Consider the following 56222-nt stretch of genomic DNA (forward strand, 5'->3'; position numbering starts at 1 on the left):
TCGACGTGATCGCCGACGTCGAGTCGACACCGACATGGTCACCGCAGTATCAGAGTGCGGAAGTACTGGAGGCCTACGACGATGGCCGGCCGCACAAGGTCAAGATGAAGATCAAGGCGGCGGGCCTGACCGATGAGCAGATCGTCGAATACACCTGGGCCGGCAACGTGGTGAGCTGGACGCTGGTGAAAGCCGGCCAATTGCGCTCACAGGACGCCAAATACACCTTGACCCCAGACGGCGACAAGACCAAGCTTCGCTTCGATCTGGCCATCGACCTGGCGGTGCCGCTGCCCGGATTCGTCGTCAAGCGCACCATCAAGGGGGCGATGGAAACGGCCACCGATGGGTTGCGCAAGCAGGTGTTGAAGGTGCAGAAGGGCGGCTGAGTTACCTTACCCGCGTGACGAATACCGGACCTCTGGCCGGGGTGAAGGTCCTCGAGCTCGGTGGGATCGGGCCGGGGCCGCACGCCGGCATGATCCTGGCGGACCTGGGTGCCGATGTGGTCCGGGTGCGTCGGCCCGGCCAGGGCGAGCGAAGCGACGGGACTAGCAGAAGCCTGACGATGCCCGCCGAGAACATCGACCTCCTGCACCGGGGGAAGCGGGTCGTCGACCTCGACATCAAATCCCAACCCGATGCGCTGCTGGAGTTGGCGGGCAAAGCCGATGTCCTGCTGGACTGCTTTCGCCCCGGTACCTGTGAACGGCTGGGTATCGGACCCGACGACTGCGCGGCGGTCAACCCTGCGCTGATCTTCGCCCGCATCACCGGGTGGGGCCAGGACGGGCCGCTGGCGTCGACCGCCGGCCACGACATCAACTACCTGTCGCAGACCGGTGCGCTCGGCGCCATCGGGTACCGGGACCGTCCGCCCGTCGCGCCGCTCAACCTGGTCGCCGACTTCGGCGGCGGCTCGATGTTGGTCCTGCTGGGCATCGTCGCCGCCCTCTACGAGCGGGAGAAGTCCGGCCGCGGTCAGGTGGTCGACGCCGCGATGGTCGACGGGGTCAGTGTCTTGGCGCAGGTGATGTGGACGATGAAGTCGACCGGCGCGCTCAAGGACCAACGCGAGTCCTTCCTGCTCGACGGTGGCGCGCCCTACTACCGAACCTACGAGACCGCCGACGGCGGGTACATGGCCGTCGGTGCGATCGAACCGCAGTTCTTCGCCCAGTTGCTGGCCGGACTCGGGCTGTCGGCCGCCGAGGTGCCGAACCAGTCCGACGTCGCCCGGTATCCCGAGATGCGGGAGCTGTTCACGGCGGCCTTTGCGGGGAAGACCCGTGACGAGTGGACGGCGATCTTCGCCGGAACCGATGCCTGCGTCACGCCGGTGCTCAGCTGGGCCGAGGCCGCCTCCAACGAACACCTTTTGGCACGCCGAACAATCATCGACGTCGCCGGCGCCGAGCAGGCCGCGCCCGCGCCGCGGTTCTCGCGCACTGCTCCCGGTCCCGTCGGCCGCCCACCACAGACCACTACGGCGCTGACCGAGATCGGCTGGTAGCGATCGAAGTGGGCCAAAGCACTTACAGGGAAACCGTTCGGTAGTTAATTTTGCTGGTGTGGCGGTTCGGGCATCGCGCGAGATCGTGATCGACGCCCCGCCGGAGGCCGTTCTCGACGCGCTCGCCGATGTCGAGGCGGTGCCGACGTGGTCGTCGATCCACAAGCATGCCCGCGTGGTGGATCGCTACGACAACGGCCGGCCCCGCCGCGTCGAGGTCACCGTGAAACTGCTGGGCCTGGTGGATCACGAGATCCTCGAGTACCACTGGGGACGGGACTGGGTGGTCTTTGACGCCGACCGGACCGCACAACAACACGACCAGCACGTCGAATACACCCTGCGCCGCGAGGGTGACGCCACGCGGGTCCGTTTCGACATCACCCTGGAGCCGTCGGCGCCGTTGCCGCATTTTCTGGTCAAGCGCGCCAAGAAAACGGTGCTCGAGGCGGCGACGGAGGGTCTGCGCCGCCGTGTCCTCAACGGCAAGACGTCAACTGCGACCGGCTAGATCCGACTGGGCGCCGAGCCGCCGGATGGCCTCGTCGAGGGTGTCGTCGCGTTTGCAGAAAGCAAAGCGCACCAAGTGATTCCACGCCCCGATGTGTGGGGAGGCCGGATCGCAGAACGCTGACATCGGGATCGCTGCCACCCCGGCACGGCCCGGCAGCTCCGCACAGAACGCGGTGCTGTCGGAGTACCCCAGCGGTCGCGGGTCGGCGCACAGGAAGTAGGTGCCCGCGCTGTGGTGCACACCGAAGCCCAATCCGGTCAACGCCGCAGCCAGTCGGTCACGCTTGGCCTGCAGCGAATCGCGCAACGCGCGCACCCAGGCCTCCTCGCAATTCAGCGCATAGGCCACCGCGGGCTGGAACGGGGCGCCGCCCACATAGCTGAGGTATTGCTTGGCCGCCCGCACCCCGGCGATCAGTTTCGCGCTTCCACAGGCCCAACCGATCTTCCAGCCCGTGCAGTTGAACATCTTGGCGGCACTCGAGATCGTCACCGTGCGCTCGGCCATCCCGGGGTACGCCGCCAGCGGCAGGTGCCGCTTTCCATCGAAGACGAGATGTTCGTAGACCTCATCGGTGATCACCAGCAGGTCCGCCGCCACAGCCAACTCCGCCAGGGCGCGCAATTCGCGATCCGAGAGCACCATGCCGGTGGGGTTGTGCGGTGAGTTGACGATCAGCGCCCTGGTCCGCGGCGTCACCGCGGCGCGAAGCGCGTCGATGTCGAGGGCGAAACCGCGGCCGTCGGGCACCAGCGGTACCGGCACGCGTTGGCTGCCGGCCATCGCGATGACCGGGGAATACGAGTCGTAGAACGGCTCGATCAGCAGTACCTCGGAGCCCGGTTCGACCAGACCGATGACGGCGGCCGCGATCGCCTCGGTGGCGCCGACGGTGACCAGTACCTCGTTTTCCGGGTCGTATTCGACGCCGTAGTGCCGGTTGCGCTGGGCGGCGATGGCCTCGCGCAAAGGGGCGATGCCCAATCCCGGCGGGTATTGGTTGGCCCCCTCGGCGATCGCTTTCTGCGCCGCCTCCAGCATTGCGGCCGGGCCGTCCTCGTCCGGGAAGCCCTGCCCGAGGTTCACCGCACCGATGCGCGCGGCGAGTGCCGACATCTCGGCGAAGATGGTCACCGCGTACGGCTGCAGCCTCGACACCGGACCCAGGCGGCCGGCTACATGGGAACCCGTCATAGCGGGTCACCCTACCTACCGGGCAGTTCGCGCAGCTCATCTGCTGTTTCGGTAATTGCCACCGATGACAACGTCGGGCACCTCAACGATCTGGGCGGCGCCGACGAAGCGAACCCGACGGTATCGGTGCCCGCCTTCATGAAGGCCCGGGACACCTCGGACGATTCGATCACCGGCACCACTGCGGCACGGTGCCGGGCGACCGCCCAACCATCCGGTTGGGCGGTCTTGCTAAGCTTCGCGTCCAGAGGACTACCGTCGAAGACGGATCGTCACACCCAATTCCGAACAGGACCTGGAGAGAACACACATGTCCGAAGAAGCCTTCATCTACGAGGCCATCCGCACCCCGCGCGGCAAGCAGCGCGGCGGCTCGTTGACCGAGGTCAAGCCGCTGAACTTGGTCGTCGGCCTGATCGGGGAGCTGCGCTCGCGCTTCCCCGACCTCGACGAGAACCTGATCAGCGACGTCATCCTGGGCTGCGTCTCCCCGGTCGGCGACCAGGGCGCCGACATTGCCCGCACCGCGGTGATCGCGGCCGGTATGCCCGACACCGTCGGCGGAGTCCAGCTCAACCGGTTCTGCGCGTCGGGCCTGGAAGCGGTCAACACCGCCGCGCAGAAGGTTCGCTCCGGCTGGGACGACCTGGTCATCGCCGGTGGTGTCGAGTCGATGAGCCGCGTTCCGATGGGCTCCGACGGTGGGGCGATGTTCACCGACCCGGCGACCGTCTACGACAACTTGATCGTTCCGCAGGGCATCGGTGCCGACCTGATCGCCACCATGGAGGGCTTCTCGCGCGAGGACGTCGACGCCTACGCGGCGCAGTCCCAGGAGCGCGCCGCCGCCGCGTGGTCCGGTGGCTACTTCGCCAAGTCGGTCGTCCCGGTGAAAGACCAGAACGGCCTGGTGATCCTCGACCACGACGAGCACATGCGCCCCGGCAGCACGGTCGAAAGCCTCGGCAAGCTGAAGTCCGCCTTCGAGGGCCTGGCCGCGATGGCCGGCTTCGACGACGTGGCGCTGCAGAAGTACCACTGGGTCGAGAAGATCAACCACGTCCACACCGGCGGCAACAGCTCGGGCATCGTCGACGGCGCCGCTCTGGTGCTGGTCGGTAGCGAGGCCGCGGGCAAGTCGCAGGGCTTGACCCCGCGGGCCCGCGTCGTGGCCACCGCCACCAGCGGCGCGGACGCGACGATCATGCTGACCGGCCCGACGCCGGCCACCCGCAAGGTGCTCGACCGCGCCGGACTGACCGTCGACGACATCGACCTGTTCGAGCTCAACGAGGCCTTCGCGTCGGTGGTGCTGAAGTTCCAGAAGGACCTGAACATCCCCAACGAGAAGCTCAACGTCAACGGCGGTGCGATCGCGATGGGTCACCCGCTGGGTGCCACCGGCGCGATGATCACCGGCACCATGGTCGACGAGCTGGAGCGCCGCGGCGCCAAGCGCGCCCTGATCACGCTGTGCATCGGCGGCGGCATGGGTGTGGCCACCATCATCGAGCGCGTCTGAGCCCGGATCTACGAGGAGCTAGGAAAAACCATGGCAGAGAACACGATTGCGTGGGACAAGGATGCCGACGGCATCGTCACGCTGACGATGGACGACCCGACCGGTTCGGCCAACGTGATGAACGAGCATTACAAGGAGTCCATGCACAAGGCCGTAGAACGCCTTGTGGCCGAGAAGGATTCGATCACCGGCGTGGTGATCACCAGCGGTAAGAAGACCTTTTTCGCCGGTGGTGACCTCAAGAGCATGATCACCGCGGGACCGGAGAACGCCGGCGAGATCTTCGCCGAGGTTCAGGACATCAAGGCCGACCTGCGCGTTCTGGAAACCCTGGGCAAGCCGGTCGTCGCTGCCATCAACGGTGCAGCCCTCGGCGGCGGCCTGGAGATCGCGCTGGCCTGTCACCACCGGATCGTCGCCGACGTCAAGGGCGTTCAGATCGGCCTCCCTGAGGTGACCCTCGGTCTGCTGCCCGGCGGTGGCGGTGTCACCCGCATCACCCGCATGCTCGGTATCCAGAACGGTTTCGTCAACGTGCTGTCCCAGGGCACCCGGTTCCGGCCGGACAAGGCCAAGGACAACGGCCTGGTCGACGAGATCGTCGCCAGCGTCGAGGAATTGGTCCCGGCCGCTAAGGCGTGGATCAAGGCCAACCCCGAAGCCCACACCCAACCGTGGGATGTCAAGGGCTACAAGATGCCCGGCGGCACCCCGGCCAGCCCGGCACTTGCCGCGATCCTGCCGTCGTTCCCGTCGCTGCTGCGCAAGCAGCTCAAGGGTGCGCCGATGCCGGCCCCGCGGGCCATCCTGGCCGCGGCCGTCGAGGGCGCGCAGGTGGACTTCGATGCCGCCAGCCGCATCGAGAGCCGCTACTTCACCGAACTGGTCACCGGGCCGATCGCCAAGAACATGATCCAGGCGTTCTTCTTCGACCTGCAGGCCATCAACTCCGGCGGGTCGCGGCCCGAGGGCATCGGCAAGACCCCGATCACCAAGATCGGTGTGCTGGGCGCGGGCATGATGGGCGCGGGCATCGCCTACGTCTCGGCCAAGGCCGGTTTCGACGTCGTGCTCAAGGATGTTTCGCTCGAAGCCGCGCAGAAGGGCAAGGGCTACTCCGAGAAGCTAGAGGCCAAGGCTCTCGAACGCGGCAAGACCACAGCCGAGAAGTCAGCGGCCCTGCTGGGCCGGATCACCCCGACCGGCGACCCCGCCGACTTCAAGGGTGTCGATTTCGTCATCGAGGCGGTCTTCGAAAACCAGGAACTCAAGCACAAGGTGTTCCAGGAGATCGAGGACATCGTCGAATCCAACGCCATCCTGGGCTCCAACACCTCGACCATGCCGATCACCGGCTTGGCGAGTGGGGTGAAGCGCCAGGAGGACTTCATCGGAATCCACTTCTTCTCGCCGGTCGACAAGATGCCGCTGGTGGAGATCATCAAGGGCGAGAAGACTTCTGACGAAGCGCTGGCCCGGGTGTTCGACTACACCCTGGCCATCGGCAAGACCCCGATCGTGGTCAACGACAGCCGCGGCTTCTACACCAGCCGGGTCATCGGCACCTTCGTCAACGAGGCGCTGGCGATGCTCGGTGAGGGTGTCGAGCCGGCGTCGATCGAGCACGCCGGCACGCAGGCCGGCTATCCGGCGCCGCCGCTGCAGCTGTCCGATGAGCTCAACCTCGAGCTGATGCACAAGATCGCGGTCGCGACCCGCAAGGGTGTCGAAGACGCGGGTGGAACGTACGAGCCGCACCCGGCTGAGGCCGTCGTCGAGAAGATGATCGAAATCGGTCGTCCATCACGGGTTTCCGGTGCCGGTTTCTACGAGTATGTCGACGGCAAGCGCACCCAGCTGTGGCCGGGCCTGCGGGAGACCTTCTCCTCCGGTACGTCGACCCCGCCGCTGCAGGACATGATCGACCGGATGCTGTTTGCCGAGGCACTGGAAACCCAGAAGTGCTTCGACGAGGGTGTGATCAATTCGACGGCCGATGCCAACATCGGCTCGATCATGGGCATCGGTTTCCCGCCGTGGACCGGTGGCGCCGCGCAGCTGATCGTCGGCTATCCACATGGCGGCAAGGCCGGATTCGTGGCGCGGGCAAAGGAACTAGCGGCCAAGTACGGCGAGCGGTTCAACCCGCCGCAGTCACTGCTGTAGTTCTGCTCCGCGCAAAGGCCCGCCGAGACATCAAGTCTCTGCGGGCCTTTCGCGTGCGCCCCTCGCCGATCACCTCGGCCAGGAACGCGGCGTCGAATGTGCCTGCGGGAAATGGCAATACCGCACCGGGCTGCCCGGCGGTATAACCGACACCGCGGTGGCCGGCCTGTTCGAGCTTGCGCCGCGCCTTGTCGAGCATCTGCGGTTGGATGTCGAAGAGGTCCAACGGTCCAGATCCCAGGCGATTGGCCAGTTCGACGCTGAGAAACCCTCCGCCCGGGCCGATCTCGAGTACTCGCTCGGTACCGGTCAGCTCCAGAACATCGATCGAATCGCCCGGCCTCTCCATTCGTCTGCGCAGCGGATTGTCCAGCAGTGCGGCGGCCTGGTGGGGGTAGGGGAATGTGCCGACGCCCGCGCGCGCTCGCCGTAACACCGTGTCGAAGATGGTCGCCGCCATTCGCGTTCCGGGGTTAGGGAACCCTAACTATGAACGATGTGGCGTGGCTTGTCACAGCCACGGATAGCGTTAGATCCGTGAGCGACGCCGCCGCGACGATCAGCAGCACGTTGGCCGCCAGTCTGGCGGGGTATGGCCAAGCGCCGTGCATCGAGTTCGGCGGCCGGTGGTACTCCGGTGACGAGATGGCCGCCTTCGCCGACGGGATCGAGGATGCGCTGCGTGCGGCGGGGGTGTCCGATGGTGCGGCGGTCGGGGTGGTTGCCCGCAACCGCCCGCCCCACGCGGCTGCCGTGGTGGGGTTGCTCGGCGCCGGCCGGTGGGTGTCGATGATCTATTCGTTCCAGTCGGCGGAGGCGATCGGCCGCGATATCGAGCAGTTGGAGCTGGCCGCGGTGGTCGCCGATCAGGAGGACTGGACCGAGCCGGTGATCGCGGCGGCCCGCCGCGCCGGCACGGCGGGTATCGCGGTCTCTCTGGAACCGCCGACCGTAGAACGTGTTGCCGGTGTCGAACGGGTGTCGGCCCGGCTGCGCGCGGCCGGCCGGGACGGCTCGACCGGCCTGCAGGTGCTCACCAGCGGCACCACCGGCCCACCCAAACGACATGTGATCCCAGCGTCGGTGCTCGAGCACACCGTGGCGAGCGTGGCCATCGGGGGTGCGTCCGCTGAGGATCCGCCTGAGCTGATGTATTGGCCGCTGGGCGGGATCGGCGGTGTGTGCCAATTGATCACCGGTGCCTACCTCGGCAAGCGGATCGCCCTGCTGGAGAAGTTCACCGTCGCCGAATGGGTGCGCGTGGTGAAGACCTACGCGATCGGTCGCTCGGGCCTGCAGCCCGCCGCGGTACGGATGTTGCTCGACGCGGATCTGCCGCGCGAAGACCTCGGCTCGCTCGAATATGTGATCAGCGCATCCGGCCCGCTGGATCCGGAGACCCGGGACGCCTTCGAGCAGCGCTACGGGATCCCGGTTTTGATGGCTTACGGTGCAACGGAATTCGCCGGCTCGGTATGCACGTGGACGCCGGAGTTGTACCGCGAATTCGGCGCGGTCAAGCGGGCGAGCTCCGGGCGGGTGCTGTCCGACACCGAGGTCCGCATCATTGATCCGCACACCGGCCGGGAGGTGCCGACCGGCGAGCAGGGCGTACTGGAAGCCAGGATCGCGGTCATCAGCCCGGACTGGATCCGCACCAACGACCTCGCTGCCGTGGATGCCGACGGCTTCATCACCCTGCACGGGCGCGCCGACGGCGCGATCAACCGCGGCGGCTTCAAAGTCTTGCCCGAGACCGTTCGCCGGGTGCTGGTCGCCCACCCTGCGGTGCGTGATGCCGCGGTGGTCGGCGTTCCGGATGCCCGGCTGGGCGAGGTGCCATTCGCCGCGGTGGAGGTGATCCCCGGATGCCCGGCACCGGACCCGGTAGAACTCATCGGGTTGGTGCGCGACGCGCTGCCCAAACACTGTGTGCCGGTCGGTGTGGTCGCTGTCGACGAGTTGCCGAGGACGCAGTCGCTGAAGGTCGCGCTTCGCGAAGTAGCCGCGATGTACACCGGCGGCACAAAGTAGCCGGGCCGATGCGCCCGGGTCATTGCCAGGACGGCCGTCCGCGGATCGACTACCGGAGCTACCCGGGCCCGCCCCGATGGCCTGCGCCCATCGGGTCGCAAACTCGCTACCCGTGCCAACCTCCGGGCATGAACTGCGAAAAGCACGCGCTGTCCAAATGAAAGCAAACCCCGGTGCGCCGGGACCGTCGCGGCGCCCGGAGCTGAGTTGCTGGTTGCATTGCCCCACTCGGGTGTTGGTGCGTAGTTTGCCGTCGGGGCTGTGTCGCGGAAATGCTTCTGAACTCTATGTTTCTCAGAAACAAATATTCGGAACTGCGACCCGAGATACATCTGCCCACCCGACGAAGAACTTTTGCTGAACTGATGCGTCTCAGGTTGCTCTCAGCTATATTTGCCGGTGTGATAGACCTACGCCAGGGGTAGCGAGGAGGCAAGGGGGAGCGTTGGCCCCTCCCGTACGGGAGGGGCCGATTGCCGTCCGGGGCCGGAGTTCCTCGGCGAAACCGTCGCCGGTGCATCTGTGGCCCTGATCGCCGCGACTGACCCGGCGGCCGCCGCCGTAGAGTCGGGCCATGCGATTCGGACTGTTCATTCCCCAGGGCTGGCGACTGGATCTGGTCGGCATCCCCACTGAAAAACACTGGCAGGTAATGCGTGATCTGGCCGAGCACGCCGATGCGGGCCCCTGGGACTCGCTGTGGGTCTACGACCATTTCCACACTGTGCCGATGCCGACCGATGAGGCTACTCACGAGGCGTGGACCCTGATGGCGGCGTACGCGGCGAGCACCTCGCGGATCAAACTCGGTCAGATGTGTACCGCGATGAGCTATCGCAATCCCGTCTACCTGGCGAAGGTCGCCGCCACCACCGACGTGATCTCCGGTGGCCGGGTGCAGATGGGCATCGGCGGCGGCTGGTACGAGCACGAGTGGCGCGCCTACGGCTACGGGTTCCCCTCCGCGGGTGTGCGACTGGCCCGGTTGGACGAGGGCGTGCAGATCATGCGGGACGCCTGGCGGGACGGGAGAGTGAGCTTCGCCGGTAAGCAGTATCAGGTCGACGGTGCGATTGTTGCTCCTAAGCCGTTGCAGGAGGGCGGAATTCCACTGTGGATCGCTGGCGGAGGCGAGAAGGTGACGCTGAAGATCGCGGCGAAGTATGCGCAGTACACCAACTTCACCTCCGATCCCGAGGGGTTCGCGCACAAGTCACAGGTGCTCGCCGAGCACTGCCGCGACGCGGGCACGGACTTCGATGCCATCGTCCGCTCGGCCAACGTGAACGCGATCATCGGCAGCTCGCCAGACGACGTCACGCAGCGGGTGCAGCGGGTCCGCGATCGGCTGGCCGGTGCCTGTGGGGATGCGGCCGCCGACGCGATGATGACGACGGTCAGTGCCCCCGGGTCGGCGGCGGGAACACCCGAGCGGGTCGTCGAAAGCCTGACGGCGTTGCGCGACCTCGGCTGCGAGTACGTGATCTGCTACTTCCCCGAGGCCGCCTACGACCGCTCCGGCATTGAGCTGTTCGAGCGTGAGGTGATCCCCGCCCTGGCATGAGAAGCGCGTGCATTCAGATGAGAATGCGGTTTCCGGCGAGCGTCAACAGTGTTGTACGATCGCCGCTACCGACTTGTCTACGGAGGATGCCGCTATGCAGAAGGCCCTGGCGCCCGAGATCTCCACTTGGCCGGAGGACAACCCCCAGCTGATCGGCAGTGAATGCGCCAGCTGTTCGGCCGTGGTGTTCCCCAGTCAGGACCGTTGTCCGCATTGCAGCAAGGCCGGCATGAGCGAGGTCAAGCTGCCCCGGCGCGGCACCCTGGTGGCCTGGACCACGCAGGGCTTCCCGCCCGGTGCGCCCTACATCGGCCCGACCGGCAAGGATTTCGTCCCGTTCGGCGTCGGCCTGGTGCAGCTCGATGACGTCGTGCGCGTCGAAGGCCGGCTCACCGAGAACGACCCGGCCAAACTGAAGTGGGGCATGGACGTCGAGCTGACCATGGTGCCGTTCGCCACCGACGCCGACGGCAACGAGGTCGTCACCTTCGCTTTCCAGCCGGTCGAGGCGTAAGAGACATGGTGCAACAAGAAAACGCTGTCGCGATCATCGGTGTCGGCCTGCACCCGTTCGGCCGGTTCGAGAAGACCGCCATGCAGATGGGGGCCGAGGCCATCGAATTGGCGCTGAAGGACGCCGGCGCGGACTGGAAGGACATCCAGTTCGGCTTCGGTGGCAGCTATGAGGTGTCGAACCCGGATGCGGTGACGCGCCTCGTCGGGCTGACCGGAATCACGTTCACCAACGTGTTCAACGCGTGCGCCACCGCGGCCAGTGCCATCCAGCAGACGGCGGACACGATCCGGCTGGGGAAGTACGACATCGGTATCGCGGTCGGCCTGGACAAGCACCCGCGCGGGGCCTTCACCGACGACCCGGCCAAACTGGCCCTGCCGCAGTGGTATGCCCAGAACGGGCAGTTCGTCACCACCAAGTTCTTCGGCATCAAGGCCAATCGCTACATCCACGATCACGGCATCTCCGAGGAGACCCTGGCGCGGGTGGCGAACAAGAACTTCCGCAACGGTGTCCTCAACCCGAATGCGTTCCGCCGCAAGGAGATCTCCATTGAGGAGATCATGGCTTCGCCGGTGCTGAACTATCCGCTGCGGCAGTACATGTTCTGCGCCCCCGACGAGGGGGCGGCCGCGGTGATCATGTGTCGCGCCGACATCGCCAACCGTTTCACCGACAAGCCGGTCTATGTGCGGGCCAGTGAGATTCGCACCCGAACCTTCGGCGCCTACGAGGTGCACGGTACCTCGGCACCGCTCGACGAAGACGTGTCGCCGACCGTGTACGCCGCCAAGGCGGCTTATGAGGCGGCCGGAATCGGGCCCGAGGATGTCGACATCGCCCAGCTCCAGGACACCGACGCCGGCGCCGAGATCATCCACATGGCTGAGACCGGTCTGTGCGCCGACGGTGAGCAGGAGAAGCTGCTGGCCGACGGTGCCACCGAGATCCACGGCTCGCTGCCGATCAACACCGATGGCGGGCTGATCGCCAACGGGGAGCCGATCGGGGCGTCGGGTCTGCGTCAGATGCACGAACTGGTGCGTCAGCTGCGCGGCGAAGCCGGCGAGCGCCAGGTGCCGGGCAATCCCCGGATCGGGCTGGCCCAGGTCTACGGGGCGCCCGGAACCGCCTCGGCGACAATACTTTCGTTGTAGCTCGGCGCGTTAGACGTTGGTCTGCTGGCCGAAGAATCCCTCGACGGCCTGTAGCAGCACGAGCACCTCGATCAACGCCGCCGTGGTGACCAGCCCGGCGTTGGCGGCGATCGGGAGGCCGATCGCGTTGATCAGGCCGTTGATCACATCGCCGCTGATCGCCTGCTGAATGCCGTCCAGGAACAGGGTCGCATCATAGGCGGGCAAGACGGTGACGATCGCGTTGACGATATCGGCCGTCGGCAGCAGGGCCGCGTACAGCGACGCGGCGGCGTTGGAGATGAACAGGGCGGTGTCGGTGATCACCGTCTGCAGTGCCGTGATGATGCTGGCCGGGGTAGGCGGCGGTGCTAGCGAGCTCGGCTCGGGGAGCTTCAGCGACGCGAGCTCCTGCCACATCACCCCGCCGGGACTGACGTCGGCGACGAAGTCCTTGATGCCCTGCTCGACGCCGGCAAAGAACAGGTTGGCCACCTCGCCCCAGTTGACGTCGGGGATGATCCCGAAGGTCGTCTGCTGGTTGGCGAAACCCTCATTGGACCAGCCATATTGGGGGTCACCGTAGCCGAGGTTGACGATCACCTTCAGGGCGGGCTGCAGCAGGTCCGCCAACGGAGTGCCGATGACAGGAAGCAGTCGCAGCGGCTCCAGCAGCGGCAGGTTCTGGGTGGGGATGATGTAGTAGTGCTGGGTCGCCGACGTGGTCGGCAGGGCGATGGCCGAATCGACCTGTTCCTGCGTGAGGTCGGCGTACTTGGTGTGCACGAAGATGATGCCCAGTCCGGCGTTGAGCACCGACAGAATATTGAGCGGGTAGCGCGGGAAGTCGGCAAACCCGTCGTATTCCTGCGTGTAATTCGTTGTCGGGAACAGATTTTCGGGCGTGGCGCCGTAGAAATTGAGACCGAGGCTCGGCAGTTGCAGCCCGGGGAAGCGAGACAATAAGCCCCCGTTGGGGTTCATCTCGTTGCCCACCAGGACGAATTCGACCGGTGTGTCCGCCGGGAGCTGACTCATGATCAGCGAGGAGATGATGGCGCTCTGCGAATAGCCGAACACCGTGGCGGTATTGCCGGCGGCGACCTGTTCGGCGATCGCCGCCGCGAGAATCTGAAGCCCCTGATCGACCGACACGTTCAGCGGCAGGCTCTTGACCCCGGTGATCGGATACAGCCCCTCGGGAGTGTCCAGCTGGAAGGGGACCGTTCCGGCCGGGCTGTTGGGTGCGACGTAGAGGTTGAACACATCCTGGATGTAGGTGGGCGACGGGATCGGGACGCCGCTGGGTCCCATGATCAACGCCGTGTTCTGCGCGGCCAGCGCCTGCACCGAGGCTTCCGGCACCAACGAGGCCGCCGCGGCGGGCCGAGCCGAGACACCGGTGTCGCGGCGGCTGTAGGCCAGTGCCGCCAACTCCAGCGGTGATTCGGCGGGCACCGCGGGGGTCTCCGGCTCCGACGGTTCGGCTGCGGCCGCCGGGGTGGACGCCACCTTGGTCAGCGTGCCCACCGTCGACTGGGCCCGCACCGTACTGGTGGGGCGCGACCGCCCCGACGCCGCCACGGCTCCCGGGGCGGTGTGCTTGGCCGGACCACCGGCGGAGGTGGAGTCACCGGACGCCGAGCGGGCGGAGCCGGCATGCGCCGACGAGCCGCCCGAACCGGAACTGTCGGCCCAGGCCACCGCCGCGCCGTTGAACGCCGCGGCGCCCACTCCCAGCGCAAGCGCCAACCCGCCAACCCGACCGATGAAACCTGCTGCGCTCACGAACGCCCCTTGTGTCGACAACCACGTGCTGTGGCGAAGACTAGTGTTTCCTCACCACGTTCGCTGTCAGTTGCCCCGGTGTTGCTTCCGGTGTTGGTTCTGATCTCGATTTTCGGTCGATTTCAGGTCGACGGCGCTCACCGGAACCGAGGATGAGCTTTTGCTGCCCGATCGTTTCGGCAACCTTTGGCGAGGTCAGATGGCGGGGCCGAGCAGGTCGTCGGCATCTTTGATGACGTAGCCGTAGCCCTGTTCGGCCAGGAACCGCTGCCGGTGTGCGGCGTACTCGGCGTCGAGGCTGTCACGGGAGACCACCGAATAGAACACCGCGCCGCCGCCGTCGTGTTTGGGCCGAAGTAGCCGGCCCAGCCGCTGTGCCTCTTCCTGGCGCGAACCGAATGTTCCCGAAACCTGCACCGCCACTGAGGCTTCCGGTAGGTCGATGGAGAAGTTCGCCACCTTGGAGACCACCAGCGTCTTCACCTCGCCGCTGCGGAACGCATCGAAAAGCGCCTCACGCTCGGCGTTCTTGGTCGAGCCCTGTATCACCGGCGCATTCAGTTCGGCGCCGAGTTCGTCGAGTTGGTCGAGATAGGCGCCGATCACCAGCGTCGGCTCGTCGGGGTGTTTGGCCAGAATCGATTTGACCACCGCGATCTTCGAGTGCGCGGTCGAGCACAACCGGTAGCGCTCTTCGGGTTCGGCGACCGCGTAGAGCATCCGCTCGTTGTCGGTCATCGTGACGCGGACCTCGATGCACTCCGCGGGCGCGATCCAGCCCTGTGCCTCGATGTCCTTCCACGGCGCGTCGTACCGCTTGGGGCCGATCAGACTGAACACGTCACCCTCGCGGCCGTCCTCGCGGATCAGCGTCGCGGTGAGTCCGAGCCGCCGACGCGACTGCAGGTCGGCCGTCATCCGGAACACCGGTGCGGGCAGCAGGTGTACCTCGTCGTAGATGATCAGTCCCCAATCCCGGCTGTCGAACAGTTCCAGATGCCGGTACTCACCCTTGGTGCGCCGGGTGATCACCTGGTAGGTGGCGATGGTGACCGGCCGAATCTCCTTGCGCTCGCCGGAATACTCGCCGATCTCGTCCTCGGTCAGCGATGTCCGCGCGATCAGTTCGCGCTTCCACTGCCGGCCCGCGACGGTGTTGGTGACCAGGATCAGCGTCGTCGCCCCGGCCTTGGCCATCGCGGCCGCGCCCACCAGCGTCTTGCCCGCCCCACACGGCAGCACGACCACACCCGAGCCGCCGTCCCAGAACGAGTCGGCGGCCATCTGCTGATAGTCGCGTAGCTGCCAGCCGTCCTGAGCCAGCTCGATCGGGTGGGCCTCGCCGTTGACGTAGCCGGCCAGGTCCTCGGCCGGCCAGCCGATCTTCAGCAGCATCTGCTTGACCCGGCCGCGCTCGCTGGGATGGACGATGACGGTGTCATCGTCGATGCGTGCCCCCAGCATCGGGGCGATCTTCTTGTTGCGCAGCACCTCTTCGAGCACCGCCCGGTCGAGGCTCACCAGGACCAGGCCGTGCACCGGACTCTTGACCAGCTGCAGCCGGCCGTAGCGGGCCATCGTGTCGACGATGTCGACCAGCAGCGGCTGCGGCACCGCATAACGCGAGAAGCTGACCAGCGCATCGACCACCTGTTCGGCGTCGTGACCTGCGGCGCGGGCGTTCCACAACGCCAGCGGAGTGATCCGGTAGGTGTGGATGTGCTCCGGTGCGCGTTCCAGCTCGGCGAATGGTGCGATCGCCGCCCTGGCCGCGCCGGCCAGCTCGTGGTCGACCTCGAGCAGCACGGTCTTGTCGGATTGGACGATCAGCGGGCCGTCTGTCATGCGCCGCTCCTCCTCATCGCTGCGCTCTGCATCGTCGCCGGCGGTCGGTCACGTGTCTACCTGCCAAAAGCTCATAACCGCCCATTATCCAGCGTCGGCCGACATCACCGATGTCACGCGGTGCACGGCGAACTCGCGCGGGCGGCCCTGAGTGGGGTCCCAGGCCAGCAGCTGACCACCGCTCACCGTGAGCGGGCGCACCACCCGCTGGCTGGCCACACCGGCGGCGTCGACGTAGCCGATCACCACATCCTTGTGCTCGACGGCCGCCTGCTGCAGCAGCGCCATCGATACCGCCGGGTCCAGCCGGACGTTGGCGAACGGGGTGGAGGAATCCACCCGGCGCAGCATCGCGACCACGGACGCCAGTGTCTCCGCACTCGGCTTGGGCAGCGCGCGGAACAACCGGCGGTGTTGGGGGGTCGACACCCGTGCGCCGCGCTGACGAAGGTCGACGATTGCGCCAGAGGAATCCTCGGCGGCCGGGGCGAACCCGGCCGCCCGCAACGCGGCGAGCAGCTCGCCGATCGGCGCCTGCGATACGGCCACCGTCGGAGCCAGCAGCCGCACCTCGAAGTGTCCCAGCGCCGGAGCCGCCACCGCGTGGGCCAGCAGGGTCGGATCCTCGCACCGAAGGAATGACGACGCCATGCCGACGCGCAGCTGACCGTGCCGTCGGGCGACATCGTTGATCAGATACGTCAAGCCCTGGGGGACAGTGGTTTTCGAATGGCGTTCGAAGAAGGCGTGGAGCGCTCCCGCCGTCCGTCCGGTGTCCAGCGCATGCCGGATCGACGCCTCGCTGACCCGGTACACCATCGCGGCGCCAGCCGATTCCACCGCGGCCACCGCCGCGAGTTCATCGGCCAGGTCGCGTTGCAGGGGCCCCGGGACCACCACGGTCAGGTCGGCCTGGACCAGGAAATGGTCGATCGGTGGGGGCAGGACGTTGTCCATCGCCTCGATGGCGGCATCCTCGTCACCGGTCAGCAGTACCCGAGCCGGGGTGGTAGCCGCGCCCCGGCCGACCAGGCCCAGCGTGTGCGCCTCGTCGAGCAGGTGCCCGACCGGTTCGGGCTGCAGCCGCGCCGCCCACCGGGGGCGGCGCCAGATCAGGGCCCGTGAGGCCCGCAGCGCATCCACGCCGGAGCCGGGCGGCAGGTCTGCCAACAGGTCCAGCAACAGCCGCCGATCCAGTGGAGCCGCGGTCGAGTACAGCGAATCAGACAGTGCTGCATAGGGTTTGCCGTCAGGTCCGCGGCTGCCGATCAGGCCGGGGCGGGACGGTAATTCCAGCCAGGTGGTGGCGAGTAAATACCAGCGGGCCGCAGTCGGTGTCTCCAGGAAGCGATCCGCGGCCACCGTGGGCGTCCAGTACGGACCGGACCCATCCGATGGCTCCGGCTCGGGTGATCCGCTGGCGATCAGACCGGCCGCCGAGCTGAGCTCGAGGACCAGCCCGAGGCGTTGTTCGTCGATCCCGGTGAGCTTGCTGAGCCGCTTGGCCTCCCGAACCCCCAACCCGCCGCTGCGCAGCTCGGGAACGGGTGCCGCGGAAAGGCTTTCGATCACCAGCTCGATCTCACGAATCAGGTCCAGCAGGGCCCCGGCCGCGGCGGCGTCGACGTCGGAGACGGTGGTGGTGCCGGCCACCGGGTCCGGCTCGGTCAAGTGCACCGGGCCGGGCTCTTCGCCACGAAGCACCTGACCTACCTGGCGCGGCAAGATCACGGTCTCGGCGTCGAGCTGTCGCAGCAGACCTGCCACCAGCAGCCGGGGCACCGGTCGGTCGGTGGGTGCGCCCGGTGCGGCATCGCGGGTGCGGCCCACCGGCGAACCCGTCAACAGCCGCTCCAGCAACTCCAGTTGGGGTTCGTCCAGCGCGTCGATGGCCGCCGCGATCTCGGCGCCGGACCGTGAGGAGTCCTCCAGGATGGCTTGCCCGGGGTACCACGGCAGCCCGGCGGCGGCCTCGGCTGACACCCGAACCGCGGTATCGCCCCATACCAGGGCTCGTTGGGATAGATCGTCCAACGCGACCGACACCGCCTGCCCGTCGGCACGGTCCCCGATCAGCGCGATCAGCTTGGCAACGGGGACGGCGGCGGCCTCGGCATGCAGCACCAACAGCGCATCCAGGATCGCAAGCCGCAGGAAGTCCAGCTCGTCGGTGGCGGCCTTGACCGACTGGCGCGCCACCGCGCGGGCCGCCAGGGCCGCGATGCTGCCGGGTGCGGGTTGGGCGAGATCCGGCCGGAGTTCCAAGAGGCGGATCAGCCGGTCGTCGGGCAGATCCGCCAGCCAGGCGCCCAGCGGAACACCTTGGGCCGTTTCCCGGGTCGCATCGCTCCTGCCCGCCGGTGCTGATCCCCGGGTCGCTTCGCTCCTGCCCGCCGGGCCGGACTGTTCAGTCATTGTTGACCAGCGTAAAACAGCCGCCTGTGTGCACAAGCTGGCCGCAAGAGTGTCAGAATGTTGCCGTGGCTGAGAAGAAGACCAGGTATGTCGACAATGGGTGGCCGACGAGCGACCCCGATGACCACGCCGTGAGCGAGCTGGCCGCCGATCGGGTGGGCGCGCTCTCTCCGTTCGGTGACATCACGTTCCCGCTGCCCGCCTCGGACCTGCCGTATCTGCACCCGGTCACCGTCGTCAACAAGTAACGGTGACCAGCGGACCGCAGCCTCGGCTCTCGCACCTCGACGAGCACGGGGCGGCGCGCATGGTCGACGTCACGGAAAAGGCCGCCACCACCCGCACCGCGTTGGCTGCCGGAACCGTCCGCACCACTGCCGAGGTGGTCGCACTCATCGCCTCCGGCGGTCTGCCCAAGGGGGACGCGCTGGCGACCGCGCGGGTGGCCGGAATCCTGGCCGCCAAACGCACCAGTGACCTGATCCCGCTGTGCCATCACCTCGCTCTGACCGGGGTGGACATCGAGTTTGCGATCGGGGAGTCCGAGGTGGGCGTGACCGCGTCGGTGCGGACCACGGACCGCACCGGCGTCGAGATGGAGGCGTTGACCGCGGTCAGTGTGGCGGCCCTGACCGTCTACGACATGATCAAGGCCGTCGACCCCGCGGCCCGCCTCGACGACATTCGGGTGGTGCGCAAGGAGGGCGGCAAGACCGGCTTGTGGGTGCGCCCGACGTGAACGACGCTGGCCGGTCCGCGCGGGTTGTGATCGCCTCCACCAGGGCCGCGACCGGTGTCTACGAAGACCGGTGCGGGCCCATCGTCGTCGCCTGGCTGGCCCAGCGTGGGTTCGCCGTCCCCGACCCGATCGTGGTGGTCGACGGCAGCGCGGTGGGTGACGCGCTGCGTGCGGCGATCGACGCCGGGGCCGAGGTCGTGATCACCTCCGGCGGAACTGGCATATCGCCGACCGACGCCACGCCGGAGTCCACGCTCAGTGTCTTGGACTATCAGATCCCGGGGCTGGCCGACGCCATCCGCCGCTCAGGGCTACCGAAGGTGCCGACATCGGTGCTGTCCCGCGGGGTCTGCGGAGTCGCTGGGCGCACGCTGGTGGTGAACCTGCCCGGATCACCGGGTGGGGTACGCGACGGCTTGTCGGTGCTCGCCGACGTTCTCGACCATGCGCTCGACCAACTGGCCGGAGGAGACCACCGCTCATGACACGCATCCTGCGGGCCGCGCTCGTCGAAGGGCCCATCTCGTTGACCGAACACGAGGAACTCGTGGCCAACGATGCCGCCGGCGCGGTCGTCGGCTTCTCCGGGGTGGTACGCAACCACGACGGCGGCCGGGAGGTGGTACGGCTGGAGTACTCCGCGCACCCGCTCGCCGAACAGACGTTGTTCGAGGCGCTTGCTGAGGTGGCGGCGCGCGCCACCGGTGTCCGAGCGATGGCCGCCAGCCATCGAGTCGGCACGCTCAACGTCGGCGATGCCGCGCTGGTGGCGGCCGTCGCCGCCGACCACCGAGGAGCGGCATTCGAGGTGTGTGCACGCCTCGTCGATACCGTCAAAGAGCGGTTACCGGTGTGGAAGCACCAGTTCTTCGCCGACGGAACCGACGAATGGGTGAACTCGGCCTGAGGGACTACTGAGCCGGTGCCGGTGCCGGGGGAGCGAGCACCGGAGCGTTCGGATCGGCGGGTGCCGGTGCCGGGGGAGCGAGCACCGGAGCGTTCGGATCCGCGGGTGCCGGTGCCGGGGCATTCGGATCAAACGGCGGAGTGCCCATGCTCGGGTCGTTGGTCACCGGGGTGCTCAGCGGACGCTGGGTGAGCGCGAGCAGCGCATCACCCCTGCTGACCTGCTGAGTCTGGACCGCGTGCCACAGTTCCTTGAGGTAGGTCATGTTCGGACCGTCCTGCGGGCCTTCCGGTGTGTCGCTGGTCCCGGGCGGAAGGTTCTCCGGACTCGACAGGTGCGGAACGCCGTCCGGCAGTTGAGCGGCCGGGGCAGCGACGACGTCGGTGCCCGGAGCGGGCGCCGCGGCCGGATCGGCCGGTGCCGGAGCCGGCGGCAAGACCGGGGGAATCGCCGGATCGGCCGGGTCGCCCGGGGCCTGCGGCAGGAAGTGGATCGACGAGGCCTGCACCGTGACAGCCTGCTCGTCGGGGTTCGCCGGCGCCTCGGGCGCGGGTGCCGGCAACGCGGCGTCGACGATCGGCTCGGCCGCCGGCGGGTCGATCTGCTGGGAGACCGCGACAACATCGGGCTGCGGAGCCGGCGGCAGGTCAACCGGAGCCGGCGGCAGGTCTGCCGGAGCGGGTGGGAGGTCTGCCGGAGCCGGGGGAAGGTCCTGCGGGGCCGGGGGGAGGTCGGCGGGGGCTGGGGCCGGCGGCAGGTCAACCGGGGCCGGCGGGAGGTCTGCCGGAGCATCCGGGGCCGGGGCGTCGGGCATCGGGGCGTCGAGGGCGACTGCTTCAGCCGGCGGAGCGTCCGGAGCAGGCTCGTTGACGACGTTGCGCGGTGTCGCACCCGACAGGCCGCGACCGCACACCGGCCACGCACCGCGGCCCTGAGTGGCCAGTACGTGCTCGGCAATGGCGATCTGCTGGTCGCGGCTGGCCAGATTGGCGGCCGCGGCGTATTGCTTCCCGCCGTGCGCGGCCCAGGTGCCGGGGGAGAACTGCAGACCACCCTGATAACCGTTGCCGGTGTTGATGGCCCAGTTCCCGCCGGACTCGCAGCGCGCTACCTGATCCCATTCGGCATCGGGAGCGGCCTGAGCCTGACCGGCGAAGGCGATGCTGCCGCCGCCGATCACAGCACCCGTGACCGCGATCTTGGCGACGCTGACTGACGATGAAGTGGGCTTGCGATGCCGTCCACTCATAGGTCGGTGTATTCCTCTCTTCAATGCGCCTGCGAGGTCAGCTGTCGGGTTCGGGCTGGAGAGGTCGCCCGGCCTCGGTCGTTTCGGGGAAACGACTTCGACTTCACCCCTAGGAACCGCGTGCGGTTCCTGGTCCGCTCTTCGGTGGACCGGTGGGTCCCCCGCCGCCATCCATGGTTCTCGTTGGTCTCTCCGCTCCTTGGATGGAGCTCAGCGCTGAGAGCGGAGAGGGCCTGCCCCGGTGTTGAGGGGGTGGGCCTGGCAGAGACGCTAACGGCAAGCGAGAGTGCCGTCACCTTTTGCAAATTCGGGCGTTTCTGCTAGTGGCAAACCTTATAAAAGGATAAAGACCCATGAAACGTCGGCGTTCGCCCAGGTAATTCAGGCACTAAACCGCGTTGTGGCCATCTCGTGATCTGATCGTGATGTGACGCAAATCACGATCACCCGCCGGCGAACGGGGGTAACACGTCGAGGGTCTGGCCCGATCGCAGTTCGATGGCCTGATTCCGAACCGCGATGCCGTCGCACAGGTATGAACACCGCTGTAACACCCGTGCCAATTCATCACTGCGGCAACACAGTTGGCCCACCACGTCGGCAACCGTCGCGCCCTGTCGCACGTTGAGCAGGTCCGACTCCGCACCAGCGGCGGCCCGGGCTGCGGCGAAGAAGCGCACTGTCACCGCCACCGGCTCGGTCATCTCAGCCACCGATCGCGCTCATCGGCCGGTGTGGTTGAACGAATCCGGGATCGTTGATGCCGTGCCCGGCCGCCTTGCGCCACATCGCGGCACGCCAGACCAGCTCCAGCGCGTCATCGTCGGCGCCGTTGCGCAACAGCGTCCGCAGGTCGGATTCCTCGGCGGCGAACAGACAGTTGCGGATCTGCCCATCGGCGGTCAATCGGGTCCGATCGCAGGCCGAGCAGAACGCGTGCGATACCGACGCGATGATGCCCACCGTGGCGGGTCCACCGTTGACCTGCCACAGCTGGGCCGGGGCCGACCCTCGTGGCGCGGGGTCGGCGCTCAGGTCGAAGCGCTCGGCCAACGCCGCGAAGATCTCGTCAGCCCCCAGGCTGACATCACGACGCCATAGGTGATCGGCGTCGAGTGGCATCTGCTCGATGATGCGCAGCTGGTAGCCGTACCGCAGGCAGTAATCCAGCAGCTCGACGGCGTCCGTCAGGCCGCTGTCCGGATCCAGCACCGCGTTGACTTTCACCGGTCCCAATCCCGCGGCCGCTGCCGCGGCCAACCCGTCGAGAACATCGGGGAGCCGATCACGGCGGGTGATGGAGGCGAAGTGCGCGGCGTCGAGACTGTCCAGCGAGACGTTGACGCGGTCGAGGCCGGCGTCGACCAGTGCCTGGGCGCGGCGGGCCAGTCCTACTCCGTTGGTGGTCAGCGCGATCTCCGGGCGCGGGCTCAGCGCCGCCGCGGCGGCTACCACTTCTTCCAGTCCGCGATACAGCAACGGCTCGCCACCGGTGAACCGGACATTGGTGATTCCGAGCCGGGTCACCGCCAGCGCCAGCAGCCGCGTCAGCTCATCGCGGGTCAGCAGCTCGTCGCCGGGCAGCCAGTCCAAGCCCTCGGCGGGCATGCAATAGGTACAGCGCAGATTGCACCGATCGGTCAGAGACACCCGCAGATCGGTGGCCACGCGGCCGAACGTGTCGATCAGGGGGCCGCTGCGCGGCATGTCGGTCTGGAGTTCGCCGGGGTCCCGGCGGATCGCGGGCAGGCCAAGCGCGGTCAGTGTCACGCCGGCACCTGAGCCTGGTCGACCGGGACGATCTCCTTGCCCAACGGCACCAGCGAGACCGGGATGAGTTTGAGATTGGCCAGCGCCAGCGGAATCCCGATGATCGTGATCGCCATCGCCGCGGCGCTGACCAGGTGACCGATCGCCAGCCACAGTCCGAACAGCAGCACCCAGATCACATTGCCCACCAGAGCGCCCGGGCGCGGACCGGGCTTCTCGACGATCGTCCGCCCGAACGGCCACAGCGCATAGTTGGCGATGCGCAGCGATGCGAAGCCGAAGGGAATGGTGATGATCAGGATGAAGCAGACAAGCGCGGCCAGCAGGTAACCGAGGGCCAGCCAGAGACCGCCGAACAGCAACCAGATGACGTTCAAGATCAGGCGCATGTCTCCTCCAGCGGTTTGCCCAGCCTACAGAACTAAACAGGGGTGCTGGGCGCACCTGTTCCCGAGTAGGATCACCGAACACGCGTCCTGCACCGGCGGGACGCTTCGTCATGTTGTCACGGACCCGTCAGACAAGCAGGTGAGACCAGTGCCGACCGGCAAGGTGAAGTGGTACGACGCCGAGAAGGGATTCGGCTTCCTGTCCCAGGAGGACGGCGAGGACGTCTATGTCCGCGCGTCGGCGCTGCCCGCAGGTGTCGAGGGTCTCAAGGCCGGCCAGCGGGTGGAGTTCGGCTTGGCCTCCGGACGCCGCGGGCCGCAGGCGTTGAGCGTCAAGCTCATCGACCCGCCACCGAGCCTGACCCGGACGCGGCGTGAGGCCACCCCGGTCGAACGCAAGCACACCCCGGACGAATTACACGGCATGGTCGAGGACATGATCACGCTGCTGGAGGGCGCGGTGCAGCCCGAGCTGCGCAAGGGCCGCTACCCGGACCGCAAGGTCGCCCGACGGGTTTCCGAAGTGGTGAAGGCGGTCGCGCGGGAGCTGGACGCGTAGAACACTGGTCGGGTGGGTGCTTATGTCGCCGGCGGCGGCGAGTTCAAACGCGATACCAACTACATCACCACCAGGATCACCGCTGACGGCGCCGACGGGTATCCCGTCGAGCCCGGCCGCTACCGATTGATCGTCGCGCGTGCCTGCCCGTGGGCAAACCGGACGATCATCGTTCGCCGGCTGCTCGGCCTGGAGGATGTGCTGTCGATTGGGTTCTGCGGGCCGACCCACGACGAACGCAGCTGGACCTTCGACCTCGACCCGGGTGGGGTCGATCCGGTGCTCGAGATCCCGCGGCTGCAGGACGCCTATTTTGCTCGGATTCCCGACTATCCCAAGGGCATCACCGTCCCGGCGATCGTGGAAGTATCCACCGGTCAGGTGGTCACCAACGACTTTGCGCAGATGACGCTCGACTTCTCCACCGAGTGGCGGGCCTACCACCGCCACGGTGCCCCCGAGCTCTATCCGGAGCCGCTGCGCGATGAGATCGACGAGGTGGCGCACCGGGTCTATACCGAGGTCAACAACGGCGTGTACCGCTGCGGGTTTGCCGGCGCGCAGGAGTCCTATGAAAAGGCCTACGATCGGTTGTTCGCCGCGCTGGACTGGCTCTCAGACCGGCTGACCGACCGGCGATACCTGGTTGGCGACACCATCACCGAAGCCGATGTGCGGCTGTTCACCACGCTGGCCCGCTTCGATCCCGTCTACCACGGCCACTTCAAGTGCAACCGGGCCAAGCTGGCCGAGATGCCGGTGCTGTGGGCCTATGCCCGAGACCTCTTCCAGACACCGGGATTCGGCGACACGACCGACTTCGTCCAGATCAAGCAGCACTACTACATCGTGCATGCCGACATCAATCCCACCCGGATCGTTCCGAAGGGGCCCGACTTGTCCGGCTGGTTGACGCCGCATGGTCGAGAAGCCTTGGGCGGCAGGCCGTTCGGTGATGGAACTCCGCCCGGCCCGACGCGCGAGGGTGAGCGGGTGCCCGATCAGTTCTAGCGCGAACGTCGACTGGTTGTCGGGTATCCGTGCCGACTACCTCGAGAATTCGACGTTCGTCAGACTGGAGCGCCTGCCGCCCGCAACGCATCTACGACGCGGGCCACAAGCACCGCAGGTCGGTATCGAAGTAGATCCGCGCTGACGCGTACGATCCGCCAGCGTCGCGCTTCAAGTTCCGCGAGTCGGTCGATATCCCGCGTGCGCTGTTCCGGGTCTGTCCAATGGTGGGCACCGTCGAATTCGACGCCGACCAGAAATTCTTCCCAGCCCATGTCAATTCGGGCGATCAAACACCCGCCATCGAACACGGGGATCTGCGTTCGCAGTTGCGCAAGACCGGCGGCAACCAATACGAGGCGGGTGCGGGTCTCCCACGGCGACTCCGATCCCGCGTCGACGCCCTGCCGCGAGAGCCTCGCTGGCCAGAAAGGGTCCAGTCAGATCGTTCAGCCGCCACGGTCCTGACATCGACCGACAGGAACGCCCGAACGTCGACTTGTTGTGCTCAGATCCCGCGACCGCCCGCAGCAACTCGACGTTCGTGCCCAAGAGCCCTAGTTCCAGACCAGGCGCACCGACCACTCCGCGTGCGGGGCGTCGCGCACTTCGCCGGTCTGGTCCTGCACCAGGGTGAGCAGCTGCACCACCACCCCGGTGAGCTTGCCGCGTTGCGGATCGACCGTCGGAATCGTCACGGCCAGTTGGGTATTGGGCCGGTAAAAAGCGCTGGTCGAATTGCGTTCGTCCTCGTAAACGCGCAACAGGCGCCACGGTGCCCGCCCGATGGCCGTCGGCACCGATAGCTGGACAGGATATCGCTCGGTGACCGCCAGCTCGCCCTGGGTCTGCGGGTTCTGGCAGTCGTTGAGGTTCACCACATTGCAGTACACAAACGGTCCGACCCGCACCGAGTGCCCGTGTGAATAGGCGCTGATCTCGGGCAGCCGCGATCCGGTGTCACGGGTCAGCGCCCAGGCGCCGACACCGGCGCCGACGGACGCCGCGACCACGAGCACCACCAGAAGCCAGCGGACCAATCGGGTCACCGGTTGGTCACCGCCGATGCCCCTTCCGGCTCGGCCAGCACCGGGCGATTGCCTCCGAAGCCGGGGATCAATGAATTGCCGCGGTAGCTGACGATCGTCTGGGCCAGGCCGAGGATCAGCAGCGAGCTGATCGCGGTGAAGCCGACCCACAGCTCGGTGTACACCAGCACTCCGATCGCGCCACCGAGCACCCAGGCCAACTGCAGCACCGACTCCGATCGGCCGAACGCCGAGGCCCGCGATTCCTCGGGCAGGTCATCCTGCAACGATGCGTCCAGCGACGCCTTGGCGATCGCGGTCGACGCCGAGGTGATCAACGCCGCCACCGCCGCGACAATCAGGTTGCCGGTGACCGCCGCCACCAACGCGGTCACTGTCACCGCGACCGTGGCGCGCGCGACGAGCATGGCCGGCCGGCCCAGCCGCATGCGTGCGGCGGTGAAGTTCCCCGCGAAGTTCCCGATCGCTGCTGCCGCCCCGATCAGGCCCAGCATGGCCAACTGCTCCCAGCCGCTGGCCTGGTGGGCCTTGGCGACGAATGCCGGGTACAGGAACAGGAACCCGACCATCGCCTTGATCGTGCAGTTACCCCACAGCGAGGTGATGGCGTTGCGGCCCAGCGGTTGTCGCGGCGCACCGGTCGTTTTGTCGTGCTCGTGGTGTGGCCATCCCAGCGGTTCGCTGTAGCCGTGATAGGTCAGGGTTGCCGGGACCTCACCCTCGGTCACCTCCACCCATCGCGGGATCCGCATCGACAGCGAGGCGCCCGCCAGCGAAACGAAGACGACGACGAACAACGCGCCCGGCAGTTGGAACACCGTGGTGAGCACGTACTCGACTCCGGCGGCGATGCCGCCGCCGACGATGGTCCCGCCGATCAGGCCGAACATCGTCAACCGTGAGTTCACCCGGACCAGGTCGATCGTCGGCGGCATCACCCGCGGAGTCACCGCGCTGCGCAGCACGCTGAAGGATTTGGACAACACCATCATCCCCAGCGCACAGGGATACAACACCCACGACGGATAGCTGCCGCTGGCACCGTCGTAGTCCATGATCAGCACGATCACCAGCGCAGTGCGCAGGATGAACGACATCGCCAGTGCCGCGCGCCTGCCGTGCTGGAGGCGGTCAAGCGCAGGCCCGATCAGCGGTGCGATCACCGCGAATGGCGCGATCGTGATGAGCAGGTAGAGCGCAACCTTGCCCTTGCTCTCCCCGGACGCGGCGGCGAAGAACAGCGTGTTGGCCAGGGCCACCGCCATCGCCGCGTCCACCGCGAAATTGGCCACTACCGGCCAGGTCAGTGCCGTCAGGCCGGACTTGTCGGCGCCGTCGGCCGTGGCCGCCCGATGCACCATCGAATACATCCGCGAGCCCATCTCGCGACTGCGCATCGCCGCGGCACGGGTGACGGTGACGCGTTCGCCGGCCGCGCCCCCGGCGCCGGGTGAGCCCGGCGGCGGGCCTGACAAGTTCTCGGTGCGCTGGTCCTGATCACCCAACGGCGGCAGATATCGGTTGGCACTGGGAATGGGGTTGGACCGCCGGGTGGCCCCGGAGGCGCGATAACCTTCCCCGTCGCTGGGGTAGTTCGCCATGCCGGGATGCTCGCCCGACACTCCCGGCGAATAGTGGCGATCCGGCCCGAATGCCGGATTCGTGCGGGGTTGGTCAGGCCGGGTTCCAGACACGCAACGATTGTCCCCCATGCCGGCACTTGGGGCGCGCACGTGACCGGTGTGGCTGCGCATGCCGACCTTGAGGCAAGATTGATGACGATGGACAGCTCGATCGACTCCGCAGAACCCACGGCACCCGCCCAAGCCGGCGCGCCGTCGAATGCGGTCGCCGCCGTACTGAGCGGTGCCGTGGAGCAGGCGCGACAGGCCATCGTGGAGTTCAGTGGCGACACGGTGGGCGAATACCTCGGCGTCGGCTTCGACGACGAGACCGCAGCCACACACCGCTTCCTGGCGAACATGCCGGGCTACCAGGGCTGGCAGTGGGCGGTCGTGGTGGCCGCCTGCCCCGGCGCCGACCACGCGACGGTCAGTGAAGTCGTGCTGGTGCCCGGCCCGACGGCCCTGCTGGCGCCGGCCTGGGTGCCCTGGGAAGAACGCGTCAAGCCCGGCGATCTGAGCCCCGGTGACCTGCTCGCGCCGGTGAAGGACGATCCGCGGCTCGCCCCGGGCTACACGGGGACCGGCGATCCCGCGATCGACGACATTGCCTACGAAGTAGGGTTCGGCCGCCGCCAGGTTCTCAGCGCCGGCGGGCGCGATGAAGCCGCACAGCGCTGGCACGACGGCGACCACGGCCCCGACGCGCCCATGGCCCGCGGGACCAAGCGGGTGTGTCGCGATTGCGGATTCATGGTTCCGCTGGCCGGAGCGCTCGGTGCCATGTTCGGGGTGTGCTGCAACGAGATGTCCGCCGACGCCCACGTCGTGGATTTCGAATACGGTTGCGGCGCGCATTCGGACACCCCGCCGCCACCGGGTAGCGGATCGCCGATGTACGACCCGTATGACGATGGTGTGCTCGAGGTCGTCGAGGCCGCCGCGGTCACCGAGACCGCAGAAACGGACTAGCGGGCTTAACTTTCGGCGGCCGCCTTGATGCGCGCCAGCGACGTGTTCATCCCGTCGAGCAGCTCCTTCTCGAAGCCCTCCACGCCGCCCAAGACCGCGTTGACCGTCATGGTGGAGACGGCTTTGACGCCGTTCTCGGCGTGTCGTGTCTCGATGACACGGGTGCCGGTGGCCGTCGGCTCCAACTCATAGCTCCACACGGTGTTGTTGGCGTTGACGCGGAAGGCAAGTTTGCGTTCCGGGATCAGCTCGGTGATCGTCGACGTCGTCGGCCAGAAGAGGTTGTTGCGCCGGTTCAGATTGAAGGTACGAGTACCCGGACGAACCGCACCCAATGCCTTCATCAGCCGGCACTGCGGGCTCCACTTGGGCATGTTGTTCAGGTCCGAGATCAGCGACCACACCCGGGTCACCGGGGCGTCGATATCGATCTCTGCTCGTAACAGTGGCGCTGCCATCACTTCTCCTCAGTTGTTGTCCGGATTAACGTGCGCGCGGCCCGAGTCCGGTCTGCGCACCGCGGGCGCCGCGTCGGGCAGCGGTGCGTTGCCACAGGAATATCGACGTGCCGAGCACTCCGGTGCCCAGTCCCGCGATTGTGATCGGGCGCCACGATTCCAGATCGCCGACCGTGAACGCGGCGAGGGTGGCCAGGGCCCACAGCACGGCACCGACGACGATCACGGGCCACGGATCCAGCAGCGCGGCGGGTAGCGCCGGCGGCTCGGGTTCGGCCATCGGCTCTCGCCTCGGCTCGCGCTGATCGGAAGGCATTGTCGTCCAAGGTAACCGATCGGGTTCACCGGCCGCAGTGCACCGCGGCAGTTGGCCGGTTCGTCGTCGAATGTCCATCGCGGTGTCGTAATGTTTGCGTCGTGAACGACGGTGACCAGCGGCTCGCCGGCGATTTGTCGCTGGCCGTCATGCGGTTGGCGCGTCAGCTACGCTTCCGCCGACCGGAGTCACCGGTTACGTTGTCGCAGCTGTCCGCCCTTGCCACCTTGGCCAAAGACGGGGCGATGACGCCCGGTGCGCTGGCCGACCGGGAACGTGTCCGACCACCCTCGATGACCCGCGTGATCGCGTCGCTCGCCGACCTCGGTCTTGTGGTGCGCACGTCTCATCCCGACGACGGGCGGCAGGTTCTCATCGCAGTGTCCGATGCCGGGGCGGACCTGGTTGCCAACGAGCGGCGGGCCAGCCAGGAGTGGCTCCTGAACCGGCTGGCGAACCTGGGCCGCGACGATCGCGACATCCTGTTGCGGGCCGCGGATCTGATGAGCGGGCTCGTCGACGAAGACGCGTGAGCGACAGGACTTCCGGCGGGACCGAAGGGCCCGGTGGTCCTGCCGTCATCGACATCACCGACCCCCGCGATCCGCGCGTCGACGACTTCCGCGACCTCAACAGCGTCGACCGCAGGCCCGACCTGCCCAGCGGCAAGGGGCTGGTGATCGCCGAGGGTGTGCTGGTGGTCCAGCGCATGATCGCCTCGCGGTTCCGCCCGCACGCTTTTCTGGGTACCGGCCGTCGCCTCGACGAACTGGCCGGTGACCTCGACTCCGTGCCGGCCCCGTTCTATCGCGCCTCGGCCGAGGTGATGGCAGACGTGGTGGGTTTCCACCTCAACCGGGGTGTGCTCGCGGCGGCGCGCCGTCCCCCCGAGCTGGCGGTGGCCGACGTGCTCGACGGCGCGCGGACGGTCGCCGTCCTGGAAGGGGTCAACGATCACGAAAACCTCGGGTCGATCTTCCGCAACGCGGCCGGGCTCGGCGTCGACGCCGTCATCTTCGGCGGCGGCTGCGCCGACCCCCTGTACCGGCGCGCGGTGCGGGTGTCGATGGGGCATGCGTTGTTGGTGCCGTTCGCCCGGGCGTCGCGGTGGCCGGCCGATCTCGGTGAGCTGAGCCGGCGCGGATTCCGGCTGCTGGCCATGACACCGGATTCCTCGGCGCAAACGCTGGCCGCGGCGATGGCCGGCCTGTCGGATCAGAAGGTCGCGGTGCTCGTCGGGGCGGAGGGGCCCGGGCTGACCGAGACGGTGATGCGGGCCAGCGACGTTCGGGTCCGCATCCCGATGTCACGCGGCACGGATTCACTCAATGTCGCCACCGCGGCGGCGCTGGCTTTCTATGAGCGGGCCAGCGGTGGCTAGGTTCGGAGGGCAGGAGCGAAGCGACCCGGGAAAGTAGGCTGCGGAGGGCAGGAGCGAAGCGGCCCGGGAAAGGGGGCTAGCCCATGAACGAGTCGACGCCATGGGGGACCGGCCTGACCGTGTCGGCCTTTGTCGCTGCGGTGACCGGTGCGGCGATCGTGGTGCTCAGTCTGGGCATGGTGCGAGTGCACCCGCTGGTGGCGATCGTGCTCAATCTGATTGCGGTCGGCGGGCTGGCGCCCACGCTGTGGGGCTGGCGGCGCATCCCGGTGCGACGCTGGTTCGTTCTGGGCGCCGGCATCGGTGTCGCCGGCGGCTGGTTGACGCTACTGGCGATGGCCGCCGCCCACTGACCGGCGAGCCGCGGATCAGCGCTCGCCGCTGGACCGCACACCCAGCAGGACGTCCTCCCAGCCGGGCACGGCGGGCTTGGCCTTCGCGCGCCTGGCCCGCGGGGCCGGCGGCTTAGCGGGAGCCGGCTTCTCCTCGACCGGGGTCGGCGCCGGTTGCGGTTGCTGTTCGAATTCCAGCTGCGCGACGGGAGCCACCGGTCGCAGCGGGCGTTCGAATTCCGGGTCGATCAGCTCGTTCGCGGCATCATCGAGGGCAGCCACCGTGCCGCCGTGCGCCCCGGGGCTGAAGCGGAAGTGCGCGACGTTGTCCGATAGGCCGACCTGCCAGGCCATCTGCACAATCCAGCGGCCGTCTTCGGCTCGCCAGGCGTCCCACGTCGGCTCATTGGGATTGAGACCGCGCGCGACCAGGGCGGCGGTGATGGTGTCGAGCAGCGTCGCCACGGACGGCCCGTCGGCGAGGACCGGATGGGCGGCGGTGGCCAGCTCGGCCGCCCGGGCCCGCTCCAGCAGCACGGGATGGGCGAAGCGCTCCACCTTGGTGATGTCCATGCCCGACGACTCGGCAACTTGTTCGACGGATGCACCCGCACGGATGCGCGCCTGAATATCTCTGGGCCGCAACACGCCTTTGACCTCTTTGTCCTTCAGGGTCTGGCCCAGCGACCGGTCGCCGCGGACCGCGGCGCGCAACCGGTCATCAAGCTGCACGGTGAACTTGTCGGCCGGGTCATGACCTTCGCAGATGATGTGCTTGCCGTCGACATCGAGCCCGATCACCCTGAGTTCTCGCATGTCGACCTCCTTCGTCGGGAACTTAACCCAGCCGCCGGAAGATAACGGTTAGGACACGCCGGTCACTGGGGACCTACTGGCCGAGACGTTCGACGACCCAGTCGACGCACTGGGTGAGCGCGGAGATGTCATCAGGTTCGATCGCCGGGAACATCGCGATCCGCAGCTGATTGCGGCCCAGCTTGCGGTAGGGCTCGGTGTCGACGATGCCGTTGGCCCGGAGCACCTTGGCCACCGCCGCGGCGTCGACCTCATCGGTGAAGTCGATGGTGCCCACGACCTGCGAACGCAGGGCGGGATCGCTGACGAACGGAGTGGCGTATGACGACGCCTCCGCCCACGAATAAAGCCGCTGTGACGAATCGGCCGTCCGCTTGACCGCCCAGTCCAAGCCGCCGTTGCCCAGCATCCAGTCGATCTGCTCGGCCATCAGCACCAGCGTCCCGATCGCCGGGGTGTTGTAGGTCTGGTTCTTGAGGCTGTTGTCCACCGCGATCGGCAGCGACAGGAAGTCGGGCACCCAACGCCCCGAGGCCGCGATGGACTCGATGCGCGCCAACGCGGCGGGGGACAGCACGGCCAGCCACAACCCGCCGTCACTGGCGAAGTTCTTCTGCGGCGCGAAGTAGTAGGCGTCGGCGTCGCTGATATCGACAGGCAGGCCGCCGGCGCCCGAGGTGGCGTCGATGAGGATCAGGGCGTCCCCGGAGTCCTTCGGGCGGCACACCGGGACGGCGACCCCGGTCGAGGTCTCGTTGTGCGCCCAGGCGATGGCGTCGACCGAGGGGTCGGACTGCGGTTGCGGGGCGCTGCCCGCGTCGGCCTTGAGGACGATCGGCTCCCCGATGAACGGGTTGGCGGTGGTGGCTGAGGCGAATTTGGCGGAGAACTCCCCGTAGGTGAGGTGCAGCGACCTCTTGTCGATCAGGCCGAACGCGGCAGCGTCCCAGAACGCGGTCGCGCCGCCGTTGCCGAGGACCACTTCGTATCCGTCGGGCAGCGAGAAGAATTCCCGCAGACCGTCGCGGACCCGCCCGACCAGGTTCTTCACCGGCGCCTGCCGGTGCGAGGTACCGAACAGCGCGGCGGAGTCGCTGAGTGCGTGCACCTGCTCGGGGCGCACCTTCGAGGGGCCGCAGCCGAAGCGCCCGTCGACGGGCTTGAGGTTGGCGGGGATCGTGAGCGAATCAGCCATGCCACCAGCCTAGGAGTCCGCGCGAGGGTCTTTGAAACAGAGGGGTACACCGAGGCGACACCGAGGTGTTCAGCAAACCCGAAAATGGGTATGGACAGGTATGCGATACCTGCGGTACCGTTTGGACAACATCCGCCCTAATGTAAACCTCTCTGAGGAGGCTGTCATGGCGAGAACTCGGCTGGTCAGGCGCTGGCGCCGCAATATGGAGGTCACCGACGACACCGAATATGTGGAGACCCTGGCCACCCTCTCTGCGGGCTCGGTGCGACGCAACTTCAACCCGTATACCGATATCGACTGGAACTCGCCCGAGTTCGCCGTGGTCTCCGATGACGAGCGCTGGATCCTGCCCGGCACCGACCCGATCGGTCGCCATCCCTGGTATCGCGCCCAGCCGAGGGACCGCCAGATCCAGATCGGCATGTGGCGGCAGGCCAACGTCGCCAAGGTCGGTCTTCAGTTCGAGTTGATCCTGGTGCGCGGGCTGATGAACTACGCGTCCTGGGTGCCCAACGGTTCACCGGAATATCGCTACTGTCTGCACGAATCGGTCGAAGAGTGCAACCACACCATGATGTTTCAGGAAATGGTGAACCGGATCGGCGCCGACACACCGGGCATGCCGCGGCTGCTGCGGTGGCTGTCACCGCTGATCCCGCTGGCCGCCGGGCCGTTGCCGATCCCGTTCTTCTTCGGTGTGCTCGCCGGGGAGGAACCCATCGACCACACCCAGAAGCTGGTGCTGCGCGAGGGTAAATCGCTGCATCCGATCATGGAGCGGGTGATGGCCATCCACGTCGCCGAGGAAGCCCGCCACATCTCCTTTGCTCACGAGTACTTGCGCAAGCGGGTGCCGCACATGCGCGCGCGCAAGCGGTTCAACCTGTCCCTGACCGTCCCGATCATCATGCGCATCCTGTGCCAGGCGATCGTGGTGCCGCCCAAGGCGTTCTGGACGGAATTCGACATCCCGCGAGCGGTGCGCAAGGAGCTGTTCTTCCGGTCGCCGGAATCCCGGCAGTTCCTGCGTGACATGTTCGGCGACGTCCGGATGTTGTGTCACGACACCGGGCTGATGAACCCGCTGGCAAAGCTCATGTGGCGGATCTGCAAGATCGACGGGCCACCGAGCCGCTACCGCAGCGAACCGCAACGCGCGCATGTCGTGAGCGCCGCGTAGGACCGACTCGCCGCCTATGCCTCACGTCATCACCCAGTCGTGCTGCAGCGACGGGTCCTGCGTCTACGCGTGTCCGGTCAACTGCATCCATCCCAGCCCCGACGAACCGGGTTTCGGGACCGCCGAGATGCTCCACATCGACCCGGTGGCCTGCGTGGATTGCGGTGCCTGCGTCAGTGCCTGCCCGGTCGGCGCGATCGCGCCGGACAACCGGCTGACCGCCGAGCAACTGCCCTTCGTCGCCCTCAATGCCGCCTACTACCCCGAGCGGCCCGCCGACGTGAAGGTGCCACCGACGTCCAAGCTCGCCCCCGTGCTGCCCGCACCCCAGGTGCGCCGGGGCGGGGCGGACCTGACGGTGGCCGTCGTCGGCTCGGGACCGGCGGGTATGTACGCCGCCGATGAGCTGCTCACCCAGAAGGGTGTGCGGGTCAACGTCTTCGACAAGCTGCCGACCCCGTTCGGCCTGGTCCGCGCCGGTGTCGCCCCTGATCACCAGAACACCAAGGGGGTCACCAGGCTCTTCGAGAGGATCAGTAGCCGGTCGGAGTTCGCGTTCTACCTCAATGTCGAAGTAGGCGAACATATTTCACACGCCGAAATGCTGCAGCACCACCACGCGGTGCTCTACACCGTCGGTGCACCCAACGATCGCAGGCTCGACATCGCCGGGATGGAGCTACCCGGGACCGGCACGGCCACCGAGACGGTGGCCTGGATCAACGGTCATCCGGACTTCGCCGGACTCGCCGTCGACCTGCGCCACGAACGGGTCGTGGTGATCGGCAACGGCAACGTGGCGCTCGACGTGGCGCGGATCCTGACTGCCGATCCGGATGCTTTGGCCCGCACCGACATTTCCGCCACCGCACTGCGTACCCTGCGCAACTCCGCGGTGCGCGAGGTCGTCATCGCCGCGCGCCGCGGACCGGCTGACTCGGCGTTCACGCTGCCCGAGCTGATCGGACTGACCTCGACCGCCGACGTCGTGCTCGACGCGGACGACCATGCCCTGGTTCAGCGAGATCTGGTCACCACCACCGACCCGCTCGCGCTGGCCAAACTGGAGATACTGGCCAAGCTTCCCGTCGCCGCCGATATTGCGCGGCGGCCGCGGATCCGGTTGGCCTACCGGCTGACTCCGCACCGGGTGCTCGGCACCGAACGAGTCGACGGTGTCGAGTTCCGCCGCACCGGCACCGACGAGTCGCTGCGCATCGACGCCGGACTGGTACTGACCTCGATCGGCTACCGCGGTGCGCCGATCGCGGGCCTGCCGTTCGATGAGGCCGCCGCCGCCGTACCCAACCGGGACGGACGGGTCGTCGACCCTGCCACCGGGGATCCCGTCGCCGGCGTCTACGTCGCGGGCTGGATCAAGCGCGGGCCAACGGGTTTCATCGGCACCAACAAGTCCTGCGCCATGCAGACCGTCGCGAACCTGGTCGACGACTTCAACGCCGGCCTGCTCGGCGGGCCTGCCGCACGCCCGGGGGCACTGGACAAGCTGATTCGCTCCCGCCAGCCGGATTTGGTCGACGCGGCTGGCTGGCGTGCCATCGATGCTGCCGAGATCGCTCGCGGCGAGGCCGAGGACCGGGTGCGGGCGAAGTTCACCGATGTCGCCGACATGGTGGCGGCGGCCGCCGCTGTTGACCCGCCACCGGTGGCACGGCGACTGCTTGCCGGACTGCTGCGCTAGGTCTCAGGCCTTGTCGCGCAAGTAGTTCAGCACCGCTGCCCAATCCGGAAACTCGGTGGATCCGAAGTGAATCCACTCGCCCTCGAAGTGTTCGGCGCCGTTGTTGGGCCGGTCGTCGACGAGGAAGTCGCCGCGGTTGAGGTCCTTGTGATGGGTCAGGATCAGCCGCTTGTAGGCCGGTGATTCCTCGTCACTGCCGAGGTGTTCGTGCACCCATTCGACCTTGTGTTGCCAGCCTGACGGGTTGCGCCACGGCGCGGTCGAGAGCAGGTAGGTGTCGAACAGGTCCGACAACTCGGTGAAGGCCTCGATCGCGCCGGGCATCGATCGCATCAGTGCGAAGATGCCCGGCGCCTCGTCCATCCGGCCGCGGTATTTGTCGACGACGACCGGATCGAGGCCCTCGATGCGATGGCCGAAGTCGACCATCGTGTTGTCGAGGTCGATGTAGAGGATCTTGCGGCGACTCTGCCTCACGTCTGCATCATGCCCGGCTCATCGCCTCCTGGATCTCCTCATAGCTGACCTCGCGCACCGGCTGGCCCATCGACCACTGGTGGCCGAAGGGATCGCGGACCACGCCGTACCGGTCGCCCCAGAACTGATCCTCGAGCGGCATCACCACGGTCGCCCCGGCGTCGACCGCCTGCTGAAATTTCGTGTCCACGTCGGTCACGGTCAAGTGGATCGTCACCGGTGTGCCGCCCAGGGCGGGCGGGGTCATCGACTTGCCCTCGGACATCTCCGGAAAGTCGTCGTTGAGCATCACCATGGCGCCGTTGATCTGGACCGCGGCGTGGATCAGCTTGCCATCGGGACGAGGGACACGGCCGATTTCGGCCGCGCCGAACGCCTTGACATAAAAGTCGATTGCCGCAGCCGCGTCGTCGACGACCAGGTGCGGCGACAGTGCGGGTTGTATTTCGATCGCCATAACAGCCTCCTGTTGGTTGCGCCGGCCCGGGCGGGCCGCCACCGATGTAGACACCGCGAGTGGGTGGAACTCATCACCCACGCCCCATGCAACCACCGGGCACCGACAGGATCGCTCGCCGCGCGTTCCGCGGCGGCATCGTCGTCAGACGGGCGAATGGGCGATCTCGCTCCAGCCTTCCACCGACTCCGGCGAGCGGGGGGCGGGACCGACGTAGATCGCCGACGGGCGTACCAACTTGCCGAGCCGCTTCTGCTCGAGGATGTGGGCGCACCATCCCGCGGTGCGGCCGCAGGTGAACATCGCGGGCATCATCTTCGCCGGCACCTGGGCGAAGTCGAGGATCACCGCGGCCCAGAATTCGACGTTGGTCTCGATCGCCCGGTCCGGGCGGCGCTCGCGCAGTTCGGCCAGCGCGGCCTGCTCCAGCGCGATCGCCATCTCGTACCGCGGCGCCGCCAGCCGCTTGGCCGTCGCGCGCAGGACCCGTGCCCGGGGATCCTCGGCCCGGTAGACCCGGTGGCCGAAGCCCATCAGCTTTTCGTTGCGGTCCAGAACACCCTTGACCACCGCGCGGGCATCCCCGCTGCGCTCGACCTCTTCGATCATCGGGAGCACGCGGGCGGGTGCGCCGCCGTGCAGTGGCCCGCTCATCGCGCCGATAGCGCCCGACAACGCGGCGGCGACATCGGCGCCGGTGGACGCGATCACCCGTGCGGTGAACGTCGAAGCGTTCATCCCGTGTTCAGCCGCCGACACCCAGTAAGCGTCGATCGCCTCGACGTGGCGTGGATCGGGTTCACCCTGCCAGCGGGTCATGAAGCGTTCTGTGACGGTCGAGCATTCGTCGATGAGCCGCTGTGGAACCGCCGGCCGATAGATGCCGCGAGCGGACTGCGCGACATACGACAACGCCATCACCGAGGCGCGGGCGAGGTGATTGCGTGCGGTCTCACCGTCGATGTCCAGCAGCGGTGCGTAGCCCCAGATCGGCGCCAGCATCGCGAGGCCGGCCTGGACGTCGACCCGCACATCGCCGGTGTGAATCGGGAGCGGGAACGGTTCGGCCGGGCGCAACCCGTCGCCGAAGCGGCCATCGACCAGCAAGGCCCAGACATCGCCGAACGTGACATGGTTGCCGACCAGATCCTCGATGTCGACTCCGCGATACCGCAGCGCACCACCGTCTTTGTCAGGCTCGGCGATCTCGGTGGTGAAGGCCACCACCCCTTCCAGGCCGGGCACGAAATCGTCGGGTACCACAGTCATGACTTGGATTCTCCCACTCGGCGTGTGGGCCGCTGCTACGGGTCGGTGACAGGTGCGCGGACGCTTGCGGCGTACCGTTGATCCGTGGGAATTCCAGACGGCGGGAGCGGAGCGACCGGGGATAAGGCGGAGCGGGACCGTCTTGCGGCAATGCGCGTCGAGTATGGCTCGGTTGAAAAGGACGGCAGTAGCGATCTCGACGTGGACTGGCTCGCCGATGGCTGGCTTGCCTTGCTGCACAGGTGGATAGCCGATGCGGAGTCGGCCGGCGTCGCCGAACCCAATGCCATGGTGCTGGCCACCGTCGAGGAGGGAAGACCGGTGAGCCGCACGGTGTTGTGCAAGAGCGTGGACGAGACCGGCGTCACCTTCTACACCAACTACGACTCCGCCAAGGGCGAAGAGCTCGCTGCGACTCCGTACGCCGCGGTGACCTTCCCCTGGTACGCACTGGGACGTCAGGTACACATCCGCGGCGCGGTGACCAAGGTCCGCCCGGAGGAGACCGCCGAGTACTGGTCCAAGCGTCCGCGCGGTTCACAGCTGGGCGCGTGGGCGTCGGCGCAGTCCCGTCCGATCGGGTCGCGCGCCGAGTTGCTGGCTCAGCTCGCCGAGGTGACCGCACGCTTCGCCGGTGATGAGCAGGTCCCGGTGCCCCCGCACTGGGGCGGTTACCGGATCGCCCCTGAGGTGGTCGAGTTCTGGCAGGGGCGGGAGAATCGGGTTCACAATCGCGTTCGCATCACCGGAGCCGCCGGGCCGGCGACATCGGGACCAGGCGACTGCATCGAGCGCCTGCAGCCTTAGGCGTGGCGGGGCTTCTCGCCGACACCACCCCACTGAGAACGCCGGACTTCCGCCGGCTGTGGGTGGCCGGCATCGTCACGGTCATCGGGGCCAACCTCACCATTTTCGCCGTCCCCGTGCAGTTGTACGCACTCACGCAGAACTCCGCGTACGTGGGCCTGTCCGGAGTGTTCGCACTGGTTCCGCTGATCGTGTTCGGGCTGCTGGGCGGGGCGTGGGCCGATGCGATGGATCGGCGCATCCTGCTGATCATCACCTCCTGCGGGCTGGGGTTGTCCTCGGTGCTGCTGTGGCTGCAGGCCGCGCTCGGCCTGAACAACGTGTGGGTGGTGCTGTGCCTGTTGTCGGTGCAGCAGGTTTTCTATGCGATCGACAGCCCCACCCGTGCGGCCGCGATACCCCGAATGCTGCCCGGCGACCAGCTGCCGTCGGCCAACTCACTGAACTTCACGGTGTTCCAGTTCGGTGCCATCGTCGGCCCCCTGCTCGCCGGCGTGATGCTGCGCTGGGTCGACCTGTCCACGCTCTATCTGATCGATGCCCTCACCTGCGTGGTGCCCATTTGGGTGGCATACCGACTCGCGCCGATACCGCCCACGAACGGCGGAAGCGGCAAGGGGCTGGCTGCCATTCGCGCCGTTCTGGAGGGCTTCCGCTTCCTGTCCGGCAACAAGGTGGTGCTGATGTCGTTCGTCGTGGACCTGATCGCGATGATCTTCGGGATGCCGCGCGCGCTGTTCCCTCAGATGTCGCATCAGAGTTTCGGCGGCCCGATCGAGGGCGGCACGACCATGGCGCTGCTGGCGGCAGTGATGTCGATCGGTGCCGTGGCGGGCGGAGTGTTCTCCGGCTGGTTTCCCCGTATCCGGCGTCAGGGCCTGGCTGTGGTGCTCTCGATCGTGGTGTGGGGTGCGGCGATGATCGGTTTCGGTGTAGCAGGTGGGCTGGCGCACGGCCACACCGGCACCATGCTGTGGATTGCGATGGCGTTCTTGGCCATTGGTGGTGCGGCCGACATGGTCTCGGCGGCGTTCCGGTCGACCATCCTGCAGCAGGTGGCCTCCGACGACGTGCGAGGCCGGCTGCAGGGTGTGTTCACCGTCGTCGTTGCCGGCGGTCCCCGACTGGCCGACGCGGTGCACGGCGTGGCAGCCGCGATGGTCGGCACCACGATCGCGGCCGCCGGCGGGGGAGCGCTCGTCGTGGTCGGTGTGATCATCGCCGCGGCTGCGGTGCCGGTGTTTGTCCGCTACCGGGTGCAACCGGCCAGTCCGTAGATCGGGCCGTTCCGACTACGATTGCTCAGGTGGCCAACGTCATCGCGCAGGCGCTTCCCGGGCTGCGTGAACGCAAGAAGCAACGCACCCGCGCGACGCTGATCGATGCCGCAGTGACGTTGTGCATCCAGCAGGGCTACAACAACACCACCGTCGAGCAGATCGCTGCCGCCGCCGACGTGTCTCCGCGCACCTTCAGCCGGTACTTCCCGACCAAAGACGCGGTGATGATGACCGTGCTGGATGACCTGGTCAAGGCCGCGGCGGCCGAGTTGGCCACGATCTCCGCTGCGGTTCCGCCGCTGACCGCGCTGGCGCGCGCGCATTCCTCGGCACTGCGGCGCGTTCCGTCCGGCGAGGTCTCGGATCTGACCACCCACCGCCTGGTACTGATGATCAACGTCATCTCCTCGTCCAGTGCACTTCGGCTGGCCGCGGCGGCGGCCCGGCTACTCCCCCTCGTGATCGGGGTCGCCGCCCGCATGGGCCTCGACCCGAGGGACCGGCAGGTGGCGCTCATCGTGTCGGTGTGGGGCGCGATCAGCGCCGGCGCCTGGGGCCAACTGGTGATCGGACCCGACGACTACGATGACTGCGCGGTCATCATGGCCGATCGGCTGGACCAGGCCTTCGCCGAATTCGCCGATATCGCAGCGGTGGAAGTGTCATCGGCGCTATCCTCTACCACCTGACGTCGGGGCTCGCGAGAGGCGAGGGGGGTAGGGCGACGTGGCCGCTGTCGCGAATACTGCCACCCCGGGTTTACGGGAACTGAAAAAGCAACGAACCAGGGCGACGTTGATCGACGTGGCCATCCAGCTGTGCATCGAGCAGGGCTACCACAACACCACGGTCGAGCAGATCGCGGCTGGCGCGGAGATCGCGCCGCGTACCTTCAGCCGCTACTTCCCCAGTAAGGAAGCGGTGATCGTCGCCATTCTCGGTGAGGTCGCCGACGATGTGGCTGCCTGCTTCGCCCGCCAGCCCGCCGACATAACCCAGTACGAGGCGCTGGCCCGGGCCCACGTCGAGACCTTCCGGAGCGCGGAATACGGTCGCCCGGATTCGGGGGCGTTCGAACGGATGCGACTGTTGCTGACGATCGTGAACTCCGCGCCGGCGATCGGGCTCGCGCCGTTCATGTTCCGCACCGACGGGTTTCACCATGAGGCGATCGAGGTGGCCGCACGGCGGATGGGTGTGACCGCGGATCATCCCGCTATCCGCATTCTCTTTGACACCTGGGCGGTGGTGATGGGGGTCGCCTGTCATGGACTCGGCACCGCGGGCGGGCCGCCGATCGAGCCCGAAGCGCTGTGCGACCGAATCGAATCGGTCTACGGCGTTTTCACTCGGCTGTGGAGGCCGTGACCCACCCCCCCGCAGGCGGGTCGGCAGAATAGCGACTACCTTCACCTAAGTACGGACGCACCGCAGGGCGTCGAAAAGCGCAGAAGGGGTTCATGTGGCCGCAACCGACGAGACCGCCACCCTGAAGTACCCGGGCGGCGAGTTGGACCTGGACGTCGTCCACGCGACCGAGGGGTCCGACGGAATCGCCTTGGGCTCGTTGCTGGCCAAGACCGGCTACACCACGTTCGATCAGGGCTTTGTGAACACCGCGTCGACCAAGAGTGCCATCACCTACATCGACGGTGACGCCGGCATCCTGCGCTATCGCGGATACCCGATCGAGCAGCTCGCCGAGAAGTCGACCTTCATCGAGGTGAGTTACCTCCTGATCTACGGTGAGCTGCCGACCACCGAGCAGCTCGAGAAGTTCACCAATCAGATCCAGCGGCACACCCTGCTGCACGAGGACCTCAAGCGGTTCTTCGACGGCTTCCCGCGCAACGCCCATCCGATGCCGGTGCTGTCCAGCGCGGTCAATGCGCTCTCGGCCTACTACCAGGACTCGCTGGACCCGTTGGACACCGAGCAGGTCGAGCTGTCGACCATCCGGTTGCTGGCCAAGATGCCGACCATCGCGGCATACGCCTACAAGAAGTCGGCCGGACAGCCCTTCCTCTACCCCGACAACTCGTTGACGCTGGTGGAGAACTTCCTGCGGATGACGTTCGGGTTCCCCGCCGAGCCCTACGAGGTGGATCCCGAGATCGTTCGCGCGCTCGACATGCTGTTGATCCTGCACGCCGACCATGAGCAGAACTGCTCGACGTCGACGGTGCGACTGGTCGGCTCGTCGCAGGCCAACCTGTTCACCTCGATCTCCGGCGGCATCAATGCGCTATGGGGCCCGCTGCACGGCGGCGCAAACCAGGCGGTGCTGGAGATGCTGGAGAAGATCCGCTCCGGCGACGACGATGTCCAGACTTTCGTCCGGAAGGTCAAGAACCGCGAAGACGGTGTGAAGCTGATGGGCTTCGGGCACCGCGTCTACAAGAACTACGACCCGCGGGCGCGCATCGTCAAAGAGCAGGCCGACAAGATCCTGGGCAAGCTCGGCGGCGATGACGAGCTGCTAGACATTGCCAAGCAGCTCGAAGAGATCGCACTCACCGACGACTTCTTCATCGAGCGCAAGCTGTACCCGAACGTCGACTACTACACCGGGGTGATCTACCGGGCGATGGGCTTCCCGACCAGGATGTTCACCGTGCTGTTCGCCCTGGGCCGGCTGCCGGGCTGGATCGCGCACTGGCGCGAGATGCACGACGAGGGCAGTAGCAAGATCGGCCGACCCCGCCAGATCTACACCGGCTACACCGAGCGCGACTACGTCGCCATCGACGGCCGCTAGTTTTTCTGCGCGAACAGTCCCCGCAAGCGGGAGGCCCCACCAAAAGCCCCCTTTCGACGGCGTGTCGGGGGGCTTTTGTGTCTGCTCGGCCACACCGGCTTGACCGATCGACAGTTGTAGATTCACAATCGTTGTGTGATTACAACTGTCGGTGAGCTCAGCGCGCGGCGCAAGACGATCATTCTGGCGTCCTGCTGCCTGAGCCTGCTGATCGTGTCGATGGACGCGACGATCGTCAACGTCGCGATTCCGGCGATCCGCACCGACCTGGGAGCCTCGCCCTCGCAGATGCAATGGGTCATCGACATCTACACCCTGGTGCTGGCGTCGCTGCTGATGCTGTCGGGCGCGACCGGCGATCGGTTCGGCCGCCGACGCGTGTTCCAAATCGGCCTGGCTACCTTCGCGCTGGGCTCGCTGCTGTGCAGTCTTGCGCCGGACATCGACACGCTGATCGGTGCCCGCTTCGTCCAGGGACTTGGCGGATCGATGATGAATCCCGTTGCATTGTCGATCATTTCGCAGATATTCGTCGGACGCGTGGAGCGCGCCCGGGCGTTGGGGCTGTGGGGCGCGGTGGTCGGGATCTCGATGGCGCTGGGCCCCATCGTCGGTGGTTTCCTCATCCAGGCGATCAGTTGGCGCGCGGTGTTCTGGATCAACCTGCCGATCTGTGCGGCGGCGATCATCCTCACCGCGATCTTCGTGCCGGAAAGCAAGTCGACCACCATGCGCGATATCGATCCGGTCGGGCAGTTGTTGGCGGTGCTGGCCCTGTTCGGGGTGGTGTTCGTGCTCATCGAAGCACCGGCCATGGGCTGGACCAATCCCCGCATCATCGCCATCGCCGCCGGCGCGGCAGTGGCCGTGCTGGCCTTCCTGCGCTACGAGGCGCGCCGTCACGACCCCTTCATCGATCTGCGGTTCTTCCGCAGCATTCCGTTCTCGTCGGCTACGGTCACTGCCGTGTGCGCCTTCGCCGCCTGGGGGGCCTTCCTGTTCATGATGTCGCTCTACCTGCAGGGCGAGCGCGGCTACTCGGCCGCCCACACCGGCCTGATCTACCTGCCGATCGCGATCGGCGCCCTGTTCTTCTCCCCGCTGTCGGGTCGGTTGGTCGGCCGCTTCGGCGCCAGACCGTCACTGCTGGTCTCGGGTGTGCTGATCACCACGGCGTCGGTGATGTTGACCTTCCTGACCGCCAGCACTCCGGTCTGGGCGTTGTTAGCGATCTTCGCGGTGTACGGCATCGGCTTCGGCATGGTCAACGCGCCGATCACCAACGCCGCGGTGAGCGGCATGCCGCAAGACCGGGCCGGTGCGGCCTCCGCGGTGACCTCGACCAGCAGACAGGTGGGTGTGAGTATCGGTGTGGCGCTGTGTGGTTCGGTCGCCGGCTCGGCGCTGGCGATCGCCGGGGTGGACTTCACGTCGGCGGCCCGGCCGCTGTGGTTCGTCAGCATCGGGCTGGGTGCGGTGATCACGCTGCTGGCCGTCGTTTCGACCTCCGCGCGGGCCAAGCGCTCCGCGCAACGGCTGGCCCCACTGATCGAGACCCACCGGATCGAGCCCGCTCATGTCGGATAACCCGCTGGCCGACGAGGTGTGGCGGTCGATGTCGAGCCTGGTGTTGGACAACAAGGACCGCTGGCGCCGCGCCGTGGTGGACCGAACCGGGTTGCCGTTCAGCAGGATTCGGATCCTCAAGCGGGTGGCGCGGCAACCGATGACGGTCAAGGAGGTCGCCGAGGCGGCCAGCATCGATGCTCCCGCCGCGACGGTGGCGGTCAACGATCTGGAGGCGCGCGGTCTGGTGACCCGCCAACCCCACCCGGACAACCGGCGCTGCAAATTGGTGTCGCTCACCGATGCGGGCCGCGAGGTGATCGCGGTGCTCGACGACACCGAGGATCCGGCTCCTGAGGTGTTCGCGACGCTTGACGAGCATGATCTTCAGGCGCTGCGAGCGATCCTGGCGCGCCTGATCAGCTGAGGTAGCCCTCGACTTCGTGGCCGGGTCAGAACGGGGAAGTGAGTACGGCGGCGAACTCGGTGCAGAACCAGTCGACGTCGGAATTCGAGAAGACCAGCGGTGGCCGGATTTTGAGCACATTGCCGTCCCGGCCGCATACCGAGATCAATACCCGGCGGTCCCGCATGGCGTTGACCAGCGCTCGGGCGCCTGCCCGGTCCGGTGTGCCGGTCTCGGTGATGACCTCGACGCCGATGTAGAGGCCGCTGCCACGTACATCGCCGATGCGCGGATGCCCGGCGCCCAGTCGGTCCAACTCATCGCGCAGTCGGGTGCCCACATCGTTGGCGCTCCGCATCAGCGACTCGTCGTCGATGACGTCCAGCACCGCCGCGGCGGCGGCCACCGTGACCGGGTTGCCGCCGAAGGTATTGAAGTAGGGGACCCCACGGGCGAAGGTATCGAGCACCTCGGCGCGGGCCGCCATGGCGGCGATGGGCAATCCGTTGCCCATCGGCTTGCCCATCGTCACTAGGTCCGGGACGACACCGTGGCGGAAGAAGCCCCACATCGCCTCGCCGGTGCGGGCGAATCCGGGCTGGACTTCGTCGGCGATGAAAATCCCACCGGCTCGATGCACCGCTTCCACCGCGGGGGCGAGCACCGAGGGATCGGGATAGATGCCGTCTGAGGAGAAGACGGTGTCGACGATCAGGGCCGATAACCCAGAGCCCGCGGCCTGCAGGTCGGCGATGGCGGCGACGACGCCGGCGGTGAACTGCTCGGCCAACTCCTCGGCCGGGATCCGATAGCTGTCCGGCGGGGGGACCGCGCGGACATGCTCACCGAGCGCCGTGGCCCCGCCAATCGATGGCGAGATCGCCGTGACCGCAGCGGTGTTGCCGTGATACGCGTCGCTGGTGACGATGACACCTTTTGCGCCGGTGTGCATTTCGGCGACTCGCAGGGCCAGGTCGTTGACCTCCGAGCCGGTGCAGGCGTACATCACCTGATCGACCTGCTCGGGCATCGTGTCGAGCAGGCGTTGGCTGTAGTCGACGATGCCGCCGTGTAGATAGCGGGTATGGGTGTTCAGCGTGGACAGTTGCCGGCTGACGGAGTCTACCACATGCGGGTGACAGTGGCCGACGGCCGCGACGTTGTTGTACGCATCGAGATAGCAGGCGCCATCCGCATCGTAAAGGCGGGTCCCCTCACCGCGGACCAGATGTACCGGGCGCTGATAGAACAGCCGGTACGCCGGGCCGAGCATGCGGTCGCGGGCCGCGATCAACGATTCGGTGGCGGGATCGACCGGATGATCCGCGGAGTAGCTGTTGGAATCCATGATGTTCGAAAAGCTCATCGCGCTACTCCTTCGCCTCGTGACGCGGCCCATGACGCACTGACCAACGCTCGTGCCCCTCCTCGAGCACCCTGTGCCTTGTGTGGGGCGGCGTCGCTTTTTGGTCTGGTCTTGCTTCGAGTGCAACTCCGTCCGGGGAGCGAGGGTGATGTTCGACAACAACTCTGTGGCGCCTCGACGACATTGTTACTCCCGTCAGATCACCTGGTCAACCGGAACAATCGGGCCAACGTCGACCGAACGTTGCGGGCGCGTTTCGGGTGGCCGGGGTGCGCAACGGGAGTGTAAAACCTCTTGATTTGGTCTGCTCGATACCCCGATATGGTCCACACTGGTCGCATGCCGGGACTGCCGCCGACTCATGGGCTCTTCGCGCGTGCCGCTCTCCCCGCCTACGGCCGAGCGGGCGGAACACCGTTGCGGCTGCTCAGTCTGTCGGAGAACGCCACCTACCTGGTGGACGACGACGAACCGTTCGTGCTGCGCGTGCATCGGCCCGGCTATCACTCGTTGGACGCGATCCGCTCGGAACTGGCGTGGATGCAAGCCTTGCGCACCGAGACCTCGGTCACCACACCGGAATTGGTCACGGCCCGCGACGGCACTGATGTCGTGGTCGCTGAAGTCGACGGCGACACATTGCACGTCGACGCGGTGACCTTCGTGGCGGGCTGCACGGCCGAAGAGGATCCCGAGGCGGTCGGTTTCGACGAACTCGGCCGGATCACCGCGGTCATGCACTCCCATGCCCGGAACTGGACCTTCCCCAGTGGGTTCACCCGGTTTCGATGGGATCTCGACACGATCCTGGGCCCGCAGGCCCGGTGGGGTAACTGGCGGCTGGCGCCGGGCCTGGCCGACCCCGACCGCGTTCTGATTCAACGCGCGGCTGACGACGTCGCCGCGAAGTTGACTGAATTCGGCTGCACGCCCGATCGTTTCGGACTGGTGCATGCTGACCTCCGGTTGGCCAATCTGATGGTCGACCCCGCGGATGTGGCGGCCGGGATCACCGTGATCGATTTCGACGACTGCGGCTGGTCGTGGTATTTGGCCGATCTCGGGGCGGCGGTGTCGTTCATCGAGGACACCCCGGCCGGTGAACGCATCATCGCCGAATGGCTCACCGGCTACTTCGAGGCCGGGTCGATTCCCGCCGACCACTTGGCCCTCATCCCCTCGTTCGTGATGATGCGCCGAATCATGCTCACCGCGTGGATCGCCTCACACCACGACGCCGACGCGGCGATCGGCGTCGGCGAGCAATTCGCCCCCGACACCGCCCGGTTGGCGCTGCGGTACCTGGAGGACCGAACCTGGCTACGGGATGCGATTTTCGGGTCGCGGGTATGAATCATTCTGTGATGGAGAGGATTACAGGTGTTTGATCTTCGCTCGACGAACGTATTGGTGACTGGCGGCAGTAAAGGCATCGGGCGGGGCATCGCCGCGGTGTTCGCGACGGCCGGCGCGAATGTGGCGATCGCCGCGCGGTCTGCGGCCGACGTCGACGCGGCGGTGGCCGATCTGGACGCCCTGGGTACTGGGACGGTCCTGGGCGTCAAAGCCGATGTCGCCGACCCGGTCCACTGCGCCAGCCTGGCCGCCACGGTTGACGAAGCGTTCGGCGGTATCGACGTCGTGTGCGCCAACGCCGGTATCTTCCCCGAAGCGCCCTTGGCCACCATGACCCCGGCCCAGCTCTCCGAGGTTCTCGACGTCAATGTCAAGGGCACGGTGTTCATCGTGCAAGCCTGTCTGGACTCGCTGATCGCCTCCGGACGCGGCCGGGTGATCCTGACGTCCTCGATCACCGGACCGATCACCGGATATCCCGGTTGGTCGCACTACGGCGCCTCCAAGGCCGCGCAGCTGGGATTCATGCGCACCGCCGCAATCGAATTGGCCCCGCACGCGATCACGGTGAACGCCATTCTGCCGGGAAATATCTTCACCGAAGGTCTCGCGGGCATGGGTGAGGAGTACATCGCGGGCATGACTCGGGCGATCCCGGCCGGCGTGCTGGGCAAACCGGACGATATCGGCCATCTTGCCGCGTTCCTGGCCACTGTCGAGGCCGGTTACATCACCGGCCAGGCCATCGCGGTCGACGGTGGTCAGGTGTTGCCCGAGTCGCCGGATGCGGTGCGCCCCTAGTCCGATGGGGGAGTCGGAGGGGGGCCCGATTGCCGAGGATGTGCGACGGCGCATCCTGTCGATGCTGGCTCAGGGCACCCTGCGGCCAGGCTCGCGGCTCGGTACCGAACGCGAGATGGCCGACCGCTTCGGGGTATCCCGCTCCACTCTGCGCAGCGCGCTGTTGCCGTTGAGTCGCGCCGGTGTTCTGGAGCGGCGAACCGGCCGCAACGGGGGAACGTTCGTGCGCGCCGACGTGGTGGAGCGCAATGCCGCCGAGCTGGCCGGACTGCCGGCCCGGCTGCGCAGCGGCGGGCACACCAGTGCCACCCGCGTGCTCGCCACCGATCGCCGGCCACCTAGCGCGGTGGAGGCCGCCGCGCTGGAAATCAGTGACCGACGGGAGGTTTTCGCGATTCGACGGCTGCGGTACGCCGACGGGGTGCCGCTGTCGGTGGACTTCTCCTGCTTCGTCGCCGACCACGTCGACGATCTGCTGGAACAGCCGCTGGGCGGCTCGCTCTACGAGCTGTTCGCCGTGCGATACGGCTTGGTACCCGCCACGTCCAGCGAGACCATCGAGGTGGTCAGCGCCAGCCCGCGGGAGGCCGACTGGCTTGGCATCGCGAATCGGCGGCCGTTGGTGGCGATCACCCGAGTCACCCGCGATGCCGCGGATCGGCCGTTCGAGTACGCCTACGACCTGTTTCGGGCTGACCGGGTGCGGTTGACGGCGACGACTTCGACGATCACGGCGCGCGAACGCCGCGGCACCGACGGTCGGGTGGAGCGCTCGGTCAGCAGCGCCTGACCGGGCCCGCGCCGTTTCGCCCAAACCGACAAATCGCCGCGAAACCGCGAGTGCAACCCTGCAAAACGTCGATCTCGGGACGACTAGTGTGAGTGCGGTGACGACCAAACCCGAGATCGAATTCCCCGACGGACCGGCACCGACCGAACTGGTCATCAAAGACCTGGTGGTCGGCGAGGGCGACGAAGCCAGGCCGGGCGCCGTGGTGGATGTGCACTATGTGGGTGTCGAGTACGACACCGGTGAAGAGTTCGACAGCTCCTGGAACCGCGGGGAGTCCATCGCTTTCCCGTTGCGCGGCCTCATCCAGGGCTGGCAGGACGGGATTCCGGGCATGCGGGTGGGCGGTCGGCGGCAGCTGACCATCCCGCCCGAGCAGGCCTACGGCCCGGCGGGCTCCGGACACCAGTTGTCGGGCAAGACGCTGATTTTTGTCATCGACCTGCTGGCCACCCGATAGCCCGAATCCGCTCGCCGAGCGCGGTTGCCCCTCGGCGTGTGTAATGCCGGTGTGAGTAGTCAAACGCGCACCGCGATCGTCACGGGAGCATCCGGTGGGATCGGCTCGGCCATCGCGGCGATGTTGCACGACGAGGGTTTCGAGCTCACCCTGGTGGGCCGCGACCCGGCCAAGCTGGCTGCGGTGGCGTCATCGCTGACGACCGGGCCGCCGGTGCACACCCTGGCCGGATCGTTGGCCGAGGAGACATTCCTGGACACCATCGTCGACGAGCACGCCGCCCGGCACGGCGCTCTTGACGTGCTGGTGAACAATGCCGGTGTCTCAGGCAATCGCGCGGTCGGCGAGATCACCGCGGAGTTCCTCGACGAGCAACTCGCGGTCAACATCCGTGCGGTGATCCTGCTGACCAGCAAGTCCATGCCGCTGCTCAAAACCGCTGTGCAGCAAGGCAAGGCGGCGCAGATCATCAATATCGCGTCGAATGCGGGAAAGCGCGGTGAGGCGACCTTGGCGTCGTACTCGGCGACCAAGTTCGCCGTCGTGGGCTTCACCGAGTCACTGCACGATGAACTGTCCACCGCCGGCATCAAGGCGACCGCGATCTGCCCCGGGCTGGTGGACACCCCGATGGCCGACGACTACCGGGACAGCGTGAGCCCTCAGGAGATGATCGCGCCGAGCGACATCGCCGAAGCCATCCGGATGACGATCAGGGTGTCCCGCAGCTGCGTGGTGCCCGAAATCGTCCTGCTGCGGCCGATCGAATGGCGCCAGCCGGAGGGCGCCTGACGACGACGCCGGCCGAAGGCCGGAAGAGGTGTCAGGCAATCGAGCAGCGCCAGATCAGCTGGGCACATACCCGACGGTGGGGTCGACGATGTTGTGCAGCGGTTCGCCGCGTAGCCACCGGGTCAGGTTACTGGTAAACATCGCCATCATGTCGCCCTCGAACCCGATGTAGTCGCCCGACATATGCGGGGAGACAAACACATTCGGCATCGACCACAAGCAGGATTCCTCCGGTAGCGGCTCGACCTCGAATACGTCCAGGGCAGCGCCCGCGATGGTCCCGGCGTGCAGCGCGTCGACCAGATCGGTCTCGACGACGGTCGGCCCGCGACCGACGTTGACCAGGAATCCGTTCGGTCCCAGCGCGGTGAGGACCTCGGCACCGACGAGCGCGGTGGTCGCCGTCGTCAGCGGAGCAGCCAATACCAGCAGATCCACCTCCGCGGCCACCAAGACCAAATCCGCGCTGGCACGGACGGTGCCGAACTGGGGGTCGGTAGCCGCCGCGCGGCCGACCAGCGTGACGTCGACATCGAGGCGCATCAGCCGCTCGGCGATGGCGCGGCCGATCGACCCGGTGCCCACCACGGCGGCGCGGGTGCCGGCCAGCCGCCCGGTCATGCGGTGTCGCCATCGGTGTTCGCGCTGCAGGGCCCAACTTTCGGTAAATCCCTTTGTGTGGCTGAGCACCGCGGCCATCACCCACTCGGCGATCGGGATATCGAACACACCGCGAGAGTTGGTCAGAACGACGTCGTGAATCTCGGGGCACAGCAATCTGTTGACGCCAACTGAGGCTGCGTGCACCCAGCGGACTTTGGGGGCGCGGCGCAGCAGCGAGCCGAGATCGGCGAACCGGTGATCCCAGATGTACACCACCTGGGCAGCGGCCAGCTGCTCGTCGGTTGGGGTCGCGCCGACCGCGACCACCTCAACATCGGCAGGAATCAGTTCCAGTGGCGGTGGCGGGAGTTCAGGATCGGACTCGGTGATGACCAACACGATGGGGCGCTCGATGACGTCGATTTCGATAGTCTATCCGCAGGCGAAAAGTGATCGCCCGATGAATCATTGACGACCGGCAAGCGAGGTGCAGGATGGACGCCGACAACGCGTTCCTCGACCCGGATGCCGCCGAGCCGGTCATCGCCGATCCCGACGAGCTGCGGGAACACCGCAAGCACCGGCTGGCCTTGGCCTACCGGGTGTTCGGTGCGATGGGCTGGGGTTCGTTGGGCGACGGGCACATCTCGGCCCGCGACCCCGAGCGGCCCGATTGTTTCTGGCTCGGCCGCTATGGGGTGCCGTTCCGCTTCATGACCCCCGACGACCTGGTTCTGGTCCATGCCGACGGGACGGTCGAGGGCGGAGGTCACATCAACGTGGCCGCGTACTACATTCACGCCCCGGTGCACGAGGCCCGGCCCGACGTCGTCGCTGCGGCCCATTGTCATACGCCGTACGGAACACCGTTCTCGGCGGCGGTCACCAAGCTGGCGCCCATCTCGCAGGAGGCGTGCGCGTTCTTCGACGATCACGAGATCTTCGACGACGAGGAAGTCAACATCGGCTCGACCGACGGCGGCAAGCGCATCGCTGCCGCGCTCGGCGGCGCCAGGGCCGCCATCCTGCGCAACCACGGACTGCTGACGGTGGCCGGATCCGTCGACGCCGCGGTCGGATACTTCCTCATGATGGAGCGCAGCGCCGAGGTCCAGGTCAAGGCGCGTGACGCCAGGCCGATCGGAGCGGACGCCGCCCGGCGGGTGCACGACATGTTCGAGGAGCGCGAGGCTTGGCAGGTGTTCCAATGGGCACAGCGGACCTACCTGCCGAACGCCGGCTGAACGCTCACCCGCTGGCCACGATCAGGCTCAGCAGATCGAAGACCACCGTCGCGGCCGCGATCGACGTGATTTCGGCGTGATCGTAGGCGGGTGCGACTTCCACGACATCCGCGCCCACCACATTGATTCCGTTGAGCCGGCGCAGCATTCGTAGCAGCTCTCGTGACGTCAGACCGCCTGATTCCGGTGTTCCGGTCCCGGGTGCGAAGGCTGGGTCGAGCACATCGATGTCGATCGAGAGGTACACGGGCAGATCGGCAACCCGGCGAGTGACGACGTCGACGGCCGCTTCGACACCCATGACGTCGAGGTCTCCGGCCCTGATGATCCGAAACCCCATCCGGGCGTCATCGTCGAGGTCCATCCGATCGTAGATCGGGCCGCGGATGCCGACGTGGATCGAGTGGTCCTCAACGAGCAGACCTTCCTCGAACGCTCGACGGAAGGGGGTGCCGTGCGTGACCGGGGCGTTGAAATAGGTATCCCAGGTGTCCAGGTGCGCGTCGAAGTGCACCAGCGCCAGTGGGCCGTGGAACGAGTGCAGCGCACGAAGATTGGGCAGCGCGACCGTGTGGTCGCCACCGATCGCGACCACCCTGCGTACCCGCTCGCCGATGAGCTCGCGCATCCCGCTCTCGATCTGTGCACACGCCTCGGCGATGTCGAATGGGGTGATGGTGATGTCACCGGCGTCGACGATCTGCACCTGCTCCAGCGGCGCGACACCGAACTCGACGTGGTAGCCGGGACGTAGGGTGCGGGCGGCCTGACGTACGGCCATCGGTCCGAACCGCGCGCCGGGGCGGTAGGAGGTGCCGCCGTCGAACGGTAAGCCCACGACGGCGATGTCGTAGTCGCCCACCTCGTGGATGTCGGCGATCCGCGCGAATGTGCCCTTGCCCGAGTAGCGGGGGACTTGGGTCGACGGCGTGGCACCGACCGGCGGCTGGGATAGCTCGGACATCAGTGATGGTGGTGGGCTCGACGGCTGCCCTCGCCGCGACGGCCGGCTTCCTCGGCTTCGGTGATCAGCCGCAGTTGCTCGTCGACTTCCCGGCCGGCAAGCAGGGGTTGCATCGGATCCCAGGTGGTGCCCGCGGCGTTGTCCTTACGCCGGCGGGCAATCGCGGAGACGACTTCCAGGACCACGCGATTTCCGAGCAGTGCGGTGATGTCGGCATGGTCGTACGGGGGCGCCACCTCGACGACGTCCACCCCGAGTACCGGTAGCTCGTAGCAGATTCGGCGAACGGCATCGAGAAGCTCGCGAGCCGAGAAGCCGCCCGGCTCCGGGGTGCCCGTGCCCGGTGCGTGGCCGGGGTCGCACACGTCGATGTCGACCGACAGGAACACCCCCTCACAGTCCGAGGTGGCGATTTCGAACGCCTCGGTCAGGCACGTCTGGAGTCCACGCGCGACGATCTCGGTCATCTCGTACGACCGCAGGCCATGAGCCGCCATCCATTGCAGGACCGGCTCGTCGGGCCAGTATCCGCGTAACCCCAGCTGCAGGAACCGGTCCCCGCGCAGCGCGCCGGATTCGATGAGCCTGCGCATCGGTGTGCCGTGGCCGACGAGCGAACCCAGGTGGATGTCCCCGGTGTCGGCGTGGGCGTCGAAGTGGATCATCGAGACCTTGCCGAACCCGTGGTGGCGGGCCACCCCGGTGTGGTCGGGCCAGGCGATCGTGTGGTCGCCGCCCAGGATGATCGGAATCGCGCCGGCGGCGCTGATCTTGTACACGTCCGCCTCGATCATCGCGACGGCCTGCTCGATGTTACCGCTGTAGAGCATCACGTCGCCGGCGTCATAGACACGTAGGTCTTTGAGGCCGTCGACGCGGAGCGCGAGGCTCGGGCGGGAGCCGTCTTGGGCCAGATAGCAGGCCTGGCGCAATGCTGACGGTCCGAACCGCGCACCCGAGCGGTAGTTGGTCCCGCCGTCGAGCGGGGCGCCGAGGATGACGATATCGGCATCGGCATAACTGGATTCGTCGGTGAGGTCGCAGCGGGGGACACCAAGAAACGTGATGTCCGGACCGAACAGGCTGCCTGCCATCTGTTCCGCCTTCGTGTCGAGGGGTTTACCCGTTGCCGTGCAGCGCGATCACGGCTCTGAAAGCGTGTCGCAGGGTGGCTCGGATCCGTCGCTTGTCCACCGGTCCCAGCGGGCGGTAGAGGTTGTCGATCTCCAAGCCCGCCATCACCGCCATGACCGTACGGGCGTCGAGTTCGGGCTGGCGGGAACCGATCTCGCGGAAGAGCCGGCTCAGTGCGGGGACCATCGCCGTGTACCACGCCTCGAACATCGGCCGCAGCCGCTCGTCTCTGCTGGCCTCGGTGACGAGTTCGTAGCGGGTGACGATCGCACCGCGCGGCGAACTGAAGCCGTCGATGATCATGTCGGCGACCAGATCGGCGAGTTCCTCGGGCGACATCGAGGACTCGAGTCGCTGCGCGGTGCGCACGACACGGTCGATCTCCCGATCCGACAGCTGGGCAAACGCCTGAGCGATCAGGTCGGACTTGTCGTCGAAGTAGTAGCTCAGCGCGCCCAGCGGCAGCTGAGCCTGGTTGGCCACCAGGCGCATCGACAGCCCGGCGAGGCCGACTCGGGCCATCACCTCGATCGCGGCGTCGATGATCTCGGTGCGGCGCGCCGCACCGCGCGCCGTGGTGCCCGTACCGCGAAGCGACTCAGCCGAAGCCGTGCCGGCCCTGGCCGTCATCCCTGGTACTTCAGCGTGGAGAAGTCGGTGTCCCACATCCAGGCGGGCTGGCTCCGCCAGCCCGAGTAGCCCTTACGCGCGGCGATGGAGTTGTGCAGGTCGGAGAGGTTCACCCAACACAGTGAATCACGGTAGGCCTTGGCCGCCTCCACGTAGAGCGCCTGTGATTTGGCCGGGTCCGGTTCGGCGCTGCCCGCATCGAGGAGTTTGTCGGCCTCCGGCACCGAGCAACCCTGAAGGTTGACCGGTGCGTCGGTGTAGTTGTAAATCCGCGACCAGGTGTCGGGGTGGGCGGCGTCGGGGTTGAACGAGGCCAGCAGCAGATCCGGGCGTTGGTCCGGGTTTTCGATCAGGGCGAAGAATTGGGCCAGCGGAAAGTCCCGGACCGTCGCCGTCAGCCCGGCCTGCTGCAGGATCACCTGGATCTGGTTGGCGAGATCTTGCAGGCTGCTGTCGCCGGTGGGAAAGCCGATCTCGACGTCGCCGCCGGCGCGGCCGAGTTCGGCCAGCTTCGCCGGGTCATAGTCGTGTTTGTCCGGAACCGCACCGTCGGGCATCATCCCGATCGGGTAGAACTGCGTCGACGGGGCCCCTTGCGCACCGAACACCTGTGTGGTCAGGGCGGTTTGGTCGAGTCCGGCGCTCAGTGCGGCTCGTGCGTCATGCGGCCCGAAGACCGGTGAACTCGGGTTGATCATGACCATCGCCTTGACCAGTGCGTTCTCCTGGAGGACCTCGGTGTCCGGGCCGGCGGCCAGCGCCTCGTAGTCACCTTTGGAGAAGCCGTGCAGGACCATGTCGAGTTGGCCGTTGCCGAGTTCGAGGCGTTGCACCGCCGTCGCCGCGATCACCGGCATCTGCACGGAGGTGATCTGCGGGGCCTCGCCCCAGTAGTTCTTGTTCGCGGTCATCGTGTAATGACTGGCTGGTACCGCATCGGTGAGCTCGTAGGGGCCCGTCCCGGCGGTATGCGATGCCAGCCATGCCGACGCGTGGTCGTTGCCGTTGGCATGTTCGGCGACCGCGGTCGGACTGGTCATCAGCGGACCGTACGGCGAGGCGAGGTAATCCAGAAACGGCGCAACGGGTTTGGTGAGGGTGACGACGAAGGTCTGCGGGTCCGGGGTCTGCATGTCCTTGACGTCGGCCAGCATGTACGCCGGTCCGCCCGCCATGTCGGTGCGCCGCTGGAAGCTGGCCTTCG

58 protein-coding genes, 1 pseudogene and 1 riboswitch (2 of these 60 running past the window's edge) are annotated in these 56222 nt (G+C 67.2%); of the genes and pseudogenes, 34 read left to right on the forward strand and 25 right to left on the reverse strand.

Going from position 1 to position 56222, the window contains the following annotated elements:
* The 3 genes in view from ORI27_RS01740 to ORI27_RS01750 are tightly spaced (at most 58 nt apart) and all read left to right on the forward strand, a layout consistent with a single transcriptional unit that may run on beyond the window.
* Positions 1-389, forward strand: the 3' portion of a protein-coding gene (locus ORI27_RS01740) for an SRPBCC family protein (protein WP_265994515.1). Its footprint begins 55 nt before the window's first position; 389 of the gene's 444 nt are visible here — the last part of the coding sequence; its start codon lies off the left edge, out of view; its stop codon occupies positions 387-389.
* 14 nt (positions 390-403) lie between these two features.
* On the forward strand, positions 404-1513 hold the full coding sequence (locus ORI27_RS01745) for a CaiB/BaiF CoA transferase family protein (protein ID WP_265994514.1): 1110 nt from the start codon (positions 404-406) through the stop codon (positions 1511-1513).
* Between the two features lie 58 nt (positions 1514-1571).
* The gene (locus ORI27_RS01750) at positions 1572-2024 is read left to right on the forward strand and encodes an SRPBCC family protein (RefSeq protein WP_265994513.1); all 453 of its coding nucleotides are present in this window, start codon (positions 1572-1574) and stop codon (positions 2022-2024) included.
* On the opposite strand, the gene ORI27_RS01755 is transcribed toward ORI27_RS01750, so the two are convergent.
* Positions 2007-3221 carry a pyridoxal phosphate-dependent aminotransferase gene (locus tag ORI27_RS01755; RefSeq protein ID WP_265994512.1) on the reverse strand — a complete coding sequence of 405 codons (1215 nt, stop codon included), beginning with the start codon at positions 3219-3221 and terminating at the stop codon, positions 2007-2009. The genes ORI27_RS01750 and ORI27_RS01755 overlap by 18 nt on opposite strands.
* A 310-nt stretch (positions 3222-3531) precedes the next feature.
* Between ORI27_RS01755 and ORI27_RS01760 the strand changes: the two genes are divergently transcribed.
* Both ORI27_RS01760 and ORI27_RS01765 read left to right on the forward strand, forming a co-directional pair.
* Positions 3532-4743, forward strand: coding sequence for an acetyl-CoA C-acetyltransferase (locus ORI27_RS01760; protein WP_265994511.1), 1212 nt, complete (start codon positions 3532-3534; stop codon positions 4741-4743).
* 30 nt (positions 4744-4773) lie between these two features.
* Entirely contained in the window at positions 4774-6909 is a 2136-nt protein-coding gene (locus tag ORI27_RS01765; RefSeq protein ID WP_265994510.1) for a 3-hydroxyacyl-CoA dehydrogenase NAD-binding domain-containing protein, read from the forward strand.
* On the opposite strand, the gene ORI27_RS01770 is transcribed toward ORI27_RS01765, so the two are convergent.
* Positions 6884-7369, reverse strand: a complete 486-nt coding sequence (locus ORI27_RS01770; RefSeq protein ID WP_265994509.1) for a class I SAM-dependent methyltransferase — start codon at positions 7367-7369, stop codon at positions 6884-6886. The two genes, ORI27_RS01765 and ORI27_RS01770, sit on opposite strands and share 26 nt — an antisense overlap.
* A gap of 77 nt (positions 7370-7446) precedes the next feature.
* Between ORI27_RS01770 and ORI27_RS01775 the strand changes: the two genes are divergently transcribed.
* The 4 genes from ORI27_RS01775 (at position 7447) to ORI27_RS01790 (ending at position 12181) form a co-directional block, all read left to right on the forward strand.
* The gene (locus ORI27_RS01775; protein WP_407666188.1) at positions 7447-8943 is read left to right on the forward strand and encodes a class I adenylate-forming enzyme family protein; all 1497 of its coding nucleotides are present in this window, start codon (positions 7447-7449) and stop codon (positions 8941-8943) included.
* Between the two features lie 574 nt (positions 8944-9517).
* Positions 9518-10507, forward strand: a complete 990-nt coding sequence (locus ORI27_RS01780) for an LLM class F420-dependent oxidoreductase (protein WP_265994507.1) — start codon at positions 9518-9520, stop codon at positions 10505-10507.
* A gap of 94 nt (positions 10508-10601) precedes the next feature.
* Entirely contained in the window at positions 10602-11021 is a 420-nt protein-coding gene (locus tag ORI27_RS01785) for a Zn-ribbon domain-containing OB-fold protein (protein WP_265994506.1), read from the forward strand.
* A gap of 5 nt (positions 11022-11026) precedes the next feature.
* A complete protein-coding gene (locus tag ORI27_RS01790) occupies positions 11027-12181 on the forward strand; it encodes a thiolase family protein (protein ID WP_265994505.1) in 1155 nt (384 codons plus the stop codon).
* Positions 12182-12190: 9 nt separating this feature from the next.
* On the opposite strand, the gene ORI27_RS01795 is transcribed toward ORI27_RS01790, so the two are convergent.
* From ORI27_RS01795 to ORI27_RS01805, 3 genes are all read right to left on the reverse strand, one after another.
* The gene (locus ORI27_RS01795) at positions 12191-13948 is read right to left on the reverse strand and encodes a PE-PPE domain-containing protein (RefSeq protein ID WP_265994504.1); all 1758 of its coding nucleotides are present in this window, start codon (positions 13946-13948) and stop codon (positions 12191-12193) included.
* Positions 13949-14143: 195 nt separating this feature from the next.
* Positions 14144-15793, reverse strand: a complete 1650-nt coding sequence (locus ORI27_RS01800; RefSeq protein ID WP_265994503.1) for a DNA repair helicase XPB — start codon at positions 15791-15793, stop codon at positions 14144-14146.
* Between the two features lie 84 nt (positions 15794-15877).
* The gene (locus ORI27_RS01805; protein WP_265994502.1) at positions 15878-18208 is read right to left on the reverse strand and encodes a helicase-associated domain-containing protein; all 2331 of its coding nucleotides are present in this window, start codon (positions 18206-18208) and stop codon (positions 15878-15880) included.
* A gap of 65 nt (positions 18209-18273) precedes the next feature.
* Here ORI27_RS01805 and ORI27_RS01810 point away from each other — a divergent pair, with 65 nt between their 5' ends.
* Genes ORI27_RS01810 through ORI27_RS01825 form a run of 4 tightly spaced genes read left to right on the forward strand, consistent with a single transcriptional unit; the run spans position 18274 to position 19854 of the window.
* Entirely contained in the window at positions 18274-18456 is a 183-nt protein-coding gene (locus ORI27_RS01810) for a hypothetical protein (protein WP_265994501.1), read from the forward strand.
* Positions 18457-18515: 59 nt separating this feature from the next.
* Positions 18516-18947 (forward strand): cyclic pyranopterin monophosphate synthase MoaC, encoded by a 432-nt coding sequence (gene moaC, locus ORI27_RS01815; RefSeq protein WP_323055526.1) that lies wholly within the window; start codon positions 18516-18518, stop codon positions 18945-18947.
* Positions 18944-19432, forward strand: a complete 489-nt coding sequence (locus ORI27_RS01820; protein WP_265994499.1) for a MogA/MoaB family molybdenum cofactor biosynthesis protein — start codon at positions 18944-18946, stop codon at positions 19430-19432. Before moaC ends, ORI27_RS01820 begins: the two co-directional genes overlap by 4 nt.
* Positions 19429-19854: a molybdenum cofactor biosynthesis protein MoaE gene (locus ORI27_RS01825; RefSeq protein WP_265994498.1), complete on the forward strand. Its 426-nt coding sequence runs from the start codon at positions 19429-19431 to the stop codon at positions 19852-19854. Before ORI27_RS01820 ends, ORI27_RS01825 begins: the two co-directional genes overlap by 4 nt.
* Before the next feature lie 4 nt (positions 19855-19858).
* Here the strand turns inward: ORI27_RS01825 and ORI27_RS01830 are convergent, their stop codons facing one another.
* The 4 genes from ORI27_RS01830 to ORI27_RS01845 all read right to left on the reverse strand — a co-directional run bounded on the left by ORI27_RS01830 (position 19859) and on the right by ORI27_RS01845 (position 23262).
* On the reverse strand, positions 19859-21103 hold the full coding sequence (locus ORI27_RS01830; protein WP_265994497.1) for a transglycosylase family protein: 1245 nt from the start codon (positions 21101-21103) through the stop codon (positions 19859-19861).
* A gap of 9 nt (positions 21104-21112) precedes the next feature.
* Positions 21113-21298: riboswitch (cyclic di-AMP (ydaO/yuaA leader) on the reverse strand.
* 248 nt (positions 21299-21546) lie between these two features.
* Positions 21547-21807 (reverse strand): MoaD/ThiS family protein, encoded by a 261-nt coding sequence (locus tag ORI27_RS01835; protein ID WP_265994496.1) that lies wholly within the window; start codon positions 21805-21807, stop codon positions 21547-21549.
* 1 nt (position 21808) lies between these two features.
* Positions 21809-22873 carry a GTP 3',8-cyclase MoaA gene (gene moaA, locus ORI27_RS01840; protein ID WP_407666187.1) on the reverse strand — a complete coding sequence of 355 codons (1065 nt, stop codon included), beginning with the start codon at positions 22871-22873 and terminating at the stop codon, positions 21809-21811.
* A complete protein-coding gene (locus ORI27_RS01845) occupies positions 22870-23262 on the reverse strand; it encodes a YccF domain-containing protein (protein ID WP_265994495.1) in 393 nt (130 codons plus the stop codon). Before ORI27_RS01845 ends, moaA begins: the two co-directional genes overlap by 4 nt.
* A 148-nt stretch (positions 23263-23410) precedes the next feature.
* Between ORI27_RS01845 and ORI27_RS01850 the strand changes: the two genes are divergently transcribed.
* A complete protein-coding gene (locus ORI27_RS01850) occupies positions 23411-23821 on the forward strand; it encodes a cold-shock protein (protein ID WP_265994494.1) in 411 nt (136 codons plus the stop codon).
* A 12-nt stretch (positions 23822-23833) separates the two neighbouring features.
* Entirely contained in the window at positions 23834-24832 is a 999-nt protein-coding gene (locus ORI27_RS01855; RefSeq protein WP_265994493.1) for a glutathione S-transferase family protein, read from the forward strand.
* Between the two features lie 59 nt (positions 24833-24891).
* Here ORI27_RS01855 and ORI27_RS01860 read toward each other — a convergent pair.
* The 3 genes and pseudogenes from ORI27_RS01860 to ORI27_RS01870 all read right to left on the reverse strand — a co-directional run.
* Positions 24892-25233: pseudogene (locus ORI27_RS01860) on the reverse strand (endonuclease domain-containing protein); the annotation flags it as partial.
* Positions 25234-25389: 156 nt separating this feature from the next.
* Positions 25390-25881, reverse strand: a complete 492-nt coding sequence (locus tag ORI27_RS01865) for a DUF2771 domain-containing protein (protein ID WP_265994492.1) — start codon at positions 25879-25881, stop codon at positions 25390-25392.
* Positions 25878-27482, reverse strand: a complete 1605-nt coding sequence (locus ORI27_RS01870) for an MFS transporter (protein WP_265994839.1) — start codon at positions 27480-27482, stop codon at positions 25878-25880. The genes ORI27_RS01865 and ORI27_RS01870 overlap by 4 nt, the downstream gene beginning before the upstream one ends.
* Before the next feature lie 141 nt (positions 27483-27623).
* On the opposite strand from ORI27_RS01870, the gene ORI27_RS01875 reads away from it, so the two are divergent.
* Positions 27624-28475, forward strand: coding sequence for a DUF3027 domain-containing protein (locus tag ORI27_RS01875; RefSeq protein WP_407666200.1), 852 nt, complete (start codon positions 27624-27626; stop codon positions 28473-28475).
* A 5-nt stretch (positions 28476-28480) separates the two neighbouring features.
* Here ORI27_RS01875 and ORI27_RS01880 read toward each other — a convergent pair whose 3' ends face one another.
* Entirely contained in the window at positions 28481-28933 is a 453-nt protein-coding gene (locus ORI27_RS01880; protein ID WP_265994490.1) for an SRPBCC family protein, read from the reverse strand.
* Between the two features lie 25 nt (positions 28934-28958).
* A complete protein-coding gene (locus ORI27_RS01885) occupies positions 28959-29213 on the reverse strand; it encodes a DUF2530 domain-containing protein (protein ID WP_265994489.1) in 255 nt (84 codons plus the stop codon).
* A 137-nt stretch (positions 29214-29350) separates the two neighbouring features.
* On the opposite strand from ORI27_RS01885, the gene ORI27_RS01890 reads away from it, so the two are divergent.
* The 3 genes from ORI27_RS01890 to ORI27_RS01900 all read left to right on the forward strand — a co-directional run bounded on the left by ORI27_RS01890 (position 29351) and on the right by ORI27_RS01900 (position 30983).
* On the forward strand, positions 29351-29782 hold the full coding sequence (locus ORI27_RS01890) for an Rv0880 family HTH-type transcriptional regulator (RefSeq protein WP_265994488.1): 432 nt from the start codon (positions 29351-29353) through the stop codon (positions 29780-29782).
* On the forward strand, positions 29779-30630 hold the full coding sequence (locus ORI27_RS01895; RefSeq protein ID WP_265994487.1) for a TrmH family RNA methyltransferase: 852 nt from the start codon (positions 29779-29781) through the stop codon (positions 30628-30630). The genes ORI27_RS01890 and ORI27_RS01895 overlap by 4 nt, the downstream gene beginning before the upstream one ends.
* 83 nt (positions 30631-30713) lie before the next feature.
* Positions 30714-30983, forward strand: a complete 270-nt coding sequence (locus ORI27_RS01900; RefSeq protein WP_265994486.1) for a DUF2537 domain-containing protein — start codon at positions 30714-30716, stop codon at positions 30981-30983.
* A 15-nt stretch (positions 30984-30998) separates the two neighbouring features.
* Here ORI27_RS01900 and sepH read toward each other — a convergent pair whose 3' ends face one another.
* Positions 30999-31778, reverse strand: coding sequence for a septation protein SepH (gene sepH, locus ORI27_RS01905; protein WP_265994484.1), 780 nt, complete (start codon positions 31776-31778; stop codon positions 30999-31001).
* A 73-nt stretch (positions 31779-31851) separates the two neighbouring features.
* Complete coding sequence (serC, locus tag ORI27_RS01910; protein ID WP_265994483.1) at positions 31852-32973, reverse strand: phosphoserine transaminase; 1122 nt, start codon at positions 32971-32973, stop codon at positions 31852-31854.
* Positions 32974-33139: 166 nt separating this feature from the next.
* Between serC and ORI27_RS01915 the strand changes: the two genes are divergently transcribed.
* Together ORI27_RS01915 and ORI27_RS01920 are read left to right on the forward strand one after the other, a co-directional pair.
* Complete coding sequence (locus tag ORI27_RS01915) at positions 33140-34156, forward strand: AurF N-oxygenase family protein (protein ID WP_265994482.1); 1017 nt, start codon at positions 33140-33142, stop codon at positions 34154-34156.
* 16 nt (positions 34157-34172) lie between these two features.
* Entirely contained in the window at positions 34173-35858 is a 1686-nt protein-coding gene (locus ORI27_RS01920; protein WP_265994481.1) for an FAD-dependent oxidoreductase, read from the forward strand.
* Positions 35859-35861: 3 nt separating this feature from the next.
* On the opposite strand, the gene ORI27_RS01925 is transcribed toward ORI27_RS01920, so the two are convergent.
* From ORI27_RS01925 to ORI27_RS01935, 3 genes are all read right to left on the reverse strand, one after another.
* Entirely contained in the window at positions 35862-36335 is a 474-nt protein-coding gene (locus ORI27_RS01925; protein WP_265994480.1) for a 5' nucleotidase, NT5C type, read from the reverse strand.
* Positions 36336-36342: 7 nt separating this feature from the next.
* Positions 36343-36792 (reverse strand): VOC family protein, encoded by a 450-nt coding sequence (locus tag ORI27_RS01930; protein ID WP_265994479.1) that lies wholly within the window; start codon positions 36790-36792, stop codon positions 36343-36345.
* Positions 36793-36936: 144 nt separating this feature from the next.
* Positions 36937-38061: a citrate synthase 2 gene (locus ORI27_RS01935; protein WP_265994477.1), complete on the reverse strand. Its 1125-nt coding sequence runs from the start codon at positions 38059-38061 to the stop codon at positions 36937-36939.
* Between the two features lie 84 nt (positions 38062-38145).
* Between ORI27_RS01935 and pdxH the strand changes: the two genes are divergently transcribed.
* The 7 genes from pdxH to ORI27_RS01970 all read left to right on the forward strand — a co-directional run bounded on the left by pdxH (position 38146) and on the right by ORI27_RS01970 (position 44899).
* Positions 38146-38868, forward strand: a complete 723-nt coding sequence (gene pdxH, locus ORI27_RS01940) for a pyridoxamine 5'-phosphate oxidase (RefSeq protein WP_265994476.1) — start codon at positions 38146-38148, stop codon at positions 38866-38868.
* 2 nt (positions 38869-38870) lie between these two features.
* Entirely contained in the window at positions 38871-40145 is a 1275-nt protein-coding gene (locus tag ORI27_RS01945; RefSeq protein WP_265994475.1) for an MFS transporter, read from the forward strand.
* A gap of 29 nt (positions 40146-40174) precedes the next feature.
* The gene (locus tag ORI27_RS01950) at positions 40175-40837 is read left to right on the forward strand and encodes a TetR/AcrR family transcriptional regulator (protein ID WP_265994474.1); all 663 of its coding nucleotides are present in this window, start codon (positions 40175-40177) and stop codon (positions 40835-40837) included.
* Between the two features lie 37 nt (positions 40838-40874).
* Complete coding sequence (locus ORI27_RS01955; RefSeq protein ID WP_265994473.1) at positions 40875-41516, forward strand: TetR family transcriptional regulator; 642 nt, start codon at positions 40875-40877, stop codon at positions 41514-41516.
* Between the two features lie 94 nt (positions 41517-41610).
* On the forward strand, positions 41611-42906 hold the full coding sequence (locus ORI27_RS01960; RefSeq protein WP_265994472.1) for a citrate synthase: 1296 nt from the start codon (positions 41611-41613) through the stop codon (positions 42904-42906).
* A 135-nt stretch (positions 42907-43041) separates the two neighbouring features.
* Complete coding sequence (locus tag ORI27_RS01965) at positions 43042-44493, forward strand: MFS transporter (protein ID WP_265994471.1); 1452 nt, start codon at positions 43042-43044, stop codon at positions 44491-44493.
* A complete protein-coding gene (locus ORI27_RS01970) occupies positions 44483-44899 on the forward strand; it encodes a MarR family winged helix-turn-helix transcriptional regulator (protein WP_265994470.1) in 417 nt (138 codons plus the stop codon). Before ORI27_RS01965 ends, ORI27_RS01970 begins: the two co-directional genes overlap by 11 nt.
* Positions 44900-44924: 25 nt before the next feature.
* On the opposite strand, the gene ORI27_RS01975 is transcribed toward ORI27_RS01970, so the two are convergent.
* Positions 44925-46244, reverse strand: a complete 1320-nt coding sequence (locus ORI27_RS01975) for an aspartate aminotransferase family protein (RefSeq protein WP_265994469.1) — start codon at positions 46242-46244, stop codon at positions 44925-44927.
* Between the two features lie 339 nt (positions 46245-46583).
* Here ORI27_RS01975 and ORI27_RS01980 point away from each other — a divergent pair, with 339 nt between their 5' ends.
* From ORI27_RS01980 to ORI27_RS02000, 5 genes are all read left to right on the forward strand, one after another.
* The gene (locus tag ORI27_RS01980) at positions 46584-47597 is read left to right on the forward strand and encodes a phosphotransferase enzyme family protein (RefSeq protein ID WP_265994468.1); all 1014 of its coding nucleotides are present in this window, start codon (positions 46584-46586) and stop codon (positions 47595-47597) included.
* A 27-nt stretch (positions 47598-47624) separates the two neighbouring features.
* On the forward strand, positions 47625-48401 hold the full coding sequence (gene fabG / locus ORI27_RS01985; RefSeq protein WP_265994467.1) for a 3-oxoacyl-ACP reductase FabG: 777 nt from the start codon (positions 47625-47627) through the stop codon (positions 48399-48401).
* 4 nt (positions 48402-48405) lie between these two features.
* Positions 48406-49191, forward strand: coding sequence for a GntR family transcriptional regulator (locus tag ORI27_RS01990; protein WP_265994465.1), 786 nt, complete (start codon positions 48406-48408; stop codon positions 49189-49191).
* A gap of 97 nt (positions 49192-49288) precedes the next feature.
* Entirely contained in the window at positions 49289-49651 is a 363-nt protein-coding gene (locus ORI27_RS01995; RefSeq protein ID WP_265994464.1) for an FKBP-type peptidyl-prolyl cis-trans isomerase, read from the forward strand.
* Between the two features lie 51 nt (positions 49652-49702).
* On the forward strand, positions 49703-50443 hold the full coding sequence (locus ORI27_RS02000) for an SDR family oxidoreductase (protein ID WP_265994463.1): 741 nt from the start codon (positions 49703-49705) through the stop codon (positions 50441-50443).
* A gap of 54 nt (positions 50444-50497) precedes the next feature.
* On the opposite strand, the gene ORI27_RS02005 is transcribed toward ORI27_RS02000, so the two are convergent.
* The gene (locus tag ORI27_RS02005) at positions 50498-51445 is read right to left on the reverse strand and encodes a D-2-hydroxyacid dehydrogenase (protein ID WP_265994462.1); all 948 of its coding nucleotides are present in this window, start codon (positions 51443-51445) and stop codon (positions 50498-50500) included.
* A gap of 95 nt (positions 51446-51540) precedes the next feature.
* On the opposite strand from ORI27_RS02005, the gene ORI27_RS02010 reads away from it, so the two are divergent.
* Entirely contained in the window at positions 51541-52290 is a 750-nt protein-coding gene (locus ORI27_RS02010) for a class II aldolase/adducin family protein (protein WP_265994461.1), read from the forward strand.
* Between the two features lie 4 nt (positions 52291-52294).
* Here ORI27_RS02010 and speB (ORI27_RS02015) read toward each other — a convergent pair whose 3' ends face one another.
* The 4 genes in view from speB (ORI27_RS02015) to ORI27_RS02030 are tightly spaced (at most 25 nt apart) and all read right to left on the reverse strand, a layout consistent with a single transcriptional unit that may run on beyond the window.
* Entirely contained in the window at positions 52295-53254 is a 960-nt protein-coding gene (speB, locus tag ORI27_RS02015; protein ID WP_265994460.1) for an agmatinase, read from the reverse strand.
* Positions 53254-54348: an agmatinase gene (gene speB, locus ORI27_RS02020; RefSeq protein WP_265994459.1), complete on the reverse strand. Its 1095-nt coding sequence runs from the start codon at positions 54346-54348 to the stop codon at positions 53254-53256. Before speB (ORI27_RS02020) ends, speB (ORI27_RS02015) begins: the two co-directional genes overlap by 1 nt.
* A gap of 25 nt (positions 54349-54373) precedes the next feature.
* Positions 54374-55018, reverse strand: a complete 645-nt coding sequence (locus ORI27_RS02025; RefSeq protein WP_265994458.1) for a TetR/AcrR family transcriptional regulator — start codon at positions 55016-55018, stop codon at positions 54374-54376.
* Positions 55015-56222: the 3' portion of an ABC transporter substrate-binding protein gene (locus ORI27_RS02030; protein ID WP_265994457.1), read on the reverse strand. The gene runs 355 nt beyond the window's last position; 1208 of the gene's 1563 nt are visible here — the last part of the coding sequence; the start codon falls outside the window, past its right edge; it ends in the stop codon at positions 55015-55017. Before ORI27_RS02030 ends, ORI27_RS02025 begins: the two co-directional genes overlap by 4 nt.

Source organism: Mycobacterium pinniadriaticum, assembly GCF_026242045.1.
Taxonomy (GTDB): domain Bacteria; phylum Actinomycetota; class Actinomycetes; order Mycobacteriales; family Mycobacteriaceae; genus Mycobacterium; species Mycobacterium pinniadriaticum.

Bases quoted from the DNA above. Each gene is read 5' to 3' on its own strand.
- ORI27_RS01755 (WP_265994512.1), bottom strand. From the start codon at position 3,221: ATGACGGGTTCCCATGTAGCCGGCCGCCTGGGTCCGGTGTCGAGGCTG.
- ORI27_RS01760 (WP_265994511.1), top strand. From the start codon at position 3,532: ATGTCCGAAGAAGCCTTCATCTACGAGGCCATCCGCACCCCGCGCGGC.
- ORI27_RS01765 (WP_265994510.1), top strand. From the start codon at position 4,774: ATGGCAGAGAACACGATTGCGTGGGACAAGGATGCCGACGGCATCGTC.
- ORI27_RS01770 (WP_265994509.1), bottom strand. From the start codon at position 7,369: ATGGCGGCGACCATCTTCGACACGGTGTTACGGCGAGCGCGCGCGGGC.
- ORI27_RS01780 (WP_265994507.1), top strand. From the start codon at position 9,518: ATGCGATTCGGACTGTTCATTCCCCAGGGCTGGCGACTGGATCTGGTC.
- ORI27_RS01785 (WP_265994506.1), top strand. From the start codon at position 10,602: ATGCAGAAGGCCCTGGCGCCCGAGATCTCCACTTGGCCGGAGGACAAC.
- ORI27_RS01790 (WP_265994505.1), top strand. From the start codon at position 11,027: ATGGTGCAACAAGAAAACGCTGTCGCGATCATCGGTGTCGGCCTGCAC.
- ORI27_RS01800 (WP_265994503.1), bottom strand. From the start codon at position 15,793: ATGACAGACGGCCCGCTGATCGTCCAATCCGACAAGACCGTGCTGCTC.
- ORI27_RS01805 (WP_265994502.1), bottom strand. From the start codon at position 18,208: ATGACTGAACAGTCCGGCCCGGCGGGCAGGAGCGAAGCGACCCGGGGA.
- moaC (WP_323055526.1), top strand. From the start codon at position 18,516: ATGGTCGACGTCACGGAAAAGGCCGCCACCACCCGCACCGCGTTGGCT.
- ORI27_RS01825 (WP_265994498.1), top strand. From the start codon at position 19,429: ATGACACGCATCCTGCGGGCCGCGCTCGTCGAAGGGCCCATCTCGTTG.
- ORI27_RS01830 (WP_265994497.1), bottom strand. From the start codon at position 21,103: ATGAGTGGACGGCATCGCAAGCCCACTTCATCGTCAGTCAGCGTCGCC.
- ORI27_RS01835 (WP_265994496.1), bottom strand. From the start codon at position 21,807: ATGACCGAGCCGGTGGCGGTGACAGTGCGCTTCTTCGCCGCAGCCCGG.
- ORI27_RS01845 (WP_265994495.1), bottom strand. From the start codon at position 23,262: ATGCGCCTGATCTTGAACGTCATCTGGTTGCTGTTCGGCGGTCTCTGG.
- ORI27_RS01870 (WP_265994839.1), bottom strand. From the start codon at position 27,482: ATGGCGAACTACCCCAGCGACGGGGAAGGTTATCGCGCCTCCGGGGCC.
- ORI27_RS01880 (WP_265994490.1), bottom strand. From the start codon at position 28,933: ATGGCAGCGCCACTGTTACGAGCAGAGATCGATATCGACGCCCCGGTG.
- ORI27_RS01885 (WP_265994489.1), bottom strand. From the start codon at position 29,213: ATGGCCGAACCCGAGCCGCCGGCGCTACCCGCCGCGCTGCTGGATCCG.
- ORI27_RS01900 (WP_265994486.1), top strand. From the start codon at position 30,714: ATGAACGAGTCGACGCCATGGGGGACCGGCCTGACCGTGTCGGCCTTT.
- sepH (WP_265994484.1), bottom strand. From the start codon at position 31,778: ATGCGAGAACTCAGGGTGATCGGGCTCGATGTCGACGGCAAGCACATC.
- serC (WP_265994483.1), bottom strand. From the start codon at position 32,973: ATGGCTGATTCGCTCACGATCCCCGCCAACCTCAAGCCCGTCGACGGG.
- ORI27_RS01915 (WP_265994482.1), top strand. From the start codon at position 33,140: ATGGCGAGAACTCGGCTGGTCAGGCGCTGGCGCCGCAATATGGAGGTC.
- ORI27_RS01920 (WP_265994481.1), top strand. From the start codon at position 34,173: ATGCCTCACGTCATCACCCAGTCGTGCTGCAGCGACGGGTCCTGCGTC.
- ORI27_RS01930 (WP_265994479.1), bottom strand. From the start codon at position 36,792: ATGGCGATCGAAATACAACCCGCACTGTCGCCGCACCTGGTCGTCGAC.
- ORI27_RS01935 (WP_265994477.1), bottom strand. From the start codon at position 38,061: ATGACTGTGGTACCCGACGATTTCGTGCCCGGCCTGGAAGGGGTGGTG.
- ORI27_RS01970 (WP_265994470.1), top strand. From the start codon at position 44,483: ATGTCGGATAACCCGCTGGCCGACGAGGTGTGGCGGTCGATGTCGAGC.
- ORI27_RS01975 (WP_265994469.1), bottom strand. From the start codon at position 46,244: ATGAGCTTTTCGAACATCATGGATTCCAACAGCTACTCCGCGGATCAT.
- ORI27_RS01980 (WP_265994468.1), top strand. From the start codon at position 46,584: ATGCCGGGACTGCCGCCGACTCATGGGCTCTTCGCGCGTGCCGCTCTC.
- ORI27_RS01990 (WP_265994465.1), top strand. From the start codon at position 48,406: ATGGGGGAGTCGGAGGGGGGCCCGATTGCCGAGGATGTGCGACGGCGC.
- ORI27_RS02010 (WP_265994461.1), top strand. From the start codon at position 51,541: ATGGACGCCGACAACGCGTTCCTCGACCCGGATGCCGCCGAGCCGGTC.
- speB (WP_265994460.1), bottom strand. From the start codon at position 53,254: ATGTCCGAGCTATCCCAGCCGCCGGTCGGTGCCACGCCGTCGACCCAA.
- speB (WP_265994459.1), bottom strand. From the start codon at position 54,348: ATGGCAGGCAGCCTGTTCGGTCCGGACATCACGTTTCTTGGTGTCCCC.
- ORI27_RS02025 (WP_265994458.1), bottom strand. From the start codon at position 55,018: ATGACGGCCAGGGCCGGCACGGCTTCGGCTGAGTCGCTTCGCGGTACG.